The 40,937-nt window shown below is 75.0% G+C and carries 32 protein-coding genes and 1 pseudogene; 26 read left to right on the top strand and 7 right to left on the bottom strand.

Annotated features, from left to right (window positions below):
• Positions 1-262: 262 nt before the first annotated feature.
• Both ACFVVU_RS30265 and ACFVVU_RS30270 read left to right on the top strand, forming a co-directional pair.
• Positions 263-1,615 (top strand): annotated as a pseudogene (locus ACFVVU_RS30265) (hypothetical protein); the annotation flags it as partial.
• Positions 1,616-1,633: 18 nt separating this feature from the next.
• Positions 1,634-2,569 (top strand): hypothetical protein, encoded by a 936-nt coding sequence (locus ACFVVU_RS30270; RefSeq protein WP_387793508.1) that lies wholly within the window; start codon positions 1,634-1,636, stop codon positions 2,567-2,569.
• 111 nt (positions 2,570-2,680) lie between these two features.
• On the opposite strand, the gene ACFVVU_RS30275 is transcribed toward ACFVVU_RS30270, so the two are convergent.
• Entirely contained in the window at positions 2,681-4,051 is a 1,371-nt protein-coding gene (locus tag ACFVVU_RS30275) for a DUF1015 family protein (RefSeq protein ID WP_380682028.1), read from the bottom strand.
• 93 nt (positions 4,052-4,144) lie between these two features.
• Between ACFVVU_RS30275 and ACFVVU_RS30280 the strand changes: the two genes are divergently transcribed.
• Together ACFVVU_RS30280 and ACFVVU_RS30285 are read left to right on the top strand one after the other, a co-directional pair.
• Positions 4,145-4,762, top strand: a complete 618-nt coding sequence (locus ACFVVU_RS30280; protein WP_387793432.1) for a tetratricopeptide repeat protein — start codon at positions 4,145-4,147, stop codon at positions 4,760-4,762.
• 102 nt (positions 4,763-4,864) lie between these two features.
• Complete coding sequence (locus ACFVVU_RS30285) at positions 4,865-5,908, top strand: HAD-IIA family hydrolase (RefSeq protein ID WP_387793433.1); 1,044 nt, start codon at positions 4,865-4,867, stop codon at positions 5,906-5,908.
• 52 nt (positions 5,909-5,960) lie between these two features.
• Here the strand turns inward: ACFVVU_RS30285 and ACFVVU_RS30290 are convergent, their stop codons facing one another.
• A complete protein-coding gene (locus tag ACFVVU_RS30290; protein WP_355374159.1) occupies positions 5,961-6,308 on the bottom strand; it encodes an SCP2 sterol-binding domain-containing protein in 348 nt (115 codons plus the stop codon).
• A gap of 185 nt (positions 6,309-6,493) precedes the next feature.
• Here ACFVVU_RS30290 and ACFVVU_RS30295 point away from each other — a divergent pair, with 185 nt between their 5' ends.
• The 4 genes from ACFVVU_RS30295 (at position 6,494) to ACFVVU_RS30310 (ending at position 9,391) form a co-directional block, all read left to right on the top strand.
• Positions 6,494-7,300, top strand: a complete 807-nt coding sequence (locus tag ACFVVU_RS30295) for a hypothetical protein (RefSeq protein WP_387793434.1) — start codon at positions 6,494-6,496, stop codon at positions 7,298-7,300.
• Entirely contained in the window at positions 7,293-7,544 is a 252-nt protein-coding gene (locus tag ACFVVU_RS30300; protein ID WP_380682024.1) for a hypothetical protein, read from the top strand. The genes ACFVVU_RS30295 and ACFVVU_RS30300 overlap by 8 nt, the downstream gene beginning before the upstream one ends.
• A gap of 45 nt (positions 7,545-7,589) precedes the next feature.
• Positions 7,590-8,396 (top strand): TlyA family RNA methyltransferase, encoded by an 807-nt coding sequence (locus tag ACFVVU_RS30305; RefSeq protein WP_355374185.1) that lies wholly within the window; start codon positions 7,590-7,592, stop codon positions 8,394-8,396.
• A 92-nt stretch (positions 8,397-8,488) separates the two neighbouring features.
• Complete coding sequence (locus tag ACFVVU_RS30310; protein WP_355374151.1) at positions 8,489-9,391, top strand: NAD kinase; 903 nt, start codon at positions 8,489-8,491, stop codon at positions 9,389-9,391.
• A gap of 112 nt (positions 9,392-9,503) precedes the next feature.
• Here ACFVVU_RS30310 and ACFVVU_RS30315 read toward each other — a convergent pair whose 3' ends face one another.
• Complete coding sequence (locus tag ACFVVU_RS30315) at positions 9,504-11,000, bottom strand: PLP-dependent aminotransferase family protein (protein WP_387793435.1); 1,497 nt, start codon at positions 10,998-11,000, stop codon at positions 9,504-9,506.
• Between the two features lie 137 nt (positions 11,001-11,137).
• Here ACFVVU_RS30315 and ACFVVU_RS30320 point away from each other — a divergent pair, with 137 nt between their 5' ends.
• From ACFVVU_RS30320 to ACFVVU_RS30340, 5 genes are all read left to right on the top strand, one after another.
• Entirely contained in the window at positions 11,138-11,917 is a 780-nt protein-coding gene (locus ACFVVU_RS30320; protein ID WP_387793436.1) for a YitT family protein, read from the top strand.
• Between the two features lie 88 nt (positions 11,918-12,005).
• Positions 12,006-13,739, top strand: a complete 1,734-nt coding sequence (gene recN / locus ACFVVU_RS30325; RefSeq protein WP_387793509.1) for a DNA repair protein RecN — start codon at positions 12,006-12,008, stop codon at positions 13,737-13,739.
• Positions 13,740-13,952: 213 nt separating this feature from the next.
• The gene (locus ACFVVU_RS30330; protein WP_387793437.1) at positions 13,953-15,122 is read left to right on the top strand and encodes a glycosyltransferase family 4 protein; all 1,170 of its coding nucleotides are present in this window, start codon (positions 13,953-13,955) and stop codon (positions 15,120-15,122) included.
• A 148-nt stretch (positions 15,123-15,270) separates the two neighbouring features.
• On the top strand, positions 15,271-16,323 hold the full coding sequence (locus ACFVVU_RS30335; protein ID WP_387793438.1) for a helix-turn-helix domain-containing protein: 1,053 nt from the start codon (positions 15,271-15,273) through the stop codon (positions 16,321-16,323).
• A gap of 71 nt (positions 16,324-16,394) precedes the next feature.
• Positions 16,395-16,751 carry a hypothetical protein gene (locus ACFVVU_RS30340; RefSeq protein WP_380682019.1) on the top strand — a complete coding sequence of 119 codons (357 nt, stop codon included), beginning with the start codon at positions 16,395-16,397 and terminating at the stop codon, positions 16,749-16,751.
• A 124-nt stretch (positions 16,752-16,875) separates the two neighbouring features.
• Here ACFVVU_RS30340 and ACFVVU_RS30345 read toward each other — a convergent pair whose 3' ends face one another.
• Positions 16,876-18,873, bottom strand: coding sequence for a glycoside hydrolase family 15 protein (locus ACFVVU_RS30345; protein ID WP_387793439.1), 1,998 nt, complete (start codon positions 18,871-18,873; stop codon positions 16,876-16,878).
• A 775-nt stretch (positions 18,874-19,648) separates the two neighbouring features.
• On the opposite strand from ACFVVU_RS30345, the gene ACFVVU_RS30350 reads away from it, so the two are divergent.
• From ACFVVU_RS30350 to ACFVVU_RS30395, 10 genes are all read left to right on the top strand, one after another.
• Positions 19,649-21,334 (top strand): CTP synthase, encoded by a 1,686-nt coding sequence (locus tag ACFVVU_RS30350; RefSeq protein ID WP_380682017.1) that lies wholly within the window; start codon positions 19,649-19,651, stop codon positions 21,332-21,334.
• A gap of 94 nt (positions 21,335-21,428) precedes the next feature.
• Positions 21,429-22,073 carry an NUDIX domain-containing protein gene (locus ACFVVU_RS30355; RefSeq protein WP_387793440.1) on the top strand — a complete coding sequence of 215 codons (645 nt, stop codon included), beginning with the start codon at positions 21,429-21,431 and terminating at the stop codon, positions 22,071-22,073.
• A 230-nt stretch (positions 22,074-22,303) separates the two neighbouring features.
• The gene (locus tag ACFVVU_RS30360) at positions 22,304-24,433 is read left to right on the top strand and encodes a tetratricopeptide repeat protein (protein ID WP_387793441.1); all 2,130 of its coding nucleotides are present in this window, start codon (positions 22,304-22,306) and stop codon (positions 24,431-24,433) included.
• A 258-nt stretch (positions 24,434-24,691) separates the two neighbouring features.
• Entirely contained in the window at positions 24,692-25,807 is a 1,116-nt protein-coding gene (ald, locus tag ACFVVU_RS30365) for an alanine dehydrogenase (protein ID WP_380682014.1), read from the top strand.
• Positions 25,808-26,281: 474 nt separating this feature from the next.
• Positions 26,282-27,349, top strand: a complete 1,068-nt coding sequence (locus ACFVVU_RS30370; RefSeq protein ID WP_376090262.1) for a ParA family protein — start codon at positions 26,282-26,284, stop codon at positions 27,347-27,349.
• Positions 27,346-27,993, top strand: coding sequence for a hypothetical protein (locus ACFVVU_RS30375; RefSeq protein WP_387793442.1), 648 nt, complete (start codon positions 27,346-27,348; stop codon positions 27,991-27,993). The genes ACFVVU_RS30370 and ACFVVU_RS30375 overlap by 4 nt, the downstream gene beginning before the upstream one ends.
• A 118-nt stretch (positions 27,994-28,111) precedes the next feature.
• A complete protein-coding gene (locus ACFVVU_RS30380) occupies positions 28,112-29,023 on the top strand; it encodes a segregation and condensation protein A (RefSeq protein WP_387793443.1) in 912 nt (303 codons plus the stop codon).
• 302 nt (positions 29,024-29,325) lie between these two features.
• Positions 29,326-29,919: an SMC-Scp complex subunit ScpB gene (locus tag ACFVVU_RS30385; protein WP_387793510.1), complete on the top strand. Its 594-nt coding sequence runs from the start codon at positions 29,326-29,328 to the stop codon at positions 29,917-29,919.
• 63 nt (positions 29,920-29,982) lie between these two features.
• Positions 29,983-31,230, top strand: a complete 1,248-nt coding sequence (locus ACFVVU_RS30390) for a pseudouridine synthase (protein WP_380689446.1) — start codon at positions 29,983-29,985, stop codon at positions 31,228-31,230.
• A 214-nt stretch (positions 31,231-31,444) separates the two neighbouring features.
• Positions 31,445-32,428, top strand: a complete 984-nt coding sequence (locus tag ACFVVU_RS30395; protein WP_387793444.1) for a helix-turn-helix domain-containing protein — start codon at positions 31,445-31,447, stop codon at positions 32,426-32,428.
• Between the two features lie 21 nt (positions 32,429-32,449).
• Here ACFVVU_RS30395 and ACFVVU_RS30400 read toward each other — a convergent pair whose 3' ends face one another.
• The 3 genes from ACFVVU_RS30400 to ACFVVU_RS30410 form a co-directional block, all read right to left on the bottom strand.
• Positions 32,450-32,812, bottom strand: a complete 363-nt coding sequence (locus ACFVVU_RS30400; RefSeq protein WP_387793445.1) for a DUF952 domain-containing protein — start codon at positions 32,810-32,812, stop codon at positions 32,450-32,452.
• A 77-nt stretch (positions 32,813-32,889) separates the two neighbouring features.
• Positions 32,890-34,461: a DUF4139 domain-containing protein gene (locus ACFVVU_RS30405; protein WP_387793446.1), complete on the bottom strand. Its 1,572-nt coding sequence runs from the start codon at positions 34,459-34,461 to the stop codon at positions 32,890-32,892.
• A gap of 2 nt (positions 34,462-34,463) precedes the next feature.
• A complete protein-coding gene (locus ACFVVU_RS30410) occupies positions 34,464-36,776 on the bottom strand; it encodes a DUF4139 domain-containing protein (protein WP_387793447.1) in 2,313 nt (770 codons plus the stop codon).
• Between the two features lie 249 nt (positions 36,777-37,025).
• Here ACFVVU_RS30410 and ACFVVU_RS30415 point away from each other — a divergent pair, with 249 nt between their 5' ends.
• The 3 genes from ACFVVU_RS30415 to der all read left to right on the top strand — a co-directional run bounded on the left by ACFVVU_RS30415 (position 37,026) and on the right by der (position 40,803).
• Positions 37,026-38,111: a prephenate dehydrogenase gene (locus tag ACFVVU_RS30415; RefSeq protein WP_380685726.1), complete on the top strand. Its 1,086-nt coding sequence runs from the start codon at positions 37,026-37,028 to the stop codon at positions 38,109-38,111.
• A gap of 323 nt (positions 38,112-38,434) precedes the next feature.
• Complete coding sequence (gene cmk / locus ACFVVU_RS30420; RefSeq protein ID WP_380685728.1) at positions 38,435-39,154, top strand: (d)CMP kinase; 720 nt, start codon at positions 38,435-38,437, stop codon at positions 39,152-39,154.
• Positions 39,155-39,348: 194 nt separating this feature from the next.
• The gene (der, locus tag ACFVVU_RS30425) at positions 39,349-40,803 is read left to right on the top strand and encodes a ribosome biogenesis GTPase Der (RefSeq protein ID WP_387793448.1); all 1,455 of its coding nucleotides are present in this window, start codon (positions 39,349-39,351) and stop codon (positions 40,801-40,803) included.
• Positions 40,804-40,937 lie beyond the last annotated feature (134 nt).

Below are 40,937 nucleotides of genomic sequence, written 5' to 3' on the forward strand. Positions count from 1 at the left end.
GCCGATGGTACTGCAGGGGGGACCCTGTGGGAGAGTAGGACGCCGCCGAACAATTATTCAAAGCCGCGGCCCCCAGCGATTCGCTGGGGGCCGCGGCTTTTTTGCGTATGTGCGCAGGTGTGCACGACCGGTAGAACGGGACTTCCGCCCAGACGCGGGGGGTCTCCGGATGCCGGACAATGGAGATGGTGCACGGCCAGAAGGCCGGCGCCGAACCGCGTGAGGGCAGTGGTGTTGCCCGGTCCGCGGTGGAGATGAAGCAGCAGAAGGAGTCACCACGATGGCGAACCAGCCTCAGGACCGTCCCGAGCGTCGATCGGACGACGGCCGCGGGTACGAGCCCCGGTCTCGCGGGGGCTGGTCGAACGACCGCGGTCCGCGCCGCGACGACCGCCGCGATGACCGCCGTGACGACCGTGGCGGCGACCGCGGCGGCTTCCGTCGCGACGACCGCCCCTCGGGCGGCTACGGCCGTGACCGTGACGACCGCGGTGGCGACCGCGGCGGTTTCCGCCGTGACGACCGCCCGGGTGGTTACCAGGGTGGCGGCGACCGCGGCGACCGTGGCGGCTTCCGTCGCGACGACCGCCCCTCCGGTGGTTACGGCCGTGACCGTGACGACCGTGGCGGCGACCGCGGCGGTTTCCGCCGTGACGACCGCCCCTCCGGTGGCGGCTTCCGTCGCGACGACCGCCCCTCGGGTGGTTACGACCGCGGTGGCCGTGACGACCGCGGTGGTTTCCGTCGTGACGACCGTCCGGCCGGCGGCGGTTTCCGTCGCGATGACCGTCCGGGTGGGTTCCGTCGGGACGACCGTGACGACCGTCCGCGCCGTGACGACCGCCCGTCGGGTGGCGGTTTCCGCCGTGACGACCGCCCGGGTGGTTACCAGGGTGGCGGCGACCGTGGCGGCTTCCGTCGCGACGACCGCCCCTCGGGCGGCTACGGCCGTGACCGTGACGACCGCGGTGGCGACCGCGGCGGTTTCCGCCGTGACGACCGCCCCTCCGGTGGTGGCTTCCGTCGGGACGACCGGCCGGCCGGCGGCGGTTTCCGCCGTGACGACCGTCCGGGTGGGTTCCGTCGGGACGACCGTGACGACCGTCCGCGCCGTGACGACCGCCCCTCGGGCGGCTTCGACCGTGGCGGCCGTGACGACCGTGGCGGTTTCCGCCGTGACGACCGGCCGGCCGGTGGCGGTTTCCGTCGTGACGACCGTCCGGGTGGGTTCCGTCGGGACGACCGTGACGACCGTCCGCGCCGTGACGACCGTCCGTTCCGTGACCGTGACGACCGCGGTGGCGACCGCGGCGGTTTCCGCCGTGACGACCGCCCGGGTGGTTACCAGGGTGGCGGCGACCGCGGTGGCGACCGTGGCGGCTTCCGTCGCGACGACCGTGGTGGCCGTGACGACCGCGGTGGCTTCCGGGGTGGCCGTGACGACCGTGGCGGCGACCGTGGCGGTTTCCGTCGCGACGACCGCCCGTTGGGTGGCTACGACCGTGGCGGCCGTGACGACCGCGGTGGCTACCGCGGCGGGCGCGACGACCGGGGCGGCTACCGCGGTGGCCGTGACGAGCGCGGCGGCCGGGACCAGGACGACCGCCGGGGCAACTACGAGCCGGTCAAGCGCCTGCCGATCCCGGAGGACGTCACCGGTTTCGAGATCGACGCGGACGTCCGCCAGGAGCTCAAGAGCCTGCCCAAGACGCTCGCCGACGACGTCGCCCGCAACCTGGTGATGGTCGCCCGCCTGCTCGACAGCGAGCCGGAGGAGGCCTACCAGTACTCGCGTGTCGCGCTGCGGCTCGCCTCCCGCGTCGCCGCCGTCCGTGAGGCGGCCGGCTTCGCCTCGTACGTGACCCAGCGCTACTCCGAGGCGCTGACCGAGTTCCGCGCCGCCCGCCGGATGACCGGCCGGGTGGACCTGTGGCCGGTGATGGCCGACTGCGAGCGCGGCCTGGGCCGCCCGGAGCGGGCGCTGGCGATGGCCGGGGAGCCCGAGGTCAAGCAGCTGGACAAGGCCGGTCAGGTCGAGATGCGCCTGGTCGCGGCCGGTGCGCGCGGCGACATGGAGCAGTTCGACGCCGCCGTCGTGACCCTGCAGAGCCCCGAGCTGGCCTCGCCCGCCGTGCACCCGTGGACCGCGCGGCTGCGTTACGCCTACGCCGAGGCGCTGATCGCGGCCGGCCGCGGCGAGGAGGCCCGCGACTGGTTCGCCAAGGCCGCCGAGGCGGACACCGACGGCACCACCAACGCCTCCGAGCGTCTCGCGGAGATCGACGGCGTGGAGTTCGTGGACGCCCTCGACCCGGAGCTCGCCGAGGAGGAGGCCGAGCAGGCCGCCGAGCCGGCCAAGCGCAAGGGCGGCGAGGCCTCGGACGAGCAGGTCATCTTCGGCGAGGCCTCGGACGAGCAGGTCATCTTCGAGGACGACGAGGACGTCGAGGAGTACTACGACGAGGACGACCTCGAGATCGACGAGGACTTCGACGGCGTGGTCCCCGAGCGCGCCACCGACGCCGAGAAGGCCGAGCAGGCCGACGAGGCCGGTGAGTCCGGCAAGTAGGCGCCGGACCTGAGCACGAGTGAGGCCCTGCCGCGCCCCGGGAGATCCCGGAGGGCGGCAGGGCCTCACTGCGTTTCGGCCGGTCCGTGGCGGCGCCGGTCGGGCGGTGCGTCAGCCGAGTTCGAGGTTGCGCAGTACCAGCCCGGTGGCCGGCTTCGGCCCGAAGGAGGTCGACTTGCGCGGCATGGTGACGCCCTGTTCGGCGAGCCGGCGCACCACGCTCTCCCGCACCGGGTGCAGCAGGACGGCCGTTCCGCCGGTGCGGGCGGCCTCGCGTTCGGCGGCGTCCGCGGTGTGCAGGTAGCCGATGTCCTCGGGGCCGTCGGGGATCCGCCAGGTGTGGTCGAGCAGGGTGGCGTGCAGCACGGTGGCGTCCAGGTGGCGCCACTCCTCGGGCTTGTCGTGCGGCACGGTGGCGTCGAGCAGGGTCTCGTCGGGGTCGCCGACGAGCCGGTAGACGCCGTCCCCGCCGGTCAGCAGGAAGCCGCTGCCGCCGTGCCGCTTCTGCTCGGCGAGGGCCTGCAGCGCGGTTTCCAGCGGGCCGGGGACCTCCTTGACCCGCCACTGGTCGCCGAGCCGCTGCAGGGCCTCGGCGACCGGCAGCCGGTACAGCACCCGGTGGATGGCCCGCACCCGCAGCGGGTAGCGGGCGGTGTCGACCAGCAGCACCAGGCCGCGGTCCCAGGGGCTGCGCGGCAGGTGGCGGTGCTCGCGCTGGAGCCGCAGGTACATCTCCCAGCGGTGGTGGCCGTCGGCGATCAGCGCCCGGCAGGTGGCCAGGTCGCTGCCGACCTCGGCGATCTCGGCGTGCTCGGTGACCGCCCACAGCCGGTGGTGGGTGCCGTCGGAGGTGGTCGTGGTGAGCAGCGGTTCGCCGCGTACGGCGCGTTCGACGACGTCGGACGCCCCGCCGCCGCCGCGGTAGGTGAGCAGCAGCGGTTCGAGGTTGGCCCGGGTGGTGCGCATCAGGCCGACCCGGTCGGCGACCGGCCGGGGCATCACGTCCTCGTGGGGGAGGACGACGCCGGCCTCGCTGCCGCTGACCGCGAGGGCGCCGATGAGTCCGCGCTGCAGCAGTTCGGGGGTGTCGCCGGAGGCGGGCACGCGCTGCTCGTAGACGTAGAGGGCCGGCACCGGGTCGGCGGCCAGGACGCCCTCGCGCTGCCACTCGCGCAGCAGCCGGGCGGCGTGCCGGTAGCGGGTGTCGCGGTCGGGGCGGTCACCGGTGTCCTCGGGTTCGGGGCGCGGCAGGATCAGCCGGACGACGTTGTGCGGGTCGGCGGTCTCCAGGTCGAGCCGGCGGCCGGGGTCGACGACGTCGTAGGGCGGTGAGGTGACGGCGGCCAGGGCGCCGACCCGGTCGGGGACGTAGCGCAGGCCGCGGAAGGGGGACAGGGACAGACCTGCGGTGGCGACGCGCCCGGGATCGCCGGGGCCGCCGTGCGGAGACTCCGCTCCGCTTTCTGCACTGGGTGTGGTCATTCTGGGCATCGTAACCGGGTACGCGTTGTTCAGAGATCGGAACACCCGGGCCGGTCCGGTGGGCGGGTGTCGTGACCGAGGGCGAGGTGGCGCGTGGACGAGCGCGACGAGCGGGTGGACGACGGCGCCGGTGGCGGCGCTGGTGGGGGCCTCGGAGGGGCTGCCGGTGGGGACGGCGGCGTGCCGGAGCAGCGGCGGTCCGGGGAGCCGGTGGGTGACGTCTACGAGTGGTTCCGCCGGGGCGCGAAGCTGCTCGCCCAGGGCAACCCGGCGGCGGCCGAGCAGTTGCTGGCCCGGGCGGCCGCGGAGGAGCCGGCCTCGCGCAGCATCCGGGAGGCGCTCGCCCGGGCGCAGTTCGATGCGGGCTCGTACGCGGCGGCGCTGGAGAACTTCCGAGCGGTGGCCCTGGCCGATCCGTCGGACGACTACGCTCAGTTCGGGTGGGGTGTGGCGGCGGCCCGGCTGGGTGACTTCGAGACCTCCGCCGAGCACCTGGCGCTGGCCGTGGCGATGCGGCCGGAGACCGACCACTACCGGGCCGCGCTGCGGCAGACCCGGGCGACACTGGCGGCCCGGGCCGGGGCGTTCGGCCCACTGCTGCCGGGGGCGCCGGGGTACCTGGAGCCGCTGGCCGGGGAGCGGCCGCCGCCGCCGGGCCCGGCTTCCGGGCCGGAAGCCGGGAACCACGGCGGGCCCGGAGCCGACGGGTGAGCGGGACCGGCAGGACGGCTGAGCCCGGACGGCACCGGCGGAACCGGCGGCGCCGACAGCACCGACGAGCAGGACTGACGCGATGAGTGAGGTAGAGCAGGCATGACCGAGACGGCCACCACCGTGCGACGGACCGCCCCGGGCGGAAGCGAGCTGCCGCTGACCGAGGCGTACGACACGGCGCTGCTGGACCTCGACGGCGTGGTGTACGCCGGACCGAACGCCATCGACCACGCCGTGGACGCGCTGGCGGCGGCCCGCGCGGCCGGGATGCGGCTGGCGTACGTGACCAACAACGCCTCCCGCCCGCCCCGGGTGGTGGCCGCGCACCTGACCGAGCTGGGCGTGCCGGCCGAGCCGGCGGATGTGATCAACTCCGCGCAGGCGGCGGCCCGGGTGCTCGCCGAGAAGCTGCCGGCCGGGGCGAAGGTGCTGGTGGTGGGCGGTCTGGGGCTGGAGGAGGCGCTGGCCGAGCGCGGCCTGGTCACCGTCCGGACGCTGGCCGAGGAGCCGCTGGCGGTGGTCCAGGGCTTCGACGCCTCGGTGGGCTGGGCACAGCTGGCGGAGGCCTCCTACGCGGTGCAGTCGGGGCTGCCGTGGGTGGCGTCCAACACCGATGTGACGGTGCCGACCGCGCGCGGCATAGCGCCGGGCAACGGGATGCTGGTGGCGGCCGTCCGGGCGGCGACCGGGGTGGAGCCGGAGGTGGCGGGCAAGCCGCTGCCGCCGATGCACCGGGAGACGGTGCTGCGGACGGGCGCGAAGCGGCCGCTGGTGGTCGGCGACCGGCTGGACACCGACATCGAGGGCGCGTTCAACGGCGGCGTGGACAGCCTGCTGGTCTTCACCGGGGTGACGACGGCGGCGCAGCTGCTGGCGGCCCCGGCCGAGCACCGGCCGACCTATCTGGCGGAGGACCTGCGGGGGCTGCTGACCGGGCACGCGCCGGTCACGGCGCGCCCGGACGGCGGGTTCGCCTGCGGCGGGTTCGTCGCGGCGGCGCAGGACGGCGTGCTGCGGCTGGAGGGTGTCGGGGCGGACCGCTGGGACGGGCTGCGGGCGCTTTGCGCGGCGGCGTGGACGGCGCTGGACGCGAACGGCGAGCCGGTGGACGGCCGGAAGACGCTGGCCGAGCTGGGGTTCTAGAAACCCCGGGAGAATCCCGGGAGAGCCCGGGGAGAACCGGGGACCGGTCGGGTCAGAGCAGGGTGCGCAGCCGCAGCAGATCGCGGAAGCCGGCCTCCAGCCTGACCCGTCCGGTCGCCCAGGCGGACGCGAAGTTGAGCCGGCCGCCGACCAGGGCGAGCAGGTCGTCGCTGCTCATGGTGAGCCGGATGTCGGCCTTCCCGGCGGGGCTGCCGGGGGCCTCTTCGAGGTCCTGGATGCTGCCCTCGCGCAGTCGCCCGGTGAAGGTGAGGTCGAGGTCGGTGATCCGGCAGCTGAGCGAGCGGTCCAGCTCGGCGGCCTTGCGGACGTCACCGGTGGCCTTGGCGAGGTTGCGGCTGAGCTGCTCCAGTGCCTCGCGGCACTCCTCGGCGTCGGCCATGGCGGCGGATCCCCTCCTTCGACGGGCCGCGGCGTTGCGGCCGGACGGCCGGGCCCGGCGGCCGTGACTGCCGGGCCACGGTACCGCAGGACGTGTTTGGCGGTAGCGTCGTCCGTGGGATGCCCGGATCCGTCCGGGCGTCGAGGCGACGGAACGATGCGCGCAGGCGAATGGGAGGCACCCGGATGCTGCCGAGGACGGTGCGAGGAGCGGTGGCGGCCGCGGCCGTGCTGGTGGAGGAGGTCGGCAAGCGGGTCGTCGGGACGGCGGCCGGTCTGCTGGAGAAGGGCGGGATCGACGTCGCCGAGGTGGAGCGCCGGCTGGGCGGGCAGTTCCCGCCGTCGGCGCGGTCGCTCCAGACGCTGGCCGAGGAGGCGGTGACCGCCGGCCGGGCCGGGGTGGACCTCGCGGTGGGGGTGGCGCGCGGTGAGGTCGAGAAGGCCTTCGAGCGGGTCGGCGACCAGGTGACCAAGGTGGGCGTGGTGCTGGCCTACCTGGAGAACAAGCTGCGCGAGGTCGAGGAGGACGACGCGGCGGGCCGGGAGGGGGCCGCGCCGGCCGCGCCCGCGCCCCGGGCCGGCGGGCTGTTCGAGGACGGCTGGGAGCGGGAGACGGCGGGCTCGGCGGAGGCGGAGCGGATAGCGGTGGACGAGCCGGTGGAGGTCGACCCGCCGGTGCCGCCGGCCGCTCCGGTGGTGTCCGCGGCTCCGGAGACGCCGGAAGCCCCGGCTCCGGCCCCGGCTCCGGCGAAGAAGGCCGCGGCGAAGAAGCCGGCCGCCGCGAAGCGGACGGCGGCGCAGGAGCAGCCCGCGAAGCCCGCGAAGAAGGCGGCCGTGAAGAAGACGGCCGTCAAGAAGACCGCGACCGCCAAGCGGACCACCGCCGCGAAGAAGACCGCGGAGGCCGCCGGTCAGGACCAGCCGCCCGCCAAGCGGACCGCGACCAGGAAGACCACCGTCCGCCGGACCACCACGAAGAAGCCCGATGCCTGATCCCGAGAACCCGGCCGGGCCCGTGCCGGACCCCCTCCAGGAGATCGTCCCCCTGCCCGTTCCCGGCACCGGCGAGCCGCTGCCGCTGGGCGTCGACCTGAGCCCGACCGGTCACCCCGAGGTGGACGCCGGCCTGGCCCGGCTGGAGGCGCTGGACGGGGTGCCCACCGACGCGCACGTCGCCGTGTACGAAGATGTCCATCGGCGGCTGGCCGACACGCTGGCCGCCCTCGACCGGGACTGACCGGGCGAAGCACAACCATCCGTAGGAGCTGAAACACCAGTGGCAGTGGCACGACGCCGACTCGACGCGGAGCTGGTCCGCCGCAAGCTGGCCCGGTCGCGGGAGCACGCCTCCGAGCTGATCGCGGCCGGCCGGGTGACCGTCGGCGGGACCACCGCGACCAAGCCGGCCACCCAGGTGGAGACCTCGGCGGCGGTCGTGGTGGCCAAGGACGAGAACGACCCCGACTACGTCTCGCGCGGCGGCCACAAGCTCGCCGGGGCGTTCGCGGCGTTCGTCCCGCAGGGCCTGGTCGTCGAGGGCCGCCGGGCGCTGGACGCGGGCGCGTCCACCGGCGGGTTCACCGATGTGCTGCTGCGCTCCGGCGCCGCGCACGTGCTGGCGGTGGACGTCGGCTACGGGCAGCTGGCCTGGTCGCTGCAGAGCGACGAGCGGGTCACCGTGATGGACCGCACCAACGTCCGCGAGCTGACCCTGGACATGATCGGCGGCACCCCGGTCGACCTGGTGGTCGGCGACCTGTCGTTCATCTCGCTGGGCCTGGTGCTGCCCGCGCTGGCCGGCTGCGCCGCCGAGGACGCGGACCTGGTGCTGATGGTCAAGCCGCAGTTCGAGATCGGCAAGGAGCGGCTGGGCAGCGGCGGGGTGGTGCGCAGCCCGCAGCTGCGCGCCGAGATGGTGCGCCAGGTGGCGGGGCAGGCGTGGGAGCTCGGACTGGGCGTGCGGGCGGTCACCGCGAGCCCCCTGCCCGGGCCGTCCGGAAATGTCGAGTACTTCCTGTGGATGCGCCGGGACGCGCCGCCGCTGGACCTGGCGGATGTGGACCGGGCTGTTGCCGAAGGCCCCCGATAGGGTGCTCTGCGGACGTCCGGTCCGTCATGCTGGGTGGCGCGGCCGTACCGGGCCGACGGGGACCCGGACGGCGTAGGGAGAGGGCAGCGGGCATGAGTGATGAACGTACGGTCTTCCTGATCGCTCACACGGGCCGTGAGGCGGCCCTGCGCAGCGTCGAAGGACTGGTGCACGGTCTGCTCAAGGCGGGGATCCGGATCAGACTGCTGGCCGCCGAGGCGGTCGACCTGGACCTGCCGGACGGGGTGGAGACGGTCGCCGGGGGTCCGGGGGCGGCGGACGGCTGTGAGCTGATCCTGGTCGCGGGCGGGGACGGGACGCTGCTGCGTGGCGCCGAGCTGGCGCGCGAGCACGGCCTGCCGATGCTCGGCATCAACCTGGGCCGGGTCGGCTTCCTGGCCGAGGCCGAGCGGGACGACCTGGCGGTGGTGGTCGAGCGGGTTGTCGACGCCGACTACGAGGTCGAGGAGCGGATGACCCTCGATGTGATCGTCCGCACCAACGGCGACGTGGTGCACCACGACTGGGCGCTCAACGAGGCCTCGATAGAGAAGGCTTCCCGGGAGCGGATGCTGGAGGTGGTGACCGAGGTGGACGGCCGTCCGGTCTCCAACTTCGGCTGCGACGGGGTGGTGTGCGCGACGCCCACCGGGTCGACCGCGTACGCGTTCTCCGGCGGCGGGCCGGTGGTCTGGCCGGAGGTGGAGGCGCTGCTGATGGTGCCGATCAGCGCGCACGCGCTGTTCGCCCGGCCGCTGGTGACCTCGCCGGACTCGGTGTTGGCGGTGGAGGTGCAGCCGAAGACCCCGCACGGGGTGCTCTGGTGCGACGGCCGGCGTTCGGTGGAACTGCCCGCCGGGGCGCGGGTGGAGGTTCGCCGGGGGCAGACGCCGGTGCGGCTGGCCCGGCTGCACCGGGCGCCGTTCACCGACCGGCTGGTGGCGAAGTTCGCGCTCCCGGTGACCGGGTGGCGCGGCCGCACGGACAGCCACTGACCGACCCGGCCCGACCGTTCGATCGTCCGACAGCCTGACGGTCCGACCGTTCGGCCGTCCGACAGCCTGACGGTCCGACGGTCCGACAGCCCCCGACGGTCCGCCGGACCCGTCAGACCGCCAGGGGCTGGGTGTCGTCGGCGCCCTGCCAGCGGCCCTCCTGCTCGGCCCGGGCGGCGACCTCGGCCAGCCGGCGGACGGCGTCCGGCACGGCCGGGGCGGCCACCGTGAGCGGGATCCGGATGTGGTGCTCGAACGCGCCGTCGGAGCCGAACCGGTTCCCGGCGGCGATCCGGACCCCGGCGCGTTCGCCGGCCCGGGCCAGGGCCGCCCCGGACACCCCGCCGGTGCCGACCCAGAGCGACAGCCCGCCCGGCGGCACGGTGAACCGCCAGTGCGGCAGCCGTTCCCGCAGGGCGGCGTCCAGCGCCTCGGCGGTGTCCCGCAGCCGGGTCAGCTGGTGGGCGCGGACCGCCGGGAGGTGCGTGGTCAGCAGCTCGGCGGCGATCAGCTGGTCCAGGACCGGCGCGCCGACGTCGCTGTAGACCCGGGCGCCGGCCAGCCGGCGGACCAGGGCGGGCGCGGCGCGCACCCAGCCGATCCGCAGGCCGCCCCAGAGCAGCTTGCCGGCCGAGCCGACCGTGACCACCTGGGCGGCGCGGTCCAGGGCGGCCGTGGGGCGGGGCGGGGTGACGCCCTCGGGCAGGCCCCAGCCGAGCTCGGCGGTGGTCTCGTCGGCCAGCACGACGGTGCCGGCGGAGCGGGCGGCGGCGAGCAGCTCGCGCCGCTGCTCCTCGTCGATCAGCGCGCCGGTGGGGTTGTGGAAGTCGGGGACCACGTAGGCGGCCTTGGGCGCGGCCCCGCTCAGCACCCTCCGCCACTCGGCGAGGTCCCAGTGGAAGCCGCGGGTGAGCGGGACGGGCACCAGCCGGGCCTCGGCGAGCCGCAGGGCCTGCAGGGTGTGCGCGTAGCTGGGTGCCTCGACGGCGACCCGGTCGCCGCGGCCGAGCAGGACCTGGCGCACCAGGTGCAGGGCGCCCATCGCGCCGATGGTGATCAGGATCTGGTCGGGGGTGGTCGGCAGTCCGCGCTCGGTGAAGCGGCGGGCCACCGCCTCGCGCAGCACCGGGACGCCGGTGGGGTAGTGGCCGTGCCCGGCGGCGTACGCGGGCAGCTGCTCGACGGCGCGGGCGGCGGCGGTCGAGAGGAAGGGCTGCGGTGCGGGCAGCGCGGCGACGCCGAGGTCCAGGACGCGGCCCTGCTCGTCCGGCGGCACCGGGTGCAGGGCGTCGCTGGGCGGGGCCGAGCCCTCGGGCAGCGCGGTCCAGCTGCCGGAGCCGCGGCGGCTGCGCAGGTACCCGTCCGCCCGCAGGGCCTCGTAGGCGGTGGCCACGGTGGTGCGGCTGAGCCGCAGGGCGAGGGCCAGCTCGCGTTCGGCGGGCAGCCGGGCGCCGACCGGCAGCCGGCCCTCGGAGACCAGCAGCCGGACCTGCGCGGCCAGCGTGCGGTAGGCGGGGCGGCGGGCGGCGCCGGGGGGATCGGGCAGCCGCGCGGTGGAGAGCAGCCGGGCGAGCGCCGGGGACGTCACGGTGGTCTGCCAGTCGGCCAAGGCTCATCAGTCCACTTGCTGGGGATTGGCCCTGTCGTGGGCCGTATTGGCCTGGCCATCATGGCAGGGCGGCCATCGAGTCCGCCACCATCGGGGCCGTGTGTCGCGATGGTGCAGCACCACCTGCCGGAGATTCCATGGCCACCCCCGCGAGCACCCGCCCGTCCCCGTCCCCGTCCCCGTCCCCGTCGCTGTCCTCCTCCCCGTCCGCCGCAGCTCCCGGGCGGCCGGGTCTCGCCGTCCGCGTGCTGGGCGACACCCACGCGCTGGGCCGCCGGGTGCCGCAGCTGTTCGTCGGCCTCGCCCTCTACGGGGCCAGCATGGGCCTGATGCTCCGCTCCGGACTCGGCCTGGACCCCTGGGACGTCTTCCACCAGGGCCTGCAGGGCACCGTCGGGCTCTCGGTGGGCGCCTGGGTGACCATCTGCGGCGCGCTGGTGCTGCTGCTGTGGATACCGCTGCGCCAGCGGCCGGGCCTCGGCACGGTCGCCAACGTGCTGGTGATCGGCGCCGCGATGGACGCCACCGTGCGCGTCGTCGACGCCCCCGGGGCACTGCCGGCGCGGATCGCCCTGATGGTCGGCGCGATCGTGCTCAACGGCCTGGCCACCGGCCTCTACATCGGCGCCCGGCTCGGCCCGGGCCCGCGCGACGGCCTGATGACCGGCCTGCACCGGCGCACCGGCCGCTCGCTGCGGCTGATCCGCACCGGCATCGAGCTGACCGTGCTGGCCGCGGGCGTCCTGCTCGGCGGCACGGTCGGGGTGGGCACCGTCGCCTACGCGCTGGCCATCGGCCCGCTCGCGCAGTTCTTCCTGCCCTGGTGCACGGTTCCCGCCCCGGGCTCCGGCGCGGCGCCCGTCGCAGGCCCCGTCGGGGGCCGGGGAACCACGGCCGCGGACTCCCGGAACGGATGAACTTCGCGGCACGGAGTTGCCGCGCGCCGTTGTCGCTCGTCGCGCGGCGGGGGCGGAACCTCGTAAGGTCGTCTCCGTGTTGGACGAGATGCGGATACGGGATCTTGGGGTCATCGACGACGCGGTCGTCGAGCTGGCCCCCGGCTTCACCGCCGTGACCGGCGAGACCGGCGCCGGCAAGACCATGGTGGTGACCAGCCTCGGCCTGCTGCTCGGCGGGCGCGCCGACCCGGGCCTGGTGCGCAACGGCAGCGCCCGCGCGGTCGTCGAGGGGCGCCTCGAACTGCCCGCCGGCTCGCCGGTGGCCGCCCGGGCCGTGGAGGCCGGCGCGGAACTGGACGACGGCGCGCTGCTGATCAGCCGGACCGTCTCCGCCGAGGGGCGCTCGCGCGCCCACGTCGGCGGCCGGTCCGTTCCGGTCGGCCTGCTCGCCGAACTCGGCGAGGACCTCATCGCCGTGCACGGCCAGACCGACCAGCAGCGGCTGCTGCGCCCGGCCCGCCAGCGCGGCGCCCTGGACCGGTACGCGGGCGAGTCCGTGGCCGAGCCGCTGGCCCGCTACCGCGAGGTCCACCGGCGGCTGCGCGAGGTCTCCGCCACCCTGGAGGAGCTGACCACCCGGGCCCGTGAGCGCGCCCAGGAGGCCGACCTGCTGCGCTTCGGCCTCGACGAGGTCGCCGCCGCCGAGCCGGTGGCCGGCGAGGACGAGGAGCTGTCCGCCGAGGCCGAGCGGCTCGGCCACGCCGACGCGCTCTCCTCCGCCGCCACCCTGGCGCACGCCGCGCTGGCCGGCGACCCGGCCGACCCGGAGGCGCTGGACGCGGGCACCCTGCTCGGCCAGGCCCGCCGCGCCCTGGACGCCGTCCGCCACCACGACGAGCGGCTCGCCGCCCTCGCCGACCGGCTGAACGAGGTGGGCTACCTGCTCGCCGACGTCGCCGGCGACCTGGCCGGCTACGCCGACGACCTGGACGCCGACCCGGTGCGCCTGGCCGCCGTCGAGGACCGCCGGGCCGTCCTGGCCCAGCTGCTGCGCAAGTACGGCGGCCCGGAGAACACCCTCGCCGAGGTGATCGCCTGGGCCGAGACCGGAGCCGCGCGGCTCGCCGAGCTGGACGGGGACGACGACCGGATCGACGAGCTCGGCGCCCAGGAGACCCTGCTGCGCGCCGAGTTGGCCGACCTCGCGGCGGAGGTGTCGGCGGCCCGGCAGGGCGCCGCCGGACGCTTCGCGCAGGCCGTCTCCGCAGAACTCGCCGAGCTGGCCATGCCGCACGCCCGGGTCACCTTCGCGATCAGCCAGGTCGACGACCTGTCCGGGATCGAGATCGAGGGCCGCACCGTCGCCTACGGCCCGCACGGCGTGGACGAGGTCGAGGTGCTGCTGGCCCCGCACCCGGGTGCCCAGCCCCGGCCGATCGCCAAGGGCGCCTCGGGCGGCGAGCTGTCCCGGGTGATGCTCGCCGTCGAGGTGGTCTTCGCCGGCGCGGACCCCGTCCCCACCTACCTGTTCGACGAGGTGGACGCGGGCGTCGGCGGCAAGGCCGCGGTCGAGATCGGCCGCCGGCTCGCCAAGCTGGCCGAGAGCGCCCAGGTCGTCGTGGTCACCCACCTTCCGCAGGTGGCGGCCTTCGCCGACCGCCACCTGGTGGTCGAGAAGACCAACGACGGCACCGTGACCCGCAGTGGTGTCAAGGTGCTCAACGACGAGGAGCGGGTGCGCGAGCTCTCCCGGATGCTGGCCGGCCTGGAGGACTCCGAGCTCGGCCGGGCGCACGCCGAGGAACTGCTCGCCGCCGCCCGCTCCCCCCGCAGGCGCTAGCCCGCAACCGTTCCGGCCCCGGCCCGGAGCCGGTCCGCGGGGGCGGCCCTCGCGGACCGGCCACGACGCGCCCCACCGGGGGCGCCGACTGTCCAAGAGGGCCGCCGACCTGGCATGGTGGCCGCTGGACACTGGCCTCCCTGTCCCGAGCGCCGCCGGCGGGAAACCCCCGCCCGGGGCGCGCGTAGCTGATCGAGTCGGATGCGAGACGACGTGGACCATTCCGCCGCCCGGGCCGCCGCGGCCACCCCCGAACCGGGGCAGCTGCACGTGGTCCTCGTCCTGGCCGCCAGTACCGGCGGCATCGGTGCGCATGTGCGCTCGCTGGCACAGGGCCTGGTCGCGCACGGAGTGACCGTCACGGTCTGCGCCCCCGCCGACGCGGACGCGCTGTTCGGTTTCTCCCGCACCGGCGCCCGGTTCCACCTCGTCGACATCACCCCGACGGCGGGCGCCCGCAGCGACGCCACCGCCATCGGCGAGCTGCGCCGCGCCTTCACCGGCGCCGACGTGGTGCACGCCCACGGCCTGCGCGCCGCGCTGCTGTCCGACCTCGCGCTGCGCACCGCCGGCCGCTTCCCGGGCCTGCGTCCGGAGACGCCGCTGGTGGTCACCGCGCACCACGCGCTGCTCGCCACCGGCATGGAGCGCCGGCTCCAGCGGCTGATGGAGCGCCGGGTGGCGCGCGCCGCCGACCTCGTGCTCGGCGCCTCCTCGGACCTGGTGGCCCGGGCGCGGGAGCTCGGCGCCACGGACGCCCGGCTCGGCCCGGTCGCCGCCCCGCCGATGCCCGAGGGCCGGCTGGAGCGGGCCCGGGCCCGGGCCGCGCTGCTCGGCGCGGGGCCGGACCGCCCGGTGGTCCTGGCGGCCGGCCGGCTCGTCCCGCAGAAGGCGTTCGGGGTGCTGCTGGACGCGACCCGGGAGCTGTCCACGCTGTCCCCGCAGCCGCTGCTGGTGGTCGCCGGGGACGGCCCGGAGGCCGCCGGGCTGCGCGAGCGGGTGGCCGCCGAGAAGCTGCCGGTGCGGCTGCTCGGCTACCGCACCGACGTGCCCGACCTGCTGGCCGCCGCCGACGTGCTGGTGGTCTCCAGCCGCTGGGAGGCCCGTTCGCTGGTGGTCCAGGAGGCGATGCGGGCGGGCGTGCCGGTGGTCGCCACGGCCGTCGGCGGCATCCCGGAACTGGTCGGCGACGCCGCCGTGCTGGTCCCGTCCGGGGACCCGGCCGCGCTCGGCCGGGCGGTGCGCGAGCTGCTGGCCGACCCGGCGCGCCGCGAGCGCCTGGTGGCGGCCGGCCGGCAGCAGGCGGAGACCTGGCCGGACGAGGCCGCCACCGTCGCCCAGGTGCTCAGCACCTACGACGAACTGGTGCAGCGCAACCGGTAGGCCCCGGGGCCCGGCGCCGACACGGCCGGAACACACCGCGTCGGCCTCCCCCGGGAGAGCGCTCTTCGGTGGCACGATGCCCCCCGGCGGAACGGCGTTCCGCGTGGGACGTGAGTCCCCGTCATCCACTTTTCGGGGGGAAAGCGGTATGTGGATTTCCTTGCTGCCGGAAACCGTGCGGCCGGGCGAACGGTTCGACTGGTTCAACGACACGGTCGCGCAGACGGTGATGCCGACGGTGATGCCGACGGTGATGAGCCCGGAACCGTCCGCCGAGTTCCGCGCCGAGGCCGAGATGCTGGACCTGGGATCGGTGCGAATGGCCCGGTTCGCCTTCTCACCGCTGCGCTCGCGGCGGACACCGGCCCTGATCCGGCGCGGTGACCCGGAGCAGTACCAGCTGGCGCTGATCCGCGGGGGCGCCGCGGTGCTGTCCCAGTCGGGCAACGAGAACCGGATCGGGGCCGGCGAGTTCGTGCTCTGGGACACCTCGCGCCCGTCCGACACCCGGATCCTGCCCGGACCCGGCCCGGTCCGGCTGACGATGCTGCAGTTCCCGCACACCCTGCTCCCGCTGCCCGGCCGGCGCCTGGAACGACTGCTGGCCGGGCGGCTCGCCGGCGGAAGCGGGGTCGCGGCCGTGCTGACGAACTTCCTCGACTGCCTGGAGGCGCACGGCGACGGCTGCGAGGTGGCGGAGCTGCGCAGGCTGGGCGCGGTCGCGGCGGAACTCGCCGGAGCCCTGCTCGCCCAGCGGCTCGACGCCGCAGGGCAGCTGCCCGCCGAGGTCCGGGCCCGGGTGCTGGTGGAGCGCGTCCGCTCCTTCATCGAGGACAACCTCGGCGATCCGCAGCTGACCCCGGGCGCCATCGCCGCGCGGCACAACATCTCGCTGCGCAGCCTCCACCAGTTGTTCCGCTCGCACGATGCGCAGCCGGACACCGTCCACGCCTGGATCCGCCGCCGGCGGCTGGAGCGCTGTCGCGAGGACCTCGGGAGCACCCGGCTCCACACGTACCCGGTGCAGGTGATCGCCGCTCGCTGGGGGTTCAGCAGCGCGACCGTCTTCAGCCGGACGTTCCGCCAGGCCTACGGGCTCACTCCCACCGAGTTCCGGGGGCTGAGCCTCGCCGGGGCCATCGCGCCGAACGTCGAGGATCCCCGCGCGGAGCGCACATCTGTACGAACGCCCGCTTCCTAATCTCGAAGTCGTGTCCGGGCGGTGAAGTCCGACGGACCACAACAGGACATCGAACGAACGGAGTCGGAAACATGCTGAAGAAGAGGATCGTCCAGGTGGTCGCGGCCACCGCTGCGGTGGCGGCGTTCGGGCTGTTCAGCGCCTCCTCGGCGAGTGCCGCCAACGCGACGTGCGAGAGCTGGGGCGGTATCTGCACCTCCGCCAGCATCGGGTCCAACAGCAACCACGAGGTCTGCTTCTCGGGTACGCACAAGGCACTGTCGTACTGGGGCCGTGCGGAGCTGTGGGACGCCGACACGGGCGTGCTGGTCGGCTCCTTCCCCACCAACCCGACCGAGACGAAGAGCAAGTGCGTCGGCGGCCTCTACGGCAGCCACTACTACGAGCGCGGCACCGGCGGCTACTTCAAGGGCATGGTCTGGAACTGACCCGTCGCGCCACGGGGCCGTGCGGTGCTCCGACCCGCCACCGTCCGGTGAGCTGATCGGAGTTCCGTCGGGAGCACGTACGAGGTTGAGGGCCCGCACCGACCGGTGCGGGCCCTTTCCGCCGTCAGACGGTGGCCTGCTCGCCGGCCCGGTCGGCGGCCGAGCCGTCCGGCTGGGCGGAGAGGTAGGCGCCGCCGCAGGCGGTCAGCCGCAGCGCGGTGTCGATCAGCGGCACGTGGCTGAACGCCTGCGGGAAGTTGCCGACCTGCCGCTTGAGCCGCGGGTCCCACTCCTCGGCGAGCAGCCCGAGGTCGTTGCGCAGCGCCAGCAGCCGGTCGAACAGCTCGCGTGCCTCCTGCACCCGGCCGATCATCGCGAGGTCGTCGGCCAGCCAGAACGAGCAGGCCAGGAAGGCGCCCTCGTGGCCGCTGAGGCCGTCGACGTTGTTACCGGTCTCGTCGTGGGTCGGGTAGCGCATCACGAAGCCGTCCTCGGTGGAGAGCTCGCGCTGGATCGCCTCGATGGTGCCGATCACGCGCTTGTCGTCCGGCGGCAGGAAGCCGACCTGGGGGATCAGCAGCAGCGAGGCGTCCAGCTCCTTGCCGCCGTAGTACTGGGTGAAGGTGTTGCGCTCCGGGTCGTAGCCCTTGTCGCAGACGTCCCGGTGGATGGTCTCGCGCAGCTCGCGCCAGCGCTCCAGGTGGCCGCCGTCCGGGGCGTCCTCGGGGGTCTGCTCCAGCAGCTTGATGGTGCGGTCGACGGCCACCCAGGCCATCACCTTGGAGTGCACGAAGTGCCGGCGCGGGCCGCGCACCTCCCAGATGCCCTCGTCCGGCTCCTGCCAGTGCTCCTCCAGGTACTCGATGAGCCGCAGCTGGAGGTGGTGGGCGTGGTCGTTGCGGACCAGGCCGGTCATGTGGGCCAGGTGCAGCGCCTCGACGACCTCGCCGTAGACGTCCAGCTGGAGCTGGCCGGCCGCGCCGTTGCCGATCCGCACCGGCTGGGAGCCCTCGTAGCCGGGCAGCCAGTCCAGCGAGGACTCGGTGAGCTCGCGCTCGCCGGCGATGCCGTACATGATCTGCAGGTTCTCCGGGTCGCCGGCCACCGCGCGCAGCAGCCACTCGCGCCAGGCCCGGGCCTCCTCGCGGTAGCCCGTGCGCAGCAGCGAGGAGAGGGTGATCGCCGCGTCGCGCAGCCAGGTGTAGCGGTAGTCCCAGTTGCGCTCGCCGCCGATGTCCTCGGGCAGTGAGGTGGTCGGGGCGGCGACGATGCCTCCGGTGGGGGCGTAGGTGAGGCCCTTGAGGGTGATCAGGGAGCGGATCACGGACTCCCGGTAGGGGCCCTGGTAGGTGCACTGGCCGACCCACTCGTGCCAGAAGTCGGCGGTGGCGTCGAGCACTTCCTCGGCGTCCGGGGCCTTGGGCGGCTCCAGGTGGGAGGCCTGCCAGGTGAGCGCGAAGGCGATCCGCTCGCCGGCCGAGACGGTGAAGTCGGCGTAGGTGGTGAGGTTGCGGCCGTAGGTGTCGGCCTGGCCGTCCAGCCAGACCGAGTCGGGGCCGGCCACGGCGACGGTGCGGTGGCCGCCGTCGGGCTGCTCGACCCGGTGCACCCAGGGCACGATCCGGCCGTAGCTGAACCGCATCCGCAGCGCGGAGCGCATCCGGACGGTGCCGGCCACGCCCTCGACGATCCGGATCACCTGCGGGACGGCGTCCTTGCCGGCGAGCGGGCGGGGCGGCATGAAGTCGATCACCCGGACGGTGCCGCCCTGGGTGTCCCACTCCTGCTCCAGGATCAGCGAGTCGCCCCGGTAGCGGCGGCGGTCGGCCGGCAGGGCGGGGGCGGCGGCGGTCGGCGGGATCCGCGGGTCGTCGGCGGTCGGGCCGGCGGTGGTCGGGTCGGCGGGGACCGCTTCGGTGGCGGGGGAGGGCAGTTCGGCGGCCACCGCCTCGGCGGGGCCGATTCGCCAGAAGCCGTGTTCGTCGGTGCCGAGCAGTCCGGCGAAGACCGCCGGCGAGTCGAATCGGGGCAGGCAGAGCCAGTCCACCGCGCCGTCCCTGCTGACGAGGGCGGCGGTCTGCATGTCCCCGATGAGTGCGTAGTCCTCGATACGGCCGGCCACGTGATCTCCAGTTCGCAATGTGGTCACGACGCATCGGCGATCCGAGGGGGAGCCTGCGGGTACGGCGGGACCGGTGCCACCCCGGGACGTCCGGCCCTCCGTCGGGTGGTGGCGGGCCTTGCTGGAGTGTCCGCGAGGGCTCGATCGAGCCTCTGGGTGGGTGGGGGAGCGGGAAATAACGGGGAGGTCCGGTCGCGCATCGGGGACCGAGAGGTTCCTGACCCTCCCACGCCCTCCGCGGCTCATGTTGTCGGCGATGCGTCCGAGCAGCTTACGACGGACGAAAGGGGCGAAGCACGCGGGCGCAGCGCGGTGTGGCGCCGCATTTCGGCGGAAATACCGCGCATCGCGGGGGAGGCCGCCAGGATGGCTCGGAAGGATCAGCTCCGGATGGCACGAAGTGGGGATCCGGCGATGGCCCGCCCGAGCCGATCCGGGCCATCGGGAGTGGCCCGCTCGGGCCGGTGGTGCGACGCGTGTGGCGTCTGCGCCGGGTGGTGCGCCGGTGGCGCGCCCGGCGTACGCCCCGGGAGCGTCCCGGCGGATCCGGCCCGGGAAACCGGGCGCCCGCCGCCGCGCGGGGGCGGCCCGGAACGCGTTCGGGCCGGGGCACTGTTACCCTGGTATCCCGTGGACCGGTGGGATCAAACGCCCCGGACCGGCCGAACCGACGACCTCCGGGCGCCGTGCCCCCGCACCGCCTCCCTCGTCGGGACGGCGAGCCGCGAGCCTCCCACCACGTCACCTTCGACTCGCGACCCACGGGAGCCCCCTCTTGGCACAGCCCCATTCCGGCAAGGCATCGAACGGCCGCGCCGTGACGACCAAGCACCTCTTCGTCACCGGGGGTGTCGCCTCGTCGCTCGGCAAGGGCCTCACCGCCTCCAGCCTCGGTGCCCTGCTCAAGGCCCGCGGCCTGCGCGTCACGATGCAGAAGCTCGACCCGTACCTCAACGTGGACCCGGGCACCATGAACCCGTTCCAGCATGGTGAGGTCTTCGTCACCGACGACGGCGCCGAGACCGACCTCGACATCGGTCACTACGAGCGGTTCCTGGACACCAACCTGCACGGCTCGGCCAACGTCACCACCGGCCAGGTGTACTCGACCGTCATCGCCAAGGAGCGCCGCGGCGAGTACCTGGGCGACACCGTCCAGGTCATCCCGCACATCACCAACGAGATCAAGTCCCGGATCCGCCGGATGGCGACCGAGGACGTCGACGTGGTGATCACCGAGGTCGGCGGCACCGTCGGCGACATCGAGTCGCTGCCGTTCCTGGAGGCCGTCCGCCAGGTCCGCCACGAGGTCGGCCGGGACAACGTCTTCTTCGTGCACGTCTCCCTGCTCCCCTACATCGGCCCCTCGGGCGAGCTGAAGACCAAGCCGACCCAGCACTCCGTCGCCGCGCTGCGCAACATCGGCATCCAGCCCGACGCCGTCGTGCTGCGCGCCGACCGCGAGGTCCCGCAGGCCATCAAGCGCAAGATCTCGCTGATGTGCGACGTCGACGAGGAGGCCGTGGTCGCCGCGATCGACGCCAAGTCGATCTACGACATCCCCAAGGTGCTGCACGGCGAGGGCCTGGACGCCTACGTCGTCCGCCGCCTGGACCTGCCGTTCCGCGACGTGGACTGGACCACCTGGGACGATCTGCTGCGCCGCGTCCACGAGCCGCAGCACATCGTCAAGGTCGCGCTGGTCGGCAAGTACATCGACCTGCCGGACGCCTACCTGTCGGTGACCGAGGCGCTGCGCGCCGGCGGCTTCGCCAACAACGCCCGGGTCGAGATCAAGTGGGTCACCTCCGACGACTGCGAGACCCCCGAGGGTGCGCAGGAGCAGCTCGGTGACGTCGACGCGATCTGCATCCCCGGCGGCTTCGGCGACCGCGGCGTCAACGGCAAGGTCGGCGCGATCACCTACGCCCGCGAGAACCGCGTCCCGCTGCTGGGCCTGTGCCTGGGCCTGCAGTGCGTGGTCATCGAGGCGGCCCGCAACCTGGCCGGCCTGCCCGAGGCCAACTCCACCGAGTTCGACGCCGCCGCCAAGCACCCGGTGATCTCCACCATGGCCGAGCAGCTGGCCATCGTCGACGGCAAGGGCGACCTGGGCGGCACCATGCGCCTGGGCCTGTACCCGGCCAAGCTCGCCGAGGGCTCGATCGTCCGCGAGGTCTACCACGGCGAGCAGTACGTCGAGGAGCGCCACCGCCACCGCTACGAGGTCAACAACGCCTACCGGGCCGACCTGGAGAAGACCGGCCTGGTCTTCTCGGGCCTCTCCCCGAAGGGCGACCTGGTCGAGTACGTCGAGTACCCGCGCGAGGTGCACCCCTACCTGGTGGCCACCCAGGCCCACCCGGAGCTGAAGTCCCGGCCGACCCGCCCGCACCCGCTGTTCGCGGGTCTGGTGAAGGCCGCGATCGAGATCAAGACGGCCCCGGCCGACGCCGAGTAGGTCACCCGCGTTCCATCGGACGGCGGCCCCGCGATTCCTGCGGGGCCGCCGTTCGGCGTTAGATTGTGTCGTACTGACGAAAAGGGGAGACGTGATGGACGAGCGCAGCACCGCCGAGGTCGCCGACCGGGCCGAGGAGTGGGAGATCCGGGGGAGCACCACACCGTTCCAGGGCCGGGTCACCGGCGTGCGCAGCGAGGAGGTCCGGATGCCCGACGGCAGCTGGGCCCGCCGCGACTACCAGACCCATCCCGGCTCGGTCTCCGTCCTCGCCCTGGACGACCGGCAGCGGGTGCTGATCCTGCGCCAGTACCGCCACCCGGTGCGCCAGCGCCTCTGGGAGCTGCCGGCCGGCCTGCTCGACGTCCCCGGCGAGAACCCGCTGCACGCCGCCCAGCGCGAGCTGTACGAGGAGGCGCACTGCAAGGCGGGCAGCTGGCGGGTGCTGGTCGACTTCTACACCTCGCCCGGCGGGACGGACGAGGCGCTGCGGCTCTTCCTGGCCACCGACCTCGCCGAGGCCGAGGGGCAGCGGTACGAGGCGCACGGGGAGGAGCTGGAGCTGGAGTCGGCGCGGGTGCCGGTGGAGGAGCTGGTCCGGCTGATCCACGCCGGGCGGCTGCACAACCCGACCCTGATCACCGGCACCCTGGCGCTCTACGCGGCCCTGCACGGCCCGGGCGGCCTGGACGCCCTGCGCCCGGCGGACTCGCCCTGGCCCGCCCGGCCCTTCGCGTAGGCCCCGGCGTCCCGGGGCCGGGTGCCCCGGGGGCCCGGGCGGCGTCCCGGGGCCCGGCGTCCCGGGTCCCGGGCCCTCCGAAGGCCCCGGCTCGGCCGGCGGGGTGATTCGCCGGTTCGTACGACCGGATGTCACCTCGGCCGGAGCGGACGGTCGAACTACGCTTCGCAGACGGGGCGTCCACTGCGGGGCGCCTTCGGTGAGCGCTGGCGAGGTCGGGAGTGGCACGGGTGGCGAGGAAGACGGTGACGATGGAGGCCGGGGCCGGCGCGCCCGCCGAGCGCGTTCCCGGGCTGGACCGGCTGCCCGTCGGCCCCGCCCTGTTCGTCGGCCGGCGCACCGAACTGGCCGCCCTGCGGGCCGCCGCCGCGCGCCCGGCGGAGGGCCGCAGCCCGGTCCTGGTGCTGGCCGGCCGGCCCGGGTCGGGCCGCACCGCGCTGGCCGTGCGGTTCGCCGTCACCGCCGCCGCCCAGTACCCCGACGGCGTGCTCTTCGCCCGGCTGTCCGCGCCCGACGGCAGCCGGGTGCCGCCCGCCCGGGTCGCCCGCAGACTGCTGGAGCAGCTCGGCGCGGACACCGCGGGCGTCCCGCTGCCCGCCGCCGTCGAGGACGGCCGGGACGATCCGGCCTGCGTCGCGCTGCGCGGGGCGCTGGCCGGGCGGCGGGTCCTGCTGCTGCTGGACGACGTCCGGGACGCCGGGCAGCTGTGGCCGCTGCTCGCGGACGAGCCGGGCTGCCTGGTGCTCGCCACCACGGCCGGGCCGCTCACCGGGATCGAGGACATCGACCCGGTCATCCTCGGCGGGCTGGACCGCCCGGCGGCCGCCGAACTGCTCGGGGACCTCGTCGGCGGGACGCGGATCGGCTGCGACCCGGTCGGCGGGGCCGACCTGGCGGAGGCCTGCGGGTCCCAGCCGGCGGCGCTGCGGCTGATGGCGGGACGGCTGCGCGGCAATCCGGAGCTGGCGGTCACGGAGGCGGCGAAGGAGCTGGTACGGGCCGTCGCCGAGGCGTCCTCGTCGGCGGCCCGGGACGCGGGGGAGCCCGGTACGGAGCCGAAGTTCGAGAAGGCGGAGAAGGCGGAGAGGGCCGAGGAGCCCGCGAAGGCGGAGACGGCGGCGAAGTCCGCGAAGTCGGCGAAGAACGCGCCGGGCCGGCGGCGGAAGGGGGCCGCGCAGGAGCCGGGCGCCGCCGTACCCGCTCCGGTCGTGGCCGTGGCGCCCCCGGCCGAGCCGGCCCGCGACCCGGCCGCCTGGGTGCGGCCCGGGCCGGAGCCCGCCGAGCCCGTCCCGGTGCCGGACAACGACCCCTTGATCGGCGCGTTCACCCTCGCCTACACGGGCCTGCCTGCCGCGCAGGCCCGGATGCTGCGCGCGCTCACCCTGGCCCCCGCCCAGTGCGCGGACCTGCGCACCGCCTCCGCGCTGGTCGGCTGCCCGGCTCCGGAGGCCGCCGGGACGCTGGCGGCGCTCGCCGAGCGGGAGCTGCTCACCGTGGAGCCGCCGGCCGCCGACGGCACCGCCCGCTACCGGGTGCCGGGCCGGCTGCACCCCCGGCTGGTCCGGCTGCGCGCGCGGGAGGACCGGCCCGCCGAGATCGAGCTGGCCCGGGCCCGGCTGCTGGAGCGGCTGGTCCGGCTCACCGAGTCCGCCCGGGCGCTGCTGGACCCCTCCGCCGGACCGAGCCCCGATCCGCTGCCCGGTCCGCTGCGGCTGACGTCCGCCGCGCACGCCCGGCAGTGGCTGCTCGGCGAACGTGACGTACTTCTCGGCGCGGTCGCCGACGCGATCGGCCAGGGCGACCTCGACGGCTCGGCCGGCCGACTGGTCACCGCCCTGCTCCGGTCGCTGCCGCTGACCGGCGCCGCCGCCCCGGCCGACCTCCACCAGCTGCACGAACTGGTGCTGACGGTGGCCGAGCGGCACGGCCGCCCGCGCCGGGCCTCCGCCGCCCTGCTCAACCTGGGCGACCTGCAGGCCGCCGCCGGCCGCTGGGAGCAGGCCTGCGGTCACTACCGGGCCGCCCTGGAGCACGCCAGGGCCGCTGACGACGAGGCGCTCTGTGCCCGCGCGCTGGAGGGCGCGGCGGGCTGCCACCGGGCGCTCGGCGACGCGGTGCGCGCCGCCGACTGGTACGGCCGGGCGCTGGGCCTGCGGCAGTCGATGGGCGACCAGGCCGCCGAGGCCCGGCTGCTGGCCAGGGTGGCCGAGGCGCACAGCGCGCAGCGCCGCTTCGACGAGGCCGAGCGCGAGTACCGGGCGTCCCTCGCGGTGCTGCGCAGGCTCGGCGACGAGCACGGCCGGGAGGCGGTCGGCACCGCCCTCGCGGAGCTGCGGGAACGCGTCTCGGCCGGGTGGTAGCGGGCTTTTCGGGAGTATTGTCGAAGATGCCCGGTCGGCACCGCTTTGGTAGGAAGATCGCGAGGGAAGCCTACGAACCTGCCAATGCGTCCGGCAGATTTATTCACATTGGAAGGCTGACAGGCCGCCTGGGCTTCATTACACTCGACTCAGCGCGCAGCAATCCGTGCCCCGGTGTCTTCCGGAGGCTTCCCCCGTGCGCGCGGCCCGCCGGTCTTCTCCGGTAGGGACCCCCATGGCAAGAGGACGTGTTTAGCCGTGAAGGTCGGCATCCCCCGCGAGGTCAAGAACCACGAGTACCGCGTGGCCATCACGCCTGCCGGTGTGCATGAGCTGGTCCGCAACGGACACGAGGTCTACATCGAGGACAACGCCGGCGTCGGCTCCTCGATCCCGAACGAGGAGTACGTGGCCGCCGGCGCCACCATCCTCCCCACCGCCGACGAGGTGTGGGCCACCGCCGACCTGGTGCTGAAGGTCAAGGAGCCCATCGCGGAGGAGTACCACCGCCTGCGCAAGGGCCAGACGCTCTTCACCTACCTCCACCTGGCGGCCGACCGGGCCGGCACCGACGCGCTGGTCGCCTCCGGCACCACCGCCATCGCGTACGAGACCGTGCAGCTCGCCAACGGCGCCCTGCCGCTGCTCGCCCCGATGTCCGAGGTCGCGGGCCGCCTGGCCCCGCAGGTCGGCTCGTACCACCTGATGCGTCCGGCCGGCGGCCGCGGCACCCTGCCCGGCGGCGTGCCCGGCACCCACCCGGCCAAGGCCGTCGTCATCGGCGGTGGCGTCTCCGGCTGGCACGCGGCCACCATCGCCATCGGCATGGGCTACGACGTGACCCTGCTGGACCGCGACATCAACAAGCTGCGCGAGGCCGACAAGATCTTCGGCACGAAGATCAAGGCCATCATGTCCAACGCCTTCGAGCTGGAGAAGGCCGTCGTCGAGGCCGACCTGGTCATCGGCGCCGTGCTGATCCCGGGCGCCAAGGCCCCGAAGCTCGTCACCAACGAGCTGGTCTCCCGCATGAAGCCGGGCTCCGTGCTCGTCGACATCGCCATCGACCAGGGCGGCTGCTTCGAGGACTCGCACCCCACCACGCACGCCGAGCCGACCTTCCAGGTCCACAACTCGGTCTTCTACTGCGTGGCCAACATGCCGGGCGCCGTCCCGAACACCTCCACCTACGCGCTGACCAACGCGACGCTGCCGTACGTCGTCGAGCTGGCCAACCGCGGTTGGAAGGAGGCGCTGCGCCGCGACGCCGCGCTGGCCAAGGGTCTGAACGTCCACGAGGGCCAGATCACCTTCGCCGCCGTCGCCGAGGCCTTCGGCCTGGAGTCGGTCTCCCTGGAGTCCGTGCTCGCCTGAGCGTGACGCGTGTCGCCCCCGGCCCGGTGCACTCCGGGCCGGGGGCTTCGCCGTGCCCGTGCACAGGGGGTCACCGAGGCCTCCCGGTCCCCGCATGAACGAGGGGTGAATCCGGTGGTGACGTCGGGGGCGGGGGGTGCGGGTCGCTCTGTCGTCAATTTCCGTCGGTCGTGTCACCCGACCCCGGAAACCTTGGAGTCGGGGGCCTTCGCATCCCTTGACAGAGGGTTGCCTGATAGTCGACACATCCTGCCCACTACCGTGGATTGTGTTGCTGCGAACGCCTTGAACGGCCTAGAGTCGCAAACCGTCGGCATGCTGCCACGCTGACGAATCGACATAGAGTCCTGGATGCCCAAGGAGGTAAGACGACTTGTGAATGAGTCGACATTTGCTCCCGGGGGTGGTCAGCCAGGACTGGCGGCGCACACCGCCGGCCAGCCGACTGAGGAGCCCGGGGCCAGGCAGCCCACCGTGGGCTCGGCCGAGGTCGGCTCGGTCGCTCTCCGTACTTTCGAAGCACGCCAGAACACAGCACAGGTGACCACGGTGACCGACTACGACGCCGAACTGCCGGCCCACGGCCTGGCCTACGGCGAGTTCGCCTACGGCGCCTACGACGACCCCGACGCCGAGTACGAGCCGGACCCCGAGTACGCGGCCACGCTCGCCCCCGACGCCGCCCGCCAGCGTCGCGAGCGGATCGGCCCCACCGGGCGCCCCCAGCCCTACTTCCCGATCCCCGCGCCGGTGGCCGAGCACGGCCCCGCGCAGATCATCGCGATGTGCAACCAGAAGGGCGGCGTCGGCAAGACCACGTCGACCATCAACCTGGGCGCGGCGCTGGCCGAGTACGGCCGCCGCGTGCTGCTCGTCGACTTCGACCCCCAGGGCGCCCTCTCCGTCGGCCTCGGCGTCAACCCGATGGAACTCGACGTCACGGTCTACAACCTGCTGATGGAGCGCGGGCTGACGGCCGACGAGGTGCTGCTGAAGACGGCCGTGCCGGGCATGGACCTGCTGCCGTCCAACATCGACCTCTCCGCCGCCGAGGTGCAGCTGGTCAGCGAGGTGGCCCGGGAGTCCGCGCTGGCGCGCGCCCTGAAGCCGCTGCTGCCCGACTACGACTACGTCATCATCGACTGCCAGCCGTCGCTGGGTCTGCTGACGGTCAATGCGCTGACGGCCGCTCACAGCGTCATCGTGCCGCTGGAGTGCGAGTTCTTCGCGCTGCGCGGTGTCGCGCTGCTCACCGAGACCATCGAGAAGGTCTGCGAGCGGCTCAACCCCGAGCTGCGGCTGGACGGCATCCTCGCCACCATGTACGACTCGCGCACCGTGCACAGCCGTGAGGTGCTGGCGCGCGTCGTCGAGGCGTTCGGCGACCACGTCTTCCACACCGTCATCGGGCGGACCGTGCGCTTCCCGGAGACCACCGTCGCCGGCGAACCGATCACGACGTACGCGACCAATTCGGTCGGTGCCGCCGCCTACCGCCAGCTCGCCAGGGAGGTGCTCGACCGGTGCCGCCCCGCCGAGTGAGTCTCCCGGGTGCCGACGAGCTGTTCCGAACCACCGGTGGGATGGCGCTGTCGCCGTCCCTCGCGTCGCGTTCGGCCGCCGAGGCGCCCAGACCGGAGACCGCGCGGGCGGTCAACGGCGTCGGTGACGCGGACGACGCCGAGGGCGTCGACGGCGCCGGCGCCACCGGCGGCGAGGGCCCCGAGCACGCCGACGGCGGCGACGGGGCGGTCGGGGACCAGGCAGTGGCGAGGCGCGCGCCGCGCCGCGCGATCGGCGGACCGGGCGCGGCCGGCGTGCCCGCGCCCGCGCAGCCGGGCGGCCAGGGTGCCACCGGGACGGCGGCCGGCAAGGCCGCGCCGGGAGGCCGTGCGGCGGCCCCGGCGCCGCGCCAGCACCCGGGTGCCGCCGAGGAGCGGCCGCGTCCGCGGGGCAGTGCCCCGCGCCGCCCGAGCGGGCGCGAGCGGCACGACGAGAAGATCACCGTGTACGTGTCCGCCGAAGAACTGATGGACCTCGAACACGCGCGGCTGGTGCTGCGCGGTGAGCACGGTCTGGCGGTGGACCGCGGCCGGATCGTCCGGGAGGCCATCGCGGTGGTGCTGGCGGACCTGGAGCAGCGCGGCGAGGCCAGCATCCTGGTACGGCGGCTGCGCGGGCGCTGAGCCCGCTCCCGGGGGCCGCGGGGCCGCGGGGCCGCAGGGGGTCCGGGACGGTTCGGTACGGCGTGTCGGTGGGCCCCGGTGCGCGGCGGGCGGCGCGGACGGGCGAAGATGGACCGTCATGCCGAGTACGCCCGAGATCCCCGTCGTCGACCGGACCGCCGTTGGAGCGGCCGGACCGGGTGCGCCGGAGGGCGACGGGCCGCAGGGCGGCTTCAGGGTCCGGCTGGACAACTTCGAGGGCCCGTTCGACCTGCTGCTGAGCCTGATCGCCAAGCACCGGATGGACGTCACCGAGATCGCGCTGGCGACGGTCACCGACGAGTTCATGGCCCACATCCGCGCCATGGGGCCGGACTGGGACCTCGACGCGGCGACCGAGTTCCTGGTCGTCGCCGCCACCCTGCTCGACCTCAAGGCGGCCCGGCTGCTGCCCGCCGCCGAGGTCGAGGACGACGAGGACCTCGCCCTGCTGGAGGCCCGCGACCTGCTCTTCGCCCGGCTGCTCCAGTACCGGGCCTACAAGCGGGCGGCGGCGCTGTTCGGCGAGCGCTGGGCCGGCGAACTGCTGCGGCGGCCCCGGGCCGTCGGCCTGGAGCCGCGGCACGCGGAACTGCTGCCCGAGGTCGTGATCGGCATCGGCGCCGAGCGCCTCGCCCAGCTCGCCGCCCGGGCGATGGCGCCGAAGCCGAAACCGGTCGTCTACGTCGACCACATCCACGCCCCGCCGGTCAGCGTGCGCGAGCAGGCGGGCCTGGTGGTCGGGCTGCTGAGCGAGCTGGGCGAGGCCACCTTCCAGCGGCTGGTCGCCGACGCCCCGGACACCATGGTCGTGGTCGCCCGGTTCCTGGCACTGCTGGAGCTGTACCGCGAGCGGGTGCTCGCCTTCGAGCAGCCGGACGCGCTCGGCGAGCTGCTGGTGCGGTGGGTGGCCGAGGCGGACCGGGGCGCGGTCGAGGTGACGGACGAGTTCGACCGGCCCGCGGGCGAGGCCGGGGCGCGGGCGGCGAAGGGCGAGGAGGACGGGCGATGACGGCCGGGAGCGGCGGCGCGGGCGGCGGACGGCCGGCCCGGCGAGTGCTGGGCGTGCCGGGGCGGGCACGCGCCGAGGAGTGGCTGGAGCCGGCGCCGACGGTGCCGGAGGCGCTGGAGCCGGAGCCGGACGGGTCCGAGGTGGCGGTGGCGGTGGCGGTGCCGGACGGGTCCGAGGCGGCGGTGGCGGAGCCGGACGGGTCCGACGTGGCGGTGGCGGAGCCGGACGGGTCCGACGTGGCGGTGGCGGTGCCGGTCGCGGACTTCGGCCTGGGGCTGCGGGCCGAACTGGAGGCGATCCTGATGGTCGTCGACGAGCCGGCCACCGAGGCCCACCTGGCGTCGGTGCTGGACCGCCCGTGCGGACAGGTGGCGGCGGCGCTGCGCGAGCTGTCCGCCGAGTACACCGCCCAGGGACGGGGCTTCGACCTGCGGCTGGTGGCCGGCGGCTGGCGTTTCTACAGCCGCGCGGCCTGCGCACCGGCCGTCGACCGCTTCCTCCTGGACGGCCGGCAGGCCCGGCTGACCCAGGCCGCACTGGAGACCCTGGCGGTGGTCGCCTACCGGCAACCGGTGTCCAGATCGCGGGTCTCGGCCGTCCGCGGTGTGAACTGTGACGGCGTGATGCGTACCCTGGTACAGCGAGGACTGGTGGAAGAGGCCGGATCCGAGCCCGAAACAGGTGCGATCCTGTATCGGACGACGAACTACTTCCTGGAACGGATGGGGCTCCGCGGCCTGGACGAGCTGCCGGAGCTCGCTCCCTTCCTGCCCGAGGTCGACGACGTGGAAGCGGAGTCCCTGGAGGGCACGATGATCGCGGAGGCGGTCGCCGCCGCTGCCGCGCAGGCCGCGGACGGCAGTGGCGAGGCCGGTCGGGCTGCGCCCGATCGGTAGGGGGCGGTGAGGTCGGCCGAAACGACCGCACAGCCCAGACGGTAACGACGTACGGACACTTTGATGCGTAGCAGTGGCAACGGCAGGAACAGCAGCGGCGGCGGCAGCGGTCGCGGCGGACAGGGCGGGGGCGGCCGGGGCGGCTCCTACGGGGGCGGCTCGGGCCGCGGCGGCTCCGGCGCGCGCGGGGGTTCGTACGGCGGCGGGTCCGGCGGCGGCCGGGGCGGCTCGGCCCCGCGCGGCGGCTCGGGCTCGTACGGCCGGGACGACCGGCGCGACAGCCGCCGCGACGACCGCCGGGACGACCGGCGCGACGACCGCCGCTACCCGGACCGCCCGCTGCGGCCCGAGGAGCGCAAGTACGACCGCCCCGAGTACGGCGGCGGCCCCAACGCCACCCCGGCCCGCGGCGGCTTCGCCGGGCGCCGGCCCGGCCCGGCCCCGCGCCCGCGCCGGGAGGGCCAGGGCGCCCCGGGCGACCCGCGCCGTCAGCCGCAGCGCTCGCGCGAGCTGCAGGCCCGGATCGAGGACGCGGTGCTGGCCCGGCACGACAAGCCGGCCGTGAAGCTGCCGAAGACCTTCGGCGAGCCCGAGGGCGAGCGCCTGCAGAAGGTGCTGGCCCGGGCCGGCGTCGGCAGCCGCCGCGCCTGCGAGGAGCTGATCGAGCAGGGCCGGGTCGAGGTCAACGGCAAGCGGGTCACCGAGCAGGGCAAGCGGGTCGACCCGCAGAAGGACGAGATCAAGGTCGACGGCCTGACCGTCGCCACCCAGTCCTACCTGTTCTTCGCGCTGAACAAGCCGGCCGGCGTGGTCTCCACCATGGAGGACCCGGACGGCCGCCAGTGCCTCGGCGACTACGTGACCAACCGGGAGACCCGGCTGTTCCACGTCGGCCGCCTGGACACCGAGACCGAGGGCATCATCCTGCTCACCAACCACGGCGAGCTGGCCCACCGCCTCACCCACCCCCGGTACGGCGTGACCAAGACCTACCTGGCCGCCATCCAGGGCCCGATCCCGCGCGACCTGGGCAAGCAGCTGGCCAAGGGCATCGAGCTGGAGGACGGCTACGCCCGCGCCGACAGCTTCAAGGTCGTCTCGAACGTCGGCAAGAACTACCTGGTCGAGGTGACCCTGCACGAGGGCCGCAAGCACATCGTCCGCCGGATGCTGGCGGAGGTGGGCTTCCCGGTCGAGAAGCTGGTGCGCACCCACTTCGGGCCGATCGCGCTCGGCGACCAGAAGTCCGGCTGGCTGCGCCGGCTGACCAACCCCGAGGTCGGCCAGCTGATGCGCGAGGTCGGGCTGTAACGGCTGCCGCGACGGTCCCCGGAGGGCCTCCCCGCCACTCGGCGGGGAGGCCCTCCGTCGTCCGGCGGATCCTGCTGTGAAGCGGACCGCATCGGCCGTGATCGCCTTGTCAGCCCCAGGACCCGTGGCCGAGTATTGCCACCTGACCACGACCCGCCGGGTGGCGGGACTGCGCCACCCGGCGCGGGGCGAGAGTCGAACGGGGAGCGACGCCGTGTCCGATGCACCACTCAGCGCTCTGGGACTGGCCGGACCGGACGGGCGGATCTACGCGGCGCTGGTGGCCAACCCGCAGTCCACGGCCGAGGACCTCGCCGGGCACTGCGGCCTGACCCTCCAGCAGAGCCTGCGGGCCCTGGACCGGCTCGCCCAGCAGGGCATGGCCACCCGGGCCCCGGTGGACCGCCAGCGCTTCCTGCCGGTCGCCCCGGACGTCGCCATCGGCACGCTGATCGGCCACCGGGAGTCCGAACTGCGCCACGCCCGGGCCGAGATGCACCGGCTGATGGACGCCTTCCGGGAGGCCTCGCGCTACACCGACCCGGCGCACTCGGTCGAGGTGCTGACCGGCGGCGAGGCCATCGCCCAGCGGCTGGAGCACATCACCGAGACCAGCCAGTACCAGATCCGCGGCTTCGACTGCCCGCCCTACATCCAGGACCCGGTGGCCAACATCCCGCTGCAGCGCCAGCGGCTCAAGGAGGGCGTGCGGTTCCGGACCGTCTACGACCGGGAGGCGGTGGCCTGGCCGGGCCGCCTGGAGAAGAACATCCTGGTCGGGGTCGCCGACGGCGAGGAGGCCCGGGTCCGGCCGGTGCTCCCGATGAAGATGGTCCTGTCGGACGACCGGATGGCGATCATCCCGATCAGCGTCGGCGACAGCGTCCTCGACGCCGCCTACGTCATCCACCCCTCGGCGCTGCTCCAGGCGCTGGACACGCTGTTCGAGGCGGAGTGGGAGCGCGCCGTCCAGCTGCAGGCCGCGATCGGCACCGGCGACGGGACGCTGGAGCCGGAGGCCGACCACCGCAAGCTGCTCGGGCTGCTGGCGGCCGGCCTCACCGACGAGTCGATCGCCCGCTCGCTGGGCTGGAGCGCCCGGACCACCCAGCGCCGGCTCCAGTCGCTGATGCGCGAGCTGGGCGCCACCACCCGCTTCCAGGCCGGCATGGCGGCCCGGGAGCGGGGCTGGCTGTGACTGCGGAGCGGTGTGCGGGCGTCAGCTCCAGGGGGAGAGCGAGGCCCAGCGGCCGTCCGGCCCGCGCTCGACCTTCTCCAGGCCGACCACCGCCGTACGGTTCAGCCGCCCGTAGATGTGCGGGTACAGCACCCCGGGAGTCGCCCCGGGCGGCGGTCCGCCGTGCGGGGCCTCCCACTTGACCATCGGTTCCACCATCGACTCCTCGATCAGCAGCACCATCAGCGGTTCGCGGGCGTCGGCGAAGAAGGCGTTGGCCACGGCGAGCGCGGTCTGCTCGTCCGCCGCGCAGTGGATGAACCCGTCGGTGAGCAGCGAGGCGGTCGCGTACGGCCGGCCCGGATCGGCCAGCCAGTCGTCCAGGGGGGCGAGGTGCAGGATCATGCTCCTGTTGTACCCGCTCCGGCCGGGCCCGGGCGCTCGCCCGGGCGGCGGTTCGCACGCCCGGGCCCGGCCCGCCCTCAGAGACCGGCCACCTTCCCGGAGGCGGAGACCTCGTACACCAGGGTGAGCGTGCGGCGGGCGCCCGGGCCCAGCGGCACGTCCCAGCGCACCACGCCCTCGGCGTCGAAGGCGTCCGGCGCGGGCGAGCACTCCTCCTTGCGCAGCCGCACCTCCACCGCCGACACCTCGGAGACCGGCACCCGCTCGCGCACCGCGACCAGCTGCTCGTCGTGCTCCTCCGGGCCGGAGAACCGCGACAGGTGCAGCCGCACCGTGCGGGTGGTCACCGAACGCTGGCTCAGCCCGGCCGTGGAGCGGCGCTCGTCGGTCTCGCGCACCACCCGGTAGCCGTCCGAACTGCCGAAGGACAGCTCGGCGTCCGCGCCCGGCGCGGTGAACGGCAGCCGTCCGCGCCCGGTGAAGCCGCTGCCGCGGACCAGCTCGACCGGCCCGGCGAGCAGCGGGTGCCCGGCCGTGTTGCGGAACCGGACCACCTGGGTGACCAGCGGGGACAGCTCCGGCGCGCAGGCGTACTCGCTGTGCGCGGCCCCGGTGAAGGAACTCAGCGGGACCCGGTGCGCCCGGCCGTCGGAGGGCACCGTGGCCGGCGCCGGGGCGGTCAGCACCCGCGCCTCGCCCCCGTCGTCCACGCCCGGCAGCGCGCCGTCCGGGCGCAGTTCGGAGATCGTCTCCTCGCGCAGCTCCACCTCCACGGTGCGCCGCTCCTCGGCGGTGCGCTCGCGCAGCGTCAGCACGTCCTCGGCGAGCGCGGGCGGCTCGGTGGCGAGGGCGGAGCGGGCGGTGGAGAAGGTGAGCCGCGCGCCGGTCCACGCCTCGCCGGTGCGCTGCCAGACCACCGCCTCGGAGTCCAGCCGCAGCACGCCCTCGGCCAGGGTGGCCCGGTAGGACGGCCGCCAGAGCGCGCAGGGCACCAGGTGGCCCACCGTCAGCCGGGCGGGCCCGGCCTCCCGGGCCTCGACGGTGAGCTCCAGGTGGGCGACCAGTTCGGCGGGCTCCTCCTCGGCCTCCGCGACGGCGGTGCGCGCCGCGGCCTGTTCCAGTGCCAGTCTGCGCAGCCGGGCCCGGGTGGCGCGCAGGTCCTCGCCGGAGCGCTCGCGCTCGGCGTCGACCCGGTTCAGCTCGCGGTGCCAGCGCACCCGTTCGACCTCGCCGACGCCGGCGCCCTCGCCGACCTCGCGCAGCAGGTCGGCGGAGAGCTGGGCGAGCAGCGCCAGCCGGGCCTCCAGCCGGTCGGCCAGCTGCTCCTCGGTGCGTTCGCGTTCCTCCAGGGCGTGCAGCCGGTGGCGCAGCGCGGAGTCCTCCGGGCCGGGCGGCAGTGGTGCGCGCGGTGTCCAGGCGCGGGTGATCCGGGCGTCCAGGACGCGGACGCCCGGGGTGGCGGACTCGGCGCGCAGGGTGCGGTCGACGGCGAGCGCGGTGAGCGGGCCCAGCCGCAGCCGCTGGACGCCGGCGGTCAGCTCCGCGGTGGCGGTGCGCTCGACCTGGGCGCGGTCCTCCAGACAGGTGACGGCGGTGACGGGCAGCGGCGTCGCGGGACGTGTGGTGCCGGGGAGGGGGGTGACGGTCACGTTCAGTTCCTCCGGTTTCCGCCGACGATGGCCTTTCCGGCCGGGATCCTGATCTGGTAGCCGGCGTCCAGTTCGGCCCGGCCGCCCGGTGGCAGCTCGACCCGTCGGAGCCGGGTGCTCGGCGGGCACTCGGTGGACGGTTCGTCCGGTGCGTGCCAGCCGGGGCGTTCCTCGATCCGGATGTCGGCGTCGGAGCTGACCGGCACCCGTTCGCGGACCTCGACGGTGACCGGGCGGCCGAGCCGGTTGGCCAGTTCGACGCGGACCCGGTGGTCGAGCACGGTGCTGCTGTTCAGCATGCCCGCGGTGGACTCGCGCAGCTCGGTACGGCGCGTCACCTCGACCGACTCGGCGACACCGATGCCCAGTCGGCGCACACCGCCGGGCGCGAGGGTGGGCAGGGCGGCGGTGAGCAGGAACTCGTCGTCGACGGTCACCTCGACCGGGCCGGCGAGCACGGCCTGCGCGGTGGCGTTGGCGACCACCAGGGTGGCGTAGACCCGCTCCTCGACGGCGGGCACGGTGACGTACTCGGGGCTCACGCTGACCGGGATCTCGCCGATCGTGACGGTGTGCCAGGTGGCGTCGGACGGGAGGTCGGCGGGCGCGGCGGCGTCGAAGCGGTGGTCGAAGGAGCCGGCCGAGACGCGCGGCGGCACGGCGTGGTGCGGCAGCGGGAGGCGCTCCAGCGCGGGGGTGGGGTGGTCGGGGGCGCCGTGGTGGCCGGCGGCGTGGTGGCCAGCGGCGCGGGGGCGGGGCGGGTGGTGCAGGGTGCCGCGCCGGTCGGCGGCGGTGTCCGGGCCGAGGAGCTCCAGCGCGGGGTAGTCGAGCAGCCGCTCGTCCGGGACGGGCGGGCCGGACGGGGGCGTGAGCGGGGCGTGCGGGGCGGGGGCACCGAACCCGGCGAAGGCCGCCGTGTCGAGGCCCGGGGCGCCGCCGGGGGCGGGCGGGGGCGCGCCGTAGCCGGCGTAGGCCACCTTCTCGGCCATCGGTCCGCCCGGCCCGCCCAGTCCGCGCGGCTCGTCGGCGGAGCGCAGGCCGCCGGCACGGGAGCGGGAGCGGGCGGGCCCGCCCGGGGGCTGCGGCGCCGGTGTGGCGGCGACGGTCGGGGCGAGCGCGGCGGAGAGCCGGGGCTCGGCGGCGAACGCGCCGCCGACGGCTCCGCCGGGCACCCGGAGGGGGTCGATCGGCGCCGGGCCGGCCGCGTCGTAGCCGGTGAACAGGTCGGCCAGACCGGCCGGGGGCTCGCGCCAGCCGGAGGACGGCGGGGGCGGCTGGCTGCGGCCGATCCGCAGTGAGCGCAGCCTGGGCAGCTCGGTGCGGCGGTCGAGGTCGGCGGTGGAGAGGGCGAGCCGGACGCCGGTCCAGTCCTCGCCGGTCTGCTGGGCGACCGAGGCGCGCAGCAGGAGCCGGCCGGTGTCGGCGCCCTGGGAGTACGAGAGCCGGTAGGAGGGGACCCAGCGGGCGGCGCGGACGGTGTACTCCAGTTCGAGTTCCAGCTCGGCTGCCGGTCCGGTTTCCGGTTCGGCGGGGGCGTCCGTGGCGGGGGCGGGGGTGGGGGCGTCCTCGGCGGTGGCGGTGGCGGTGGTGGCGGCGGTGGTGAGGGTGAGCAGGGCGGTCGTCGTGGTCTCGACGGGCTCGTGCCACTCGTCGGGGGACAGCCGGGCGACCTGCTCGTTGAGCACCGTGATCTCGTGGCCGGCGAGTTCGATCTCGCGGTCGAGCCGACCGGCGCGCCCGTGCAGCTCGGTGAGGCGCTCGTCGACGAACTCGGCCAGCTCCAGCCAGGCGTCGGCGGGCGTGCGGCGCAGCGGCTCGTCACGGCGCCGGGGCGGCGGGACGGCACGCAGCGCGGCGGTCTCGGCGACGGCGGCGAGGACCAGCCGGCGCTGCTCCCGCAGGGCGTCGTGGCGCTCCTCGGCGGCCGCCAACCGGTGGCGCAGCTCGGGCAGTTCGGCGGGTTCGCGGAGTGCGGCGACGGCTTCGAGGCGGGCCTCGGTGACGGCGGTGCCGGCCGGGCCGGCGAGGACCCGGGCACGCAGCGAGCGTTCGTCGAGCCCCTCGGGCAGGCCGGTCAGCCGGAGCCGTCCGTCCGCGGGCAGGGCCGCGCGGGCCCGGCGGCGGCAGACCGCGCCAACGGCGTGGACGACCACGGAGTCCAGCACGGAGGGCACGGAGGGCACGGAGGGCACCGCCGGAGCGGCGGAGACGGGCGCGCGGTCGGTGGTCCGGCCGGTGCCGTCCTCGTGCGGTCGGTGCTGGTCGCTGCCGTGTCGGTCGTTGCTGTGCTGGTCGCTGCTGTGTTGATCGTTCACCCGGCCAACCCCTTCGTCGCGTACCGTCGGCGGCCCATCCTGCCGTGCGGTGGCGCCCGCGTCGCCGGATTTCGCGGTGCGCGGCGGGCGGGCGGCGCGGCGGGCGCCGCAGTGGCGCGGGCCGCGTGAGGGGGGACGGCCGGGGGCGGTGGTGCGGTTGCGGCACGGGCGGTGGCGGTGATGGGGGAGGATGGGTGGCGACGCGTTCCACTTCCTTCCGCGCAGTTCCGTGAGGAGAGCCACCCCGCCATGCGCACAGCCGCCGTCGTCGGTACCGGACTCATCGGCACGTCCGCCGCGCTCGCCCTCACCGGACGGGGCCTGACCGTCCATCTGGAGGACGCCGACCCGGACGCCGCCCGCACCGCCGCCTCGCTGGGGGCCGGGACCACCGAACCCGCCGACGGGCCGGTGGACCTCGCGATCATCGCGGTCCCGCCCGCGCTGGTCGGCAAGGTGCTCGCCGACTGCCAGCGCCGCGGACTCGCGCGCTGCTACACCGACGTCGCCAGCGTCAAGGCCGGCCCGCGCGCCGAGGTCGCCGAGCTCGGCTGCGACACCGTCCACTACATCGGCAGCCACCCGATGGCCGGCCGGGAGCGGTCCGGGCCGCTCGCCGCCCGCGCCGACCTCTTCGAGGGCCGGCCGTGGGTGCTCACCCCCACCGCCGACACCGACACCGAGACGCTGAACGCCGTCCTCGAACTGGTCGCGCTCTGCGGGGCCGTGCCGATCGTGATGGACGCCGCCGCGCACGACCGCGCGGTCGCGCTGGTCTCGCACGCCCCCCAGCTGCTCTCCTCGCTGGTTGCCGCCCGGCTGGAGAAGGCCGACGAGACCGCGATAAGGCTCTCCGGCCAGGGCGTGCGGGACGTGACCCGGATCGCCGCCTCCAACCCCGCGATGTGGGTGGACATCCTCTCCGCCAACGCCGGCGCCGTCGCCGACGTGCTGGAGGAGGTCGCCACCGACCTCGGCGAGACGGTCACCGCGCTGCGCGCCCTGCAGGCCGCCGAGGAGGCCGACCGGCGCGGCGGCGCGGCGGGTATCGAGGCGGTCATGCGGCGCGGCAACACCGGCCAGGCCCGGATCCCCGGCAAGCACGGCGCGCCGCCCACCCGGTACGAGACGGTCGCCGTTGTCCTCGGCGACCAGCCCGGTGAGCTGGGCCGGCTGTTCGGCGAGGTCGGCGCGGCGGGCGTGAACATCGAGGACGTCGACATCGAGCACTCCACCGGGCAGCAGGTGGGCTTCGTCCAGCTGTCGGTGGCGCCGGCGGCGGTGCGGCCGCTGACGGCGGCGCTGCGGGCGAGCGGGTGGAGCGTCCGGGACTGACGTCCGCCGGGTTCGGTGGTGCCCGCTGTCCTGGCGGCGCTACTCGTTCTGGCACCGTTCGCCGCCGTGGCGGTGCTCGCCTTTCTGGCGATGTCCGCACGGCGCCGGCAGGGTGCTCGCTGTCCTAGCGGTGCTCGCAGTGCTCCACGGTGCTCCCGGTGCTCCGGGGCGGTCGCGGTGCGGGGCGGGTGCGGGGAGAGCGGGGCGGGCCGGTTACCGGCGGGGCCGGGTCGCGCGGCGGTCCATTAACCTTGTAGAGACCATCCCCGGCATCCCCGCAGTTCGGGTTGCCATGCTCAGAGACTCAGAGAGAGGTTCGCGCCGTGGACACTGCCGACCGAGCGCACGCCCCGGTCGTCGTCGCCATCGACGGACCCTCCGGCTCCGGCAAGTCGACCGTCTCCCGGGCGGTCGCCGCCCGGCTGGGCCTGAGCTTCCTGGACACTGGTGCCATGTACCGGGCGATGACCTGGTGGATGCTGGCCAACGGGGTCGACGTGAACGACCCGGAGGCGGTGGCCCTCGCGTGCGGCAAGCCGGTGATCGTGTCCGGCACCGACGCGGACGGCCCGACCATCACCGTGGACGGCCGGGACGTCGCCGGCCCGATCCGCGGCCCCGAGGTGACCGCGCAGGTCAGCGCCGTCGCCGCGGTGCCGGCGGTGCGCGCCCGGCTGGTCGAGCTGCAGCGCGGCTGCGCCGGGGTCGCCGCGCGCGGCATCGTCGCCGAGGGCCGGGACATGGGCAGCGTGGTCTTCCCGGACGCCACCGTCAAGATCTTCCTGACCGCCTCCGAGACGGCCCGCGCCGAGCGCCGGGCCGCCGAGCTGCGGGCCAAGGGCGTCGACGAGGCGACCATCACCGCGATGGCCGCCGACCTGGCGCGCCGGGACGCGGCGGACTCCTCGCGGGCGACAGCCCCGCTCACCCAGGCCGCGGACGCGGTCCTGGTGGACACCAGCGCGCTCACCCTGGAGCAGGTGATCGACCGGATCACCGCGCTGGTGGCGGAGCGGGCCGGGGCCGCGCTCTCGGCCGTCTGAGCACAGCCCGGACGGCCGGGGACCGCCTGGACGACCCGGGCGGCCCGGACGACCCGGGAACGGTCGACCGTCGTCGACCATCCGATGAACGGGGTGCCGTGGTGGCACCCGGAACCATTCGCGCTGCCCCGGAGGGGCAGGTACGCACGGCACGTCCCTGGGAAGGGCCGGGCCGGGAAACGGACAGTACGAACATGACCGCAGAGCACTCCACCGCCGGCCACGGCGAGCTGGACGCCGCCGAATACGCCGAGTTCATGGCGCTCGCCGCCGAGGAGGGCTTCGACCTCGACGACGTCGACGGCCTCGGCGACGGCAGCCACGCCCCGCTGCCGGTGCTGGCCGTGGTTGGCCGCCCGAACGTCGGCAAGTCGACCCTCGTCAACCGCATCATCGGCCGCCGCGAGGCCGTGGTCGAGGACAAGCCCGGCGTCACCCGCGACCGCGTCACCTACGAGGCCACCTGGAACGGCCGCCGCTTCAAGGTCGTCGACACCGGCGGCTGGGAGATCGACGTCCTCGGCATCGACGCGATGGTCGCCGCCCAGGCCGAGCTCGGCATCGAGCAGGCCGACGCGGTGCTGTTCGTGGTCGACGCCACCGTCGGCGCCACCGACACCGACGAGGCCCTGATCAAGATCATCCGCCGGGCCGGCAAGCCGACCGTGCTCTGCGCCAACAAGGTCGACGGCCAGTCCACCGAGGCCGAGGCCGCCTACCTCTGGTCGCTCGGCCTGGGCGAGCCGTACCCCGTCTCCGCCCTGCACGGCCGCGGCTCCGGCGACCTGCTGGACGCCGTGATGGAAGCGCTGCCCGAGGCCCCGCCGCAGACCTTCGGCGACGCCGCCCCCGGCGGCCCGCGCCGCATCGCGCTGATCGGTCGGCCGAACGTCGGCAAGTCCAGCCTGCTCAACAAGGTCGCCGGCGAGGAGCGGGTGGTCGTCAACGAGCTGGCCGGCACCACCCGCGACCCGGTCGACGAGATGATCGAGCTGGGCGGCAAGACCTGGAAGTTCGTCGACACGGCCGGCATCCGCCGCCGGGTCCACCTGACCGCCGGCGCCGACTTCTACGCCTCGCTGCGCACCGCCTCCGCGCTGGAGAAGGCCGAGGTCGCGGTCGTCCTCGTCGACGCCAGCGAGACCCTCGCCGAGCAGGACACCCGGATCATCTCGATGGCCGTCGAGGCCGGGCGCGCCGTCGTCATCGCCTACAACAAGTGGGACCAGCTCGACGAGGAGCGCCGTTTCTACCTGGAGCGCGAGATCGAGCGCGACCTCGTCCAGGTGCAGTGGGCCCCGCGGGTCAACGTCTCGGCGAAGACCGGCCGGCACATGGAGAAGCTCGTCCCGGCGATCGAGACCGCGCTGGAGGGCTGGGAGACCCGGATCACCACGGCCCGGCTGAACGCCTTCCTCGGCGAGCTGGTGGCCGCCCACCCGCACCCGATCCGGGGCGGCAAGCAGCCGCGCATCCTGTTCGGCACCCAGGCGGGCACCCGTCCGCCGCGCTTCGTGCTCTTCGCCTCCGGCTTCCTGGAGGCGGGCTACCGGCGGTTCGTCGAGCGTCGGCTGCGCGAGGAGTTCGGCTTCGTCGGCACGCCGATCTCGATCTCGGTGCGGGTGCGCGAGAAGCGCAAGAAGAAGTAGGACGCAGGAGTAGCAGCAGGCGGTGCCCGAGGGCCCCGTCGGCCGGTCATGGGGGCCGCCCCCGGGGGCCGCGGCGGGGGGGGGCGGGCCGCGGGGGGGGTCAACCCCCGGGGGGGGGGGCCCGGGCGGGGGGC

Origin of the sequence: Kitasatospora sp. NPDC057965 (assembly GCF_042887135.1) — a bacterium.
GTDB lineage: Bacteria > Actinomycetota > Actinomycetes > Streptomycetales > Streptomycetaceae > Kitasatospora.

What these genes read in the sequence shown, in the direction of transcription:
- ACFVVU_RS30320 (WP_387793436.1), top strand. Translation starts at nt 11,138, where the DNA reads ATGGCCACCCCCGCGAGCACCCGCCCGTCCCCGTCCCCGTCCCCGTCC.
- ACFVVU_RS30380 (WP_387793443.1), top strand. Translation starts at nt 28,112, where the DNA reads ATGCCGAGTACGCCCGAGATCCCCGTCGTCGACCGGACCGCCGTTGGA.
- ACFVVU_RS30285 (WP_387793433.1), top strand. Translation starts at nt 4,865, where the DNA reads ATGACCGAGACGGCCACCACCGTGCGACGGACCGCCCCGGGCGGAAGC.
- ACFVVU_RS30390 (WP_380689446.1), top strand. Translation starts at nt 29,983, where the DNA reads ATGCGTAGCAGTGGCAACGGCAGGAACAGCAGCGGCGGCGGCAGCGGT.
- ACFVVU_RS30335 (WP_387793438.1), top strand. Translation starts at nt 15,271, where the DNA reads ATGTGGATTTCCTTGCTGCCGGAAACCGTGCGGCCGGGCGAACGGTTC.
- ACFVVU_RS30300 (WP_380682024.1), top strand. Translation starts at nt 7,293, where the DNA reads ATGCCTGATCCCGAGAACCCGGCCGGGCCCGTGCCGGACCCCCTCCAG.
- ACFVVU_RS30275 (WP_380682028.1), bottom strand. Translation starts at nt 4,051, where the DNA reads ATGACCACACCCAGTGCAGAAAGCGGAGCGGAGTCTCCGCACGGCGGC.
- ACFVVU_RS30295 (WP_387793434.1), top strand. Translation starts at nt 6,494, where the DNA reads ATGCTGCCGAGGACGGTGCGAGGAGCGGTGGCGGCCGCGGCCGTGCTG.
- ACFVVU_RS30385 (WP_387793510.1), top strand. Translation starts at nt 29,326, where the DNA reads ATGGTCGTCGACGAGCCGGCCACCGAGGCCCACCTGGCGTCGGTGCTG.
- ACFVVU_RS30400 (WP_387793445.1), bottom strand. Translation starts at nt 32,812, where the DNA reads ATGATCCTGCACCTCGCCCCCCTGGACGACTGGCTGGCCGATCCGGGC.
- ACFVVU_RS30415 (WP_380685726.1), top strand. Translation starts at nt 37,026, where the DNA reads ATGCGCACAGCCGCCGTCGTCGGTACCGGACTCATCGGCACGTCCGCC.
- ACFVVU_RS30340 (WP_380682019.1), top strand. Translation starts at nt 16,395, where the DNA reads ATGCTGAAGAAGAGGATCGTCCAGGTGGTCGCGGCCACCGCTGCGGTG.
- ACFVVU_RS30310 (WP_355374151.1), top strand. Translation starts at nt 8,489, where the DNA reads ATGAGTGATGAACGTACGGTCTTCCTGATCGCTCACACGGGCCGTGAG.
- ACFVVU_RS30290 (WP_355374159.1), bottom strand. Translation starts at nt 6,308, where the DNA reads ATGGCCGACGCCGAGGAGTGCCGCGAGGCACTGGAGCAGCTCAGCCGC.
- ACFVVU_RS30355 (WP_387793440.1), top strand. Translation starts at nt 21,429, where the DNA reads ATGGACGAGCGCAGCACCGCCGAGGTCGCCGACCGGGCCGAGGAGTGG.
- recN (WP_387793509.1), top strand. Translation starts at nt 12,006, where the DNA reads ATGCGGATACGGGATCTTGGGGTCATCGACGACGCGGTCGTCGAGCTG.
- der (WP_387793448.1), top strand. Translation starts at nt 39,349, where the DNA reads ATGACCGCAGAGCACTCCACCGCCGGCCACGGCGAGCTGGACGCCGCC.